This is a genomic window from Cedecea sp. Ae19-4, from assembly GCF_059801165.1.
The window spans coordinates 2,227,670-2,285,340 of record NZ_JBCHWG010000001.1; the positions used below are offsets into that span (position 1 = coordinate 2,227,670).

Here is a 57,671-nt window from a genome sequence, read left to right on the forward strand (position 1 = left end):
GGCTATCGCTTTCTCCCGGTATCAGCGCTACCGGAGGTGGACTACCCTACCATTCAGGTGGTCACGCTCTATCCCGGCGCCAGCCCGGACGTCATTACTTCGGCGATCACTGCCCCACTCGAACGCCAGTTTGGGCAGATGTCTGGCCTGAAGCAGATGTCATCGCAAAGCGCCGGAGGGGCGTCGGTTATCACCCTTCAGTTCCAGCTGACGCTGGCGCTTGACGTTGCCGAGCAGGAAGTGCAGGCAGCCATCAACGCCGCGACAAACCTCCTGCCCACTGACCTGCCAAACCCGCCGGTTTACAGCAAGGTCAACCCGGCGGATCCGCCTATCATGACTCTTGCCGTGACCTCAACCGCCCTGCCGATGACGCAGGTGGAAGATATGGTGGAAACCCGCGTAGCCCAGAAAATCTCCCAGGTTTCTGGCGTCGGTTTGGTCACGCTGGCGGGCGGCCAGCGCCCCGCCGTTCGCGTTAAATTGAACGCTCCAGCGATTGCCGCACTCGGCCTGACCAGCGAAACCATTCGCACCGCCATCACCAATGCCAACGTCAACTCCGCCAAAGGCAGCCTTGACGGCCCGGAGCGCGCCGTCACGCTCTCCGCCAACGACCAGATGAAGTCGGCCCAGGAATACCGGGATTTAATCATCGCTTATCAGAACGGCGCGCCAATCCGCCTCGGGGATATTGCCACCGTTGAGCAAGGGGCAGAGAACAGCTGGCTCGGCGCCTGGGCAAACAAGCAGCAGGCCATCGTGATGAACGTCCAGCGCCAGCCTGGGGCCAACATCATTGAGACGGCAGACAGCATCCGCCAGATGCTGCCGACGCTGACCCAAAGCCTGCCGAAGTCGGTTGAAGTAAAACTGCTCAGCGACCGTACCACCAACATTCGCGCCTCCGTGACCGACACCCAGCACGAGCTGATGCTGGCCATTGCGCTGGTGGTGATGATCATTTACCTGTTCCTGCGCAACGTGCCGGCCACCATCATTCCTGCCGTCGCCGTGCCGCTGTCGCTGGTCGGCACATTTGCGGTGATGGTATTCCTTGATTTCTCCATCAATAACCTGACGCTGATGGCGCTGACCATCGCCACCGGGTTCGTGGTGGACGATGCCATCGTGGTGATAGAGAACATTTCTCGCTACATCGAAAAAGGCGAGAAGCCGCTAGCCGCCGCGCTAAAAGGTGCCGGGGAAATCGGCTTTACCATTATTTCCCTGACCTTCTCGCTGATTGCGGTACTCATCCCCCTGCTGTTTATGGGTGATATCGTGGGCCGTCTTTTCCGCGAGTTTGCCGTGACGCTGGCAATTTCTATTTTAATCTCCGCCGTGGTTTCGCTGACGCTTACCCCGATGATGTGCGCCAGAATGCTGAGCCACGAATCATTGCGTAAGCAGAACCGTTTCTCCCGCGCCAGCGAGAAGATGTTTGATAACATCATTGCCGCCTATGGCCGCCTGCTTAGCAAAGTGCTGAATCATCCGTGGCTGACGCTGAGCGTTGCTTTTGGCACGCTGGCGTTGACCATTGTGCTGTGGATCTTTATCCCCAAAGGCTTCTTCCCGATTCAGGATAACGGCATTATCCAGGGCACGCTGCAGGCTCCGCAGTCGGTCTCCTTCGCCAGCATGGCCCAGCGTCAGCAGCAGGTCGCAGACGTGATACTGAAAGATCCGGCGGTGGAAAGCCTGACGTCGTTTGTCGGCGTAGACGGCACCAACCCTTCGTTAAACAGCGCCCGCCTGCAAATTAACCTTAAGCCGCTCAGCGACCGTGATGACCGCATCCCGACGGTGATTGACAGATTGCAGCAGAATGTCGCCAGCGTCCCGGGCGTGCAGCTTTATCTGCAGCCGATCCAGGATCTGACTATCGACACCACGGTGAGCCGCACCCAGTACCAGTTCACCCTGCAGGCGACCTCGCTGGACGAACTGAGCACCTGGGTGCCGCAGCTGGAAGACAAGCTTAAAACGCTGCCTCAGCTCGCGGATATCAGCAGTGACTGGCAGGATCAGGGGCTGATGGCCTACGTCAACGTTGACCGCGACAGCGCCAGCCGCCTCGGCATCAACATGTCATCGGTGACCAGCGCCCTGTATAACGCCTTCGGCCAGCGCCTTATTTCAACCATTTACACCCAGGCCAACCAGTATCGCGTGGTACTCGAACATGACACTAGCACCACGCCAGGGCTGAGCGCGCTCGACAACATTCGCCTCACCAGCAGCACTGGCGGAAGCATTCCATTAAGCGCGATTGCGAAGGTGGAGCAGCGCTTTGCCCCGCTGTCGATCAATCACCTGGACCAGTTCCCGTCCACCACGTTCTCCTTTAACGTGCCGGAAGGGCAATCGCTGGGCGACGCGGTGAACGCCATCACCTCGGCGGAAAAAGAGCTGGCGATGCCGTCCGATATCACGACGCAGTTCCAGGGCAGCACCCTCGCCTTCCAGGCCGCGCTGGGCAGCACCATCTGGCTGATTATTGCTTCGGTCGTGGCGATGTACATCGTGCTTGGCGTGCTGTATGAAAGCTTTATCCACCCGATCACTATCCTGTCGACGCTGCCCACGGCGGGCGTTGGCGCACTGCTTGCATTGATGCTGGCGGGGGCCGAACTGGACGTTATCGCTATTATCGGCATCATTCTGCTCATTGGTATCGTGAAGAAGAATGCGATCATGATGATCGACTTTGCGCTGGCCGCCGAGCGTGAACAGGGCATGGCCCCGTACGAAGCGATTTACCAGGCCTGTCTGCTGCGTTTCCGTCCGATTCTGATGACCACGCTCGCCGCGCTGCTGGGTGCACTCCCGCTGATGCTTTCAACCGGCGTTGGCGCAGAACTTCGCCGCCCGCTGGGTATTGGCATGGTGGGTGGCCTGCTGCTCAGCCAGGTGCTGACGCTGTTTACCACGCCGGTGATTTACCTGCTGTTCGACCGCCTGTCGCACTACACGCGCCGTCGTTTCGGCCGACAGCATGAGGAGGCGTAAGTGAAGCTTTTTGCCCTCTTCATTTACCGCCCGGTGGCGACGATTTTATTGACCGTCGCCATTACGCTGTGCGGCGTGCTGGGCTTCCGCCTGTTGCCGGTTGCCCCGCTGCCGCAGGTCGATTTTCCGGTGATCATGGTCAGCGCCTCGCTGCCGGGCGCGTCGCCGGAAACCATGGCGTCGTCCGTGGCCACGCCGCTGGAGCGTTCCCTGAGCCGCATTGCCGGGGTCAACGAAATGACCTCGTCCAGTTCGCTGGGCAGCACCCGCATCATTCTGGAATTTAATTTCGACCGTGACATCAACGGTGCCGCGCGGGACGTGCAGGCGGCGATTAACGCTGCCCAAAGCCTCCTGCCAAGCGGGATGCCGGGGCGGCCAACTTACCGCAAGGCCAACCCGTCCGACGCGCCGATCATGATCCTGACGCTCACTTCGGACACACTATCGCAGGGTGAACTGTATGATTTTGCCTCCACGCAGCTCGCGCAAACCGTCTCACAAATCGACGGCGTGGGCGACGTGGACGTCGGCGGAAGCTCTCTGCCCGCGGTGCGCGTGGACCTCAACCCACAGGCGCTGTTTAACCAGGGCGTGTCGCTGGATGCCGTCCGGACGGCAATAAGCAATGCCAACGTTCGCCGTCCCCTTGGTTCGGTAGAAGACAGTACAAGCCGCTGGCAAATTCAGACCAACGACGAGCTAAAAAAAGCGGCAAACTATATGCCGCTTATCGTGCATTACAATAACGGTTCGGCCGTACGGCTTCAGGATGTCGCCAACGTCACCGACAGCGTACAGGACGTGCGTAACGCCGGGATGACCAACGCCAAACCAGCCATTTTGCTGATGATTCGCAAGTCGCAGGAAGCGAACATCATCGAAACCGTGGACCGCATCCGCGCCAAAATACCCGAACTACGAGAAACCATTCCGGCTTCTATCGACCTGCAGGTAGCCCAGGACCGGTCGCCAACCATTCGCGCCTCGCTGGCCGAGGTAGAACAATCGCTGGTGATCTCCGTGTCGCTGGTGATTCTGGTGGTGTTTCTGTTTCTTCGCTCAGGGCGCGCGACCTTTATTCCGGCGGTGGCCGTGCCGGTGTCGCTGATCGGGACTTTTGCCGCCATGTATCTGTGCGGCTTCAGCCTCAATAACCTGTCGCTGATGGCGCTGACCATCGCCACAGGTTTTGTGGTCGATGACGCCATCGTGGTACTGGAAAACATTTCCCGTCATTTGGAAGCGGGCGTGAAGCCCATGCAAGCGGCGCTCCAGGGCGTGCGGGAAGTGGGCTTTACCGTGTTGTCCATGAGTCTGTCGCTGGTGGCGGTCTTCCTGCCGCTGCTGTTGATGGGCGGTCTGCCGGGGCGCCTATTCCGCGAGTTTGCGGTCACACTTTCGGTCGCTATCGGGATTTCGCTGGTGGTGTCGCTCACGCTCACGCCGATGATGTGTGGCTGGCTCCTGAAGAACCGTCCGCCGGAAAAGAGAAACAAAAACCGTGGATTTGGTCGCCTGCTGATTGCCATGCAGGGCGGTTACGCCCGGTCGTTGAAATGGGTGCTAAACCATACGCGGCTGGTGGGCATGGTGCTGCTGGGGACGATAGCCCTGAGCGTCTGGCTCTACATTGCGATCCCAAAAACCTTCTTCCCGGAACAGGACACCGGCAGGCTGATGGGCAATATTCAGGCCGATCAGAGCATCTCTTTCCAGGCCATGCGCGGTAAGCTGCAGGACTTTATGAAGATCATTCGTGAAGATCCGGCGGTGGATAACGTCACCGGATTTACCGGCGGCTCTCGGGTTAACAGCGGCATGATGTTTATCTCACTTAAGCCATTGAGCGAACGCCAGGAAACCGCCCAGCAGGTGATTGACCGACTGCGCGGCAAGCTTGCAAAAGAGCCCGGCGCCAACCTCTATTTAATGGCGGTGCAGGATATTCGCGTTGGTGGCCGTCAGGCGAACGCCAGCTACCAGTACACGCTGCTTTCCGATGAGTTAAGCGCCCTGCGAGAGTGGGAGCCGAAAATCCGTAAAGCGCTGGCGGCGCTGCCGGAACTGGCTGACGTTAACTCCGACCAGCAGGATAACGGCTCGGAGATGGACCTGATTTACGACCGTGAAACCATGTCACGTCTGGGGATCAGCGTCTCGGATGCCAACAATTTGCTCAACAACGCCTTTGGTCAGCGCCAGATTTCCACCATCTACCAGCCGTTGAACCAGTATAAGGTGGTCATGGAGGTCGACCCGCGCTACACCCAGGACATCAGCTCGCTCAACCAGATGTTTGTGATTAACAGCGAAGGAAAGTCGATCCCCCTCTCCTACTTTGCCAAATGGCAGCCAGCGAACGCCCCGCTGTCGGTTAACCATCAGGGGTTGTCCGCCGCATCAACCATCTCGTTCAACCTGCCTGACGGGGTATCGCTTTCTGAAGCCAGCGACGCCATCGACAGAACCATGACCTCGCTAGGCGTACCGACTACCGTGCGCGGCAGCTACGCCGGGACGGCACAGGTGTTCCAGCAGACGATGAACTCGCAGGTGATTCTGATTCTGGCAGCCATTGCCACGGTGTATATCGTGCTGGGTATATTGTACGAAAGCTACGTTCACCCGCTGACCATCCTCTCGACGCTGCCTTCTGCGGGCGTCGGGGCGCTGCTGGCGCTGGAACTTTTCGGCGCCCCCTTCAGCCTGATTGCGCTAATCGGTATCATGCTGCTGATAGGTATCGTGAAAAAGAACGCCATTATGATGGTGGACTTCGCAATAGAGGCGCAGCGTAAGGGCGATTTAACGCCGGAAGAGGCGATTTTCCAGGCCTGCCTGCTGCGCTTCCGCCCTATTATGATGACCACGCTGGCCGCGCTATTTGGCGCGCTACCGCTGGTGCTAACCAGCGGGGATGGCGCAGAACTTCGCCAGCCGCTGGGGATCACCATCGTAGGCGGGCTGGTGATGAGCCAGCTGTTGACGCTTTACACCACGCCGGTGGTTTACCTGTTCTTTGACCGACTGAGATTGCGCTTTAGCCGCAAACCCCGTGAAAGTAAGGCTCTGTCCGTATGACTGATTTGCCCACCGCCGTTCGCTGGCAGTTATGGATTGTCGCTTTTGGCTTCTTTATGCAGGCGCTGGACACCACGATTGTGAACACCGCGCTTCCCTCGATGGCGCATAGTCTGGGCGTAAGCCCGCTGCATATGCACTCGGTGGTGGTGGCCTACGTGTTAACGGTTGCGGTCATGCTTCCGGCAAGCGGCTGGCTGGCGGACAGAGTGGGCGTTCGCAATATCTTCTTCACGGCGATAATTCTTTTTACCCTCGGGTCCCTGTTTTGCTCCAATGCCTCAACGCTCAACGAGCTTGTTCTCGCCCGCGTCGTGCAGGGCATTGGCGGGGCCATGATGGTACCGGTGGGGCGCCTCACGGTGATGAAAATCGTGCCGCGGGCGCAATATATGGCGGCGATGACCTTCGTGACGATCCCAGGCCAGGTAGGCCCCCTGCTCGGCCCTGCGCTGGGCGGCGTGCTGGTGGAGTACGCCTCCTGGCACTGGATTTTCCTGATAAACATTCCTGTCGGCATTGTCGGGGCCATCGCTACCCTGTGGCTGATGCCCAACTACACCATGCAAACCCGACGCTTTGATATTTCCGGCTTCCTGCTACTGGCGTTTGGGATGGCGGCGCTGACCATTGCGCTGGACGGACAAAAAGGCCTGGGCATTTCCAGTGAAACGCTCGGGTTGCTGATCCTCGGCGGGGTTATCGCCATTCTGCTTTACCTGTGGCATGCGCGGGACAACGAAAACGCGCTGTTCAATCTCAATCTGTTCAACACGAAAACCTTTTCGCTTGGCCTGCTGGGCAGCCTGTGCGGGCGCATCGGCAGCGGCATGTTGCCGTTTATGACGCCGGTGTTTCTGCAGATTGGGATGGGTTTCTCGCCATTCCATGCCGGGCTGATGATGGTCCCAATGGTGCTGGGCAGCATGGGCATGAAGCGTATCGTTGTGCAGGTCGTCAACCGCTTCGGCTATCGCAACGTGCTGGTCGTCGCCACGCTTGGCCTGGCGCTGATCACGCTGATGTTTATGGGGACGGCCCTGATGGGCTGGTTCTGGCTGCTGCCGGTCGTCCTGTTTGTACAGGGCATGGTCAACTCCATGCGCTTCTCTTCCATGAATACGCTGACGCTAAAAGATCTGCCGGATGACCTCGCCAGCGGCGGCAACAGCATGCTCTCAATGGTCATGCAGCTTTCCATGAGTATCGGCGTGACCGTCGCGGGCCTGCTGCTGGGCATGTTTGGCCACCAGCAGCTTCCGGTGGGTGGGGAACAGGCTCACAGCATCTTTATGTACACCTATTTCTGCATGGCGCTGGTCATCGCCCTTCCGGCATTGCTGTTTGCCCGCGTCCCAAATGACCGTTCAGAAAACACGGTCATCAGCCGCCGTAAAAGGAGCGAAACATGAAACTTTACCGCTCCGGGATCACCGGGAAATTATTCCTCGCCATATTCTCCACCTGCCTGCTGGTGCTGGCCATCATGCACTGGGGCGTGAGGTTAAGCTTTGAGCGCGGCTTTATCGACTACATCAAACGCGGCAATACTCAGCGCATTGAGATGCTGAGTGATGCCCTGGGCGAACAGTATGCGCTGCACGGCAACTGGCGCTTCCTGCGGCACAACGACAGGTTTGTGTTTCAGATTTTACGTTCGTTTGAGCGCGAAGGGGATGAAGCTCACGGCATGCCGCCGCAGGGCTGGCGCACTAAGTTTTGGGTGGTCGATCAAAACTATCAGGTTCTGGTTGGCCCGCGAGAGAAGCTCCCTCCAGACGGGATGCGCAAACCGATTAACGTCAATGGCCAGGACGTTGGCTGGGTGATTGCCTCCCCCATTGAGCGTCTGACCCGCAATACCGACATTAACTTCGATCGCCAGCAGCGGCGCACAAGTTGGATCATCGTCGCCCTGTCCAGTTTGCTGGCGGCAGCGGCCACCTTCCTGCTTGCCCGTGGCCTTCTGGCCCCGGTGAAACGCCTGGTTGAAGGTACGCACAAGCTGGCCGCCGGAGATTTTTCCACCCGGGTCGCGGTCGGCAGCCAGGATGAGCTGGGGCGGCTGGCACAGGACTTTAACCAGCTTGCCAGCACCCTGGAAAAAAACCATAAAATGCGCCGGGCTTACATGGCGGATATTTCTCACGAGCTGCGCACCCCGCTTGCCGTTTTGCGCGGTGAGCTAGAGGCAATTCAGGACGGCGTGCGTCAGTTTACGCCGGAGTCCGTCACGTCACTGCAGATGGAAGTCGCCACCCTGACCAAGCTCGTTGACGACCTGCACCAGCTTTCCATGTCCGATGAAGGCGCGCTGGCCTACCAGAAAAAATCGCTGGATATCATTGCGCTGCTGGAAGTGGTTGCCGGGGCATTTCGATCCCGTTTTGAGTCACGCGGGCTGACAATACGCCTTGCGCTACCTGAAACCGCGACTATTTTCGGTGACGGAGACCGCCTGATGCAGCTGTTCAATAACCTGTTGGAAAACAGCCTCCGCTACACCGACAGCGGTGGGCAACTGGTGATTGGCGGTAAAATTGTGAATCAGCAGTTTGTGATGAGCTTTGACGACAGCGAACCCGGCGTCTCGGACGAGCAGCTAGGCCAGCTGTTTGACCGTTTTTACCGTGCGGAAGGCTCCCGCAACCGCGCCAGCGGCGGTTCAGGGCTGGGCCTGTCTATCTGCCAGAATATTGTGACCGCCCATGGCGGAACGCTAACCGCCTCCCATTCACGCTTTGGCGGCGTTAGTATTACCGTTGAACTTCCTCTGGAAACAGAAACGTCGAGGACACTATGACCGAGCTACCGATTGACGACAGTACGCCCCGTATTTTGATCGTAGAAGATGAACCTAAGCTTGGGCAGTTGCTCATCGACTATCTCCGCGCGGCAAGCTATGCCCCTACTCTGCTGAACCACGGCGACCAGGTGCTGCCGTATGTTCGCCACACGCCGCCGGATCTCATTCTGCTGGATTTGATGCTGCCCGGCACAGACGGCCTGACGCTGTGCAAAGAGATTAGACGTTTCTCCGAAGTCCCCATCGTCATGGTGACCGCCAAAATAGAAGAAATTGACCGTCTGCTGGGGCTGGAAATTGGCGCCGACGACTATATTTGCAAGCCTTACAGCCCGCGCGAAGTCGTCGCCCGCGTGAAAACAATTCTCCGCCGCTGCAAGCGTCAGCTTGCCATTTCCGCCGGGTCGGAGGAAAGTCCGCTGGTGATTGATGAAGGCCGTTTCCAGGCTATCTGGCGCGGTAAACTGCTGGATCTCACCCCCGCCGAGTTCCGCCTGCTAAAAACCCTGTCCCACGAGCCGGGGAAGGTGTTCTCCCGCGAAATGCTGCTGAACCATCTGTATGACGACTACCGCGTGGTCACCGACCGCACCATCGACAGTCACATAAAAAACCTGCGCCGCAAGCTTGAAGCGCTGGATACCGATCAGTCGTTTATTCGCGCCGTTTACGGGGTGGGTTATCGCTGGGAGGCGGACGCCGGGCGGGTGATATAAATACGTGCCACGACATACAGCCAGATTAGATTTAACCAGCTATATTTCAAACGGTTACTAAAAATATGTGCTATCAGTTTAAGGAGAAGCTGTGTCGACAATACTCATAATATTGGCTGTATTAGTGGTACTTGGCGTGCTCTATGTCTGCTTTGTGCCGACCGGGAAGTCCCCGATTACCGGGCTGTGGTCAAAATTGCCCACAAAGCAGGAATATCTCCAGGCTCATCCCGCAGAAATTGCCCCCAACGGCAACCCGCAGTGCTTTCACTGCCATTCGTCAGAAATACTCGACGTTGGGCTGGCAAGATTTACCGATTTTCGTCGTACCATTATTTGCAGCAAATGCAAGCATCAGCTCTGGCGTGAGCAAGATTAGGCCGCTACCCGGCAAAAAATTAGCGGCTTTTTAAGTGACAGTTAAAGGGTAGCATCATGGAAAAATACGTTTTCTACAGTAAAGCTATCTCCGTCAATATCTATCCGAAGGCATCACTGACGGCAGAAGAAAAACAACGCCTGAGTCTGGAGGGTTATCAGAAAATAGGCTTTGAAACGCGTGCCACAGATGAAGCTGACGCCATGGAACAATTCCTGACCCATTTCAAAGAAAACAACGACGCGCTGGAGGATTACGCGAAGGATATCGCATTTTCATCACTGATCTTCAACGGAGGGCGGTTTCTTTTCTGAATCCGCAAGACGGTTTACTCCCCAGCCTCACGGCGCTACAATTCCCGCCCTTAAATTGTGGTAATCCACTCGACTTTAGCCGCTTCACCAGATGGAGCGGTTCTGACCTGATATCAGAACGAGAACTTCATGTTTAAACCGGAACTCCTCTCCCCGGCGGGAACGCTGAAAAACATGCGTTACGCTTTCGCCTACGGTGCAGACGCCGTCTACGCTGGCCAGCCGCGCTACTCGCTGCGCGTGCGCAATAACGAATTCAACCACGAAAACCTCCAGCTCGGGATCAACGAGGCCCACGCGCTGGGTAAAAAATTCTACGTGGTGGTGAACATTGCCCCGCATAACGCCAAGCTCAAAACCTTTATTCGCGACCTTAAGCCGGTTATCGACATGGGGCCGGATGCGCTGATCATGTCCGATCCAGGGCTAATCATGATGGTGCGCGAGGCGTTCCCGGAAATGGACGTTCACCTCTCCGTGCAGGCTAACGCCGTTAACTGGGCGACAGTGAAGTTCTGGAAGCAAATGGGGCTGACGCGCGTGATTCTTTCCCGCGAGCTGTCGCTGGAAGAAATCGCCGAAATTCGCGAACAGGTTCCAGAAATGGAGCTGGAGATCTTCGTCCACGGCGCGCTGTGCATGGCGTATTCAGGCCGCTGCCTGCTCTCTGGCTATATCAACAAGCGAGATCCTAACCAGGGAACCTGCACCAACGCCTGCCGCTGGGAATATAAGGTTCAGGAAGGCAAAGAAGACGACATCGGCAATATCGTCCACGTGCACGAGCCAATTCCGGTGCAAAACGTTGAGCCTACGCTTGGCGTCGGCGCCCCAACGGACAAAGTGTTTATGGTGGAAGAAGCCAAACGTCCAGGCGAATACATGACCGCTTTCGAAGACGAGCACGGCACCTACATCATGAACTCGAAAGATCTGCGCGCCATTGAGCACGTGGAGCGCCTGACAAAAATGGGCGTGCACTCGCTGAAAATCGAAGGCCGTACTAAGTCCTACTACTACTGCGCACGTACCGCGCAGGTGTATCGTCGCGCCATTGACGACGCCGCAGCGGGCAAGCCGTTCGACCCTACGCTGCTGCAAACGCTGGAAGGCCTGGCCCACCGTGGCTATACCGAAGGATTCCTGCGCCGACATACCCACGACAGCCATCAGAATTACGAGTACGGGCACTCCATTTCCGAGAGCCAGCAGTTTGTGGGCGAGTTTACCGGCGAACGCCGGGGTGATCTGGCGGCCGTGGCGGTGAAAAACAAATTCCTGCTGGGCGACAGTCTGGAAATGATGACCCCGCAGGGGAATATCACCTTTACGCTGGAAACGCTGGAAAACGGCAAATCCCAGCCGATAGACGTGGCTCCAGGCGACGGTCATACCGTATGGATGCCTGTACCTCAGGAGATAGCGCTGGATTATGCTCTACTGATGCGCAATCTCTCTGGTCAGACAACCCGTAAACCGCACGCAAACTAGTGAATTAGGGTTATTTTTCGCGCTAAGAGCATTCTTAGAAACCGATCACATACGGTTACACAAGATAACGTTATTATCCGCAAGCTGAAAAACATAACCCATAAATGCTAGCTGTACCAGGAACCACCTCCTTGGCCTGCGCAATCTCCCTTGCGCAGGCTTTCTTTTTTCCGCTGATTCAGCCAGTTCTTACTCCCCCGCGCCCACTTTGCTCTACACTTTGATAATGCTCACTTTTCTGAGGTAAGTCATGGAGAGATCCCCGCATTCATTTTTGATTCTGAACGGTAAAGGCGCCGGTAACCCACAGCTGCGCGAGGCCGTGCATACGCTGCGTGAGGAAGGTTACACCTTGCATATCAGGGTGACCTGGGAGAAAGGTGATGCCGAACGTTACATTGACGAAGCCCTGAGCCTTGGCGTAGACACCGTGGTTGCCGGCGGCGGTGACGGCACAATCAATGAGATTGCCACCTGCCTCGCGAAGCTTTCTGCGGGCAGCCGCCCGGCATTGGGCATTCTCCCGCTGGGGACGGCCAACGACTTTGCCACCAGCGTCGGTATTCCTGAGGACTTTGAAAAAGCGCTGCGCCTCGCGCTGTTTGGCAAAGCCGCCAATATCGACCTGGTGCAGGTCAACGATGAAGCCTTCTTCATCAACATGGCGACCGGCGGATTTGGCACACGCATCACCACCGAAACGCCGGAAAAACTCAAAGCAGCGCTTGGCGGCGTCTCATACTTTATTCACGGTTTAATGCGCATGGACATGCTCAAGCCGGATCGCTGCGACATTCGCGGAGAAGGCTTTAGCTGGCAGGGCGACGCATTAGTGATCGGCATCGGTAACGGTTGCCAGGCCGGCGGCGGGCAACAGCTTTGCCCGGAGGCGTTGATCAACGACGGGCTGCTTGATCTACGGATTTTCACCGGTGAAGACCTGCTTCCTGCGCTGTTGACTACGCTCACGCGCCCGGATGAAAACCCAAACATTATTGAAGGGAAATCGGCCTGGTTTGAGATTTCGGCCCCGCACGATATTACCTTTAACCTGGACGGGGAACCGCTGAGCGGACGGCATTTTCGCATTGAAGTGCATCCGAATGCGCTGGCCTGTCGTTTACCGCCTAATTGCCCGCTATTGGGGTAAGCCAGCACGGTGAAGCCTTTTCCCCTCTCCCTTCCAGGGAGAAGGTTAGGGTGAAGGTAATAATGCCACAGTATAAAAATCCGCATAAAAAAGCCCTCATAAAAGAGGGCCTTATAACCTTACTCAACGGAGCTTAAGCGATGGTCACTTTCTCATTCAGGTAAACATCCTGCACGGCGTTGATCAGCTTCACGCCGTCGGCCATTGATTTCTTGAACGCTTTGCGCCCCAGAATCAGCCCCATGCCGCCCGCACGTTTGTTGATCACCGCCGTACGCACCGCATCCGCCAGGTCAGTTTCACCGCCAGCGGCACCGCCGGAGTTGATAAGGCCGGCACGGCCCATATAGCAGTTAGCCAGCTGGTAGCGCACCAGGTCGATAGGGTTGTCGGTGGTCAGCTTGCTGTAAACCTTTTCGTCGGTGTAGCCAAAGTTTACCGCTTTATAGCCGCCGTTATTCTCCGCCATTTTTTGCTTCACGATATCGGCCCCGATAGTCGCCGCCAGGTGGTTAGCCTGCCCGGTTAAGTCGGCGCTGACGTGATAATCCACCCCGTCTTTTTTAAATGCGGAGTTACGCAGATAGGCCCAAAGCACGGTGACCAGGCCAAGTTCATGCGCACGCTCAAAGGCGGCGGAGATCTCTTCAATCTGGCGGCGGGATTCCGGTGAACCAAAGTAAATCGTGGCCCCGACAGCAACGGCGCCCATGTTGAAGGCCTGCTCTACGCTGGCGTACAGCGTCTGGTCGTAGGTGGTCGGGTAGCTCAACGTCTCATTGTGATTAAGCTTCACCAGGAACGGAATGCGGTGGGCATAGCGGCGTGAAACCGAGGCCAGTACGCCATAGGTAGAAGCCACGCAGTTACAGCCTGCCTCGATGGCCAGTTCAACGATGTTTTTCGGATCGAAGTAGAGCGGGTTCGCGGCGAAAGAAGCCCCCGCCGAGTGTTCAACGCCCTGATCGACGGGAAGAATAGAGAGGTAGCCAGTCCCAGCCAGACGCCCGGTGTTGTACAGCGTCTGCATGTTTCGCAGCACCGCAGGCGGGCGATTGTTGTCTACCATCACCCTGTCAACGTAGTCCGAGCCGGGCAGATAAAGCTGGTCTGCCGGAATAGTCATACAACGATGCTGTAACAAGCCGTCGGCATCTTTGCCAAGCAACTGCGCAATATCAGTCATAATACGCTCCCGTAAAGGCAGCGAGCCCCCTGCCCGCTGCGCATGAAGAATCCTGTTCTGCCGGGTCGAAAAAACCGGCCGCACTAATCCTGGTACCGACGGCGGGGATTTGCCAGTTCAAGCGCACTTTTGCCTCCTTTCCAGGAGTAAAGCCAGGTGGCCACCCCGGCTATTTTTGCAAAGGCGATCATAGAATCGACGCAAAGGTATTTAAAAGGTATTATTAATTGGTATGGTTAAGGCACACCCTACACCTGTCATGAAGGTCCTGAGCATGAAACGTACAACGATTAGCCTTTCGTTCATGATGTTTATGGAATGGTTTATCTGGGGCGCCTGGTTTGTGCCCCTGTGGCTGTTCCTCAACAAAAGTGGTTTTACCGCCGGTGAAATCGGCTGGTCCTACGCCTGCACCGCCATCGCTGCTATTCTGTCTCCTATTCTGGTCGGCTCGCTGACCGACCGCTTCTTTGCCGCACAAAAAGTACTGGCGCTGCTGATGTTTGTCGGCGCCGGGCTGATGTATCTGGCCGCCCAGCAAACGGAGTTTGTCTATTTCTTCCCGCTGCTGCTGGCTTACTCGCTCACCTATATGCCAACCATCGCGCTGACCAACAGCATCGCGTTTTCCAACGTCGACGACGTGGAGCGTGATTTCCCGCGTATTCGCGTGATGGGCACCATCGGCTGGATTGCCTCCGGGATCGTGTGTGGCTTCCTGCCGCAGATAATGGGCTTTAGCGATATCTCGCCAACCAACGTGCCGCTGCTGATCACCGCCATCAGCTCGGTTGTGTTAGGCGTATTCGCTTTGTTCCTGCCGAACACGCCGCCGAAAAGCACCGGCAAGCTCAGCCTGAAGGTGATGCTGGGCCTGGACGCGCTCGTGCTGCTGAAGGACAAAAACTTCCTGGTCTTCTTCTTCTGTTCCTTCCTGTTTGCGATGCCGCTGGCGTTCTACTACATCTTCGCCAACGGCTATCTGACCGAAGTCGGGATGCACAACGCCACAGGCTGGATGACGCTTGGCCAGTTCTCGGAAATCTTCTTTATGCTGGCGCTGCCGTTCTTCACTAAGCGCTTTGGTATTAAAAAGGTTCTGCTGCTGGGCCTGATCACCGCCGCCATCCGCTACGGCTTCTTTGTGTACGGCGACGCGTCGCACCTGTTCACTTACGGCCTGCTGTTCCTCGGCATTCTGCTGCACGGCGTGAGCTACGACTTCTACTACGTCACCGCCTACATTTACGTAGACAAGAAATCCCCGGTGTACATGCGCACCGCGGCGCAGGGGCTGATCACCCTTTGCTGCCAGGGCTTCGGCAGCCTGCTCGGCTACAGCCTCGGCGGCAAAATGATGGAAAAAATGTTTGCTTACTCCTCACCGGTGAACGGTCAGACCTTTAACTGGGCGGGGATGTGGGGCTTTGGCGCAATAATGATTGCCGTCATCGCCGTGCTGTTCATGGTCTTCTTCCGCGAGTCGGACAAAGAGATTGCTGCCATCGCCGTTGCCGGTGATGAATCTGAAAAAGTATTAAAGGAAGCGTAACAATGGAAAATCGTATTCTGGGAGCCTTTTACGGCCAGATGTTAGGTGATGCGATGGGGATGCCGTCCGAACTGTGGCCGCGCTCGCGGGTGAAGGCCCATTTCGGCTGGATAGACAAGTTCCTGCCGGGCCCGGCAGAAAACAACGCCGCCTGTTATTTTGCCCGCGCTAAGTTTACCGATGACACCTCAATGGCGCTGGCGCTGGCGGACGCCATCATCGAGCACCACGGGGTTATCAACCCGGACGCCATTGGCCGCCATATTCTGGCGTGGGCAGAAGGGTTCGACGCGTTTAACAAAAACGTGCTCGGCCCGACGTCGAAAATAGCCCTGAATGCGATTAAACAAGGCATGCCGGTAAGCGAGCTGGAAAACAACGGCGTAACCAACGGGGCGGCGATGCGTGCCTCCCCGCTTGGCTGCCTGCTGCCCACGGCCAGTCTCGATGAGTTTGTGGACGAGGTCGCGCTAGCTTCGAGCCCGACGCACAAATCAGATCTGGCCATTGCCGGGGCAGTCGTTATTGCCTGGGCCATTTCCCGCGCTATCGACGGCGCAAGCTGGGCCACAATTTGCGATGAGCTGCCCTCCATCGCCCGCCACGCGCAGGAAAAACGCATCACGACATTTAGCGCGTCCCTCGCGGCACGCCTGGAATTAGCGCTGAGTGTGGCAAGAAAAGCGCGCGGCACCGAATCCGCCATGGAAGAGATTTACCAGCTGGTCGGCACCGGTACCAGCACCGTTGAGTCGGTACCGGCGGCGATTGCGATGGTCGAACTGGCGAAAACCGACCCTAACCGCTGCGCCATCCTGTGCGCCAATCTCGGCGGAGACACCGACACCATCGGCGCTATGGCCACCGCTATCTGCGGCGCGCTGAACGGCGTGGAAAGCATCGATCCGGCGCTGAAACAGGAGCTGGATGAAGAGAACCAGCTCGACTTCACGCGCTACAGCCGCATCTTTATGGCCTATCGCCAGCAAAGAGAGGCCAGCCATGAAGCCAAATGAACTGCTGAGCAAACTGCCCCAGCTGCAGGCTCAACGCCCGGTTTGCGTGCTCGGTTCGGCGGTGATTGACGTCATCGCCGACGCCTACGCCCTCCCGTGGCGCGGCTGCGATATCGAACTGCATCAGCAGGGCGTGAACATTGGCGGGTGCGCGCTGAACATCGCCATCACGCTTTCGCGCCTCGGCATTGACTCGCAGAACGCGCTGCCAATTGGCCAGGGCACCTGGGCCGACATTATTCGCAACAGCCTGGAAAAACAGCACATCCGCAGCGAGATCCACACCGATACGGGAGACAACGGCTGGTGCCTGGCACTGGTCGAACCCGACGGCGAACGCACCTTTATGTCGTTTCGCGGCGTCGAGCATCAGTGGAATCAGGCCTGGCTTGACGGCCTGACCATCCCGCCAGGTAGCCTGCTCTCGCTCTCTGGCTACCAGCTTGCCGGGCCGTGTGCGGAACTGCTCGTTGGCTGGCTGGAGTCGCTGCAGGAAATTACCCCGTTCATCGACTTTGGCCCGCGTATCGCAGATATCCCGCAGCCGCTGCTGGCGCGGATTATGGCCTGCAAACCGATTGTTTCGCTCAACCGTCAGGAAGCGGCGATTGTTGCCGAATGGCTTGAAGTGGAAGCGGAAAATATTGAAGCGATTTGCCGTGCATGGCTCACCCGCTACGGCAGCCAGCTGATCGTTCGTTTAGATAAGGACGGCGCGTGGTTTGCGGCCGGCGATAACATAGGGATCGCTGCGCCCTTCCCGACTACCGTCGTGGATACCATCGGCGCGGGCGACAGCCATGCGGGCGGCACAATTGCGGGCCTGGCGGCAGGCTGGAGCCTGGAAGAAGCAGTCAGCCTCGGGAATGCGGTAGCCAGCTACGTGGTCGGCCACCGGGGCGGGGACTGCGCGCCAAAACTCGCGCAGCTCGAGCAAACCTTACTCCTCGCAGACGAAAACGTATAAGTCGCTGCGGCAATGGCTGATGCTGTACTCGATGGGCCGGTTGTGCGGGTCGAACGCCACCTGTTTGATGACCAAAACCGGCACCGGCGTTTCCAGTTTGATGTGTGACTGGAATTCGCTGTCCGGCATTCTGGCGCTGACCCGGCTGCGGGTGCGCTGCGGAATAATGTTCTGGCTGCGGAAGTAGTCGTACAGCGAAACGCCAATCTCATCCGGGTCGGCAATCAGCCCGGTCGGCACGTAAGACTCTTCGATAGACACCGCATCTTCATCCACGTAGCGAATGCGCTTGAGCAGGAAAACCTCGCTTTCCGCCGGGATCGCGAGTTGTTCAGCCACGTCTGCCGGGCATTTCACCACGCGTTTGTTCACCCACAGCGTATTTGGCTTTTTACCCCGAAGCACAACCTGCTGCGAAAAGCCCCTGGCCTCTTTCAGCGAATACTCAAACGTCGCATTAATTTGCGTCCCGTAGCCGCGCGAACGCGTCACCACGCCGTCATCTTCCAGCGCCTGCATCGCCTTGCGCACGGTAATGCGTGACACCCCCGTGAGCTGGCTGAGATCGCGCTCCCCCGGCAGGATATTGCCCTGCGGCAACAGGCCCGCGCGCACGGCGTTTTTCACCGTTTCGGCAAACTTGAGGTACAGAGGAGCGTTATCCGGAGCGGAAAAGCGCTGTTTGAGCTGTTCAACTAACTGGTGATGAGCCTGTTCCATGGTACGCAATTGTCCGGCAGGGAAGATGAAGCCAGTATAGTACCACTGGTATTACGCTGGCTAAAAACTTCTCTTTTAACCGACAGTTACCACCATTCGTGAAAATGATGTACCGGGCCGATACCGTGCCCGACCTCCAGCGAATCCGCCTGAGCCAGCGCCTTCGACAACCAGATTTTTGCGGCAGCCACGGTTTGCGCCCAGTCGTCATGGCGGGGGCGGAGCGCAGCCAGCGCGGCAGATAAAGTGCAGCCAGTGCCGTGGGTGTTTTTTGTTTGCACGCGCGGCGCGGTAAAGCGCTGGACATCGTGGCTAGTAAATAGCCAGTCCGGGCTTTCTGCGTCGTCGAGGTGCCCGCCTTTCATCAGCACGGCCTCGCAGCCCATTGCCAGCAGCGCTTCACCCTGTTCGCGCATCTCTTTTTCACTGCGCGCGTGGGGCGCATCCAGCAGCGCTGCCGCTTCCGGGAGATTGGGCGTGATCAGCGCGACATGCGGCAATAGCTTCCGACGTAAGCTTTCTACCGCCGATGGGGCCAGCAGCGGATCGCCGCTTTTCGCCAGCATCACCGTGTCCAGCACCACGTTTGGTACCTTATAGAACGCCAGTCGCTCTGCGACGGCTTCAACGATATCGGCCTCTGCCAGCATGCCAATTTTTGTGGTGTCTATTCGCACGTCGCTCAAGACAGAATCTAACTGCGCCGCCACAAACTCAGGCTCAATACGATAAACGGACTGCACGCCACGGGTATTCTGCGCCACCAGCGCAGTGATCACGCTTGTGCCGTAAGCGCCGAGCGCGGAGAAAGTTTTCAGATCGGCCTGGATCCCCGCGCCACCGCTTGGATCGGTTCCGGCAATAGTTAATGCGTTGATGCGTTTCATGCAAGCCCCTCCGCATTCAGCAGATAAAGGGCGTCGAGGAAGGCTGGGGTAAAACTGCCCGGCCCACGGCTGGCGGCGATGGCCTGCTCGCCGGCAAGCGACATAAAGCGGCAGGCGCTGGCGACGTTGTCCAGCCTGTCTCCCGGTAAAGCACAGCACGCAGCAACCACGGCGGAAAGCGCGCAGCCGGTGCCGACCACACGCGTCATGAGTTCTCCCCCGCCGGTCACGGCAAACGTTCGTTCGCCATCGGTGACGTAATCAGTTTCTCCGGTTACGGCAACCACTGCACCGGTTTCGCGGGCCAGCTTTTGCGCCGCCGGGATCGCCGAAAGTGCATCATCGGTGCTGTCTACGCCACGGCCTCCGGCCTGCTCCCCTGCCAACGCCATGATTTCAGACGCATTACCGCGAATGGCGGCTGGTTTCAGTTGAATAATGTCGCGAGCGAAACGCGTGCGGAAAGCCAAACCACCCACGGCGACCGGGTCTAGTGCCCACGGCGTTCCGGCGCTATTGGCGGCGTGAATAGCAGCCAGCATCGCCGCAGCGCGTTCTGAAGTCAGGGTGCCAATGTTGATCAGCAGCGCGCTGGCAAGCCCGCTAAATTGTGCCGCTTCTTCGGCTTCAATCACCATCGCCGGGGCAGCCCCAAGCGCCAGCAGCACGTTAGCGGTAAAGGTTTGCACTACGTCATTGGTCATGCAGTGAACCAGCGGCGAATGCTGACGGAGGTGGTGTAAAACAGAGGCGGCGGTTGCGCCGGGTAGCAGGTCAGGTTGCATAACGGTAAGGCTCCTGTCCGGCGTGAAAGAAGGGACGCCGGACAGGCATCTGACTTCCCTACGCTGGCATTATCCAGATCAGGTGGTACGGGTATTTCTCAGCCTTCACAAAGAAGGGCACCCCGAGTCATTTACAGCAATATGTTGTGATTAATGCAGGTCATTAATCCGTGCAGAGGATGGTAATGCCAGCGGGAAGTCTTGTAAACGGCAAAAACGGTCATCATCCCGTCAAATTTAGCCGCTCCACGCTCTTCTGCCATCAAGCGGCCCGCGAGTAACTGCACTTTCAAACGTAAGCGCCTTACCCCTTTTCACCCCGATTGTAACAGCGGTGTGAGCAGCCTGGCACCAGCGCAAATAATGAATGTGAACGGCCTGTTTTATCGCTTTTAAACACTCTCCACTAAGAATTTTCTTATGATTTAGATCAAGGATTGCATTGTCACATTTCGGGATAGTTCATCGCCGTTATTAGTGCACTCAATAATGCATTGGAACGTTCAATTTATTTATGGTGAGAGAAAAATGAAATCCTTTAACTTTGGTCAATCAATGGCTTTGGTGTTTGGTATTTTGGTCCTTTCGACTTCAGCCAGGGCTGATGTGGTAAGCGACTTCTATAATAATATGGTGAATAAATCTATTACCTGGCAGGAAGCAAAGGCCTGTTTTGAAAGTATGGATGCGTCGCAGCAGCAGGCTGTACGGGATTACGATCGCGTCCATCAGACAAACTATACCAGCGATTTTGTGAGTGGGACGGTGACGACCCCGCATATGGACGGGAATCATTCAGAGCCCGTTCCGCCGCATCCCGATGCTCCCCACTCAATCGTCGCCAGCACGCTTACCCCTTCAACGGCGATAATTATGGATCCGGTTGTACCGTCCACAGCCGATAAAAGTTCACACCTGGACAGCCCGGAGACAGATGCCGACCACCAGGCAGCCAAAGATAAAGCGATGATCGAATATGTCCAGTCTCAGGTTAAAAACGGCGCTGATGGTAAAAACGGAACAAATGGCAAAAATGGCCTGATAACCACCGAAACGAAACTTGATACGGCAACGCAGGCACGCGTATCCACTAACGCTAACAATATTTCTTTAAATACGGGACATGCAGAAAATAATACCCGCCTGATTCAGGCCAACAGCCTATCGATAGACAAATTAAATAATGCATTTTCTGCATTAAAAGACGAAGTTAACAATAATCAAAAAGAGGCCAACGCGGGTATCTCTGGCGCGATGGCAATGAGCAATATACCGCAGGTGATGAATAATCAAACCGTGGCTATAGGGGCAGGGATTGGCGGCTATGAAGGTGAAAATGCTTTAGCCGTGGGCGCCTCTACACGTATCGGAAATGCTGTTGTTGTGAAAGCCACCGTCAGTGATGATACAGAAAACAATATGGGTTACGGCGCGGGGTTATCTGTAGGCTGGTAAGTTTTCCCAGGCAACATTTACTTCGTTAAAACCACTGCTATGCTCTATTTCAGCGCCTTTTCAAAGGCGCATTTTGGGCAGTCGGGGCTTTGGCCCGGCAGGGAATGAGCAAAAAAACACAGTGGTCAGATAACAACATGAAATATATTATTTTACTCATCATTATTATTTCAGTGGTCTATGTGCATTATCGCGGCAAGATTCGCTTTCGTTTCTGGCGGCAGCTGTCGGACCATTCCACGTTTACCGCCCCGCTTAACGGTTTTATGTATCTTTTCTCTAGGGTGCCGAATACGCCCTATTTAACACCGGAAACCTTTCCCGAGCTGACAACGCTGCGGGAAAACTGGGAAGTGATTCGCGACGAAGGTATGCATCTGCAACAAATGGAGCAGATAAAAGCCGCGGATAAATTTAACGACGCCGGTTTCAACTCCTTCTTTAAAACAGGCTGGAAGCGCTTTTACCTGAAATGGTATGAAAACGCCCACCCGTCGGCCAGCATACTGTGCCCGAAAACCACCGAACTGCTGCGCACCATTCCTTCCATCAAAGCTGCGATGTTCGCCACCCTGCCCGACGGCAGCCGCCTGCCGAGGCACCGGGATCCGTACGCCGGTTCGCTGCGTTTTCACCTTGGACTTGCGACCCCGAATGACGATCGCTGCTTTATTGAAGTGGACGGGAAGCGCTATAGCTGGCGGGACGGTGAAGGCGTGCTGTTCGATGAAACCTATATTCACTACGCGGAAAACACCAGCGGCGAAAATCGCCTGATTCTGTTCTGCGACGTGGAAAGACCGATGCGCTACCGCTGGGCTCAGGCGGTTAACCACTGGCTGGGGCGCAACCTGATGAGCGCCGCGTCGGCACCTAACGATGAAAACGACCGCATCGGTGGGATCAACCGCGCTTTCCGCTACATCTATCAGATTCGTATCGTCGGCAAGAAGTTAAAAAGCTGGAATAAAACGGTGTATTACATCGTGAAATGGATCCTGTTTGGCGGGATTGCCGTGCTTATCTGGCGGGCGTTTTAGTTCACTTCCGCGAAATAAACGAGCCTTTGCAGTAATAGCCAGGGCTCGTTATTCGTTATCCGTAATCAGGCCAGTGACGCAATCTGGTTTTTCGCATCGGCGAGTGCGGCGCTTTTCGCTTCGTCGCCACGGCTCAGGTTTTCTGCGCGAATAATGGTCACATCGGTCAGGCCAATGAAGCCCAGTACCGCTTTCAAATAGGATTCCTGATGCTCCAGGAATGCCGCCGGGCTGTCGCCGGTGTACTGGCCGCCGCGCGAAGAAGCGATAAACACTTTTTTGCCTTTTGGCAGCAGGCCTTCCGGGCCGTTGGCGCCGTACTGGAAGGTGCGTCCAGCCACACAAACTCGGTCGATCCACGCCTTAAGCTGGGATGGAATAGAAAAGTTGTACATCGGCACGCCAATGACAATCACGTCTGCGGCGAACAGGTCGTCAATAAACGCCCCACCGGCCGCGAGGTCTGCGCCCAGCTCAGCGTCGGTCACTTCCGCGCCCTGGAAAGCGGCAATGTGCTTGTCGGACAGGTGCTGAGCCGGGGACTGCACCAGGTCGCGGTAAATCACGGTGGCACCGGGGTGCAGCGTTTTCTGGCGGGCAACAATCTCCGCCGACAGCTGGCGGCTGACGGAATAACCGCCCAGAACACTGGTATCAATATGCAGGATAGTCGACATCGTTTTAGCCTCTGAAATGGAGTCTGATTTAGGGGATAAGCGCGTTAAGAGTTTTTTTAGAGCCGTTAACATAGGTGTGCTCAATCTTTAAGATTCGCTGAACATGGCAGCCACTATGCCACCGCCTCTCCCACCCGAATAGCCGTTATATTTCGATGCAATCCATCGTCATATCCGATACATCATCGCCAATGACAAACCCATGCCGAAGGGCTATATTGCGCTTCATCCCTTGACAGCCAGGCAGGAACCACAATGCTGGACGGTATTTCGCTGGACCAACTTCGCACGTTTATTGCCGCCGTCGACGAAGGCAGCTTCTCTGCGGCTGCTCGCAAGATGTACCGCGCCCAGTCGGTGATCAGCGATTTGATTAAGGGGCTGGAAGCCCAGATCGGCGTGCAGCTGTTCGACCGTTCCGGCCGCTATCCAAAGCTAACGCCAGAAGGTGAAGTGCTGCTGATCGACGCCCGCTGCATTGTTTCTGGCGTCGATTTTATGAAGGCGAGAGCGCGCGGTATGTCGTCGGGGCTGGAATCTGAACTTTCGGTGGTGGTGGACGTTTTCTTCCCGCTGGAGGCGATGACTTCGGCGGCCAAAGCCTTCCGCGAACAGTTTCCCGGCACGCCGCTGCGTCTGTTTGTAGAGGCGCTGGGTGGGGGCTACAAACCGGTGCTTAACGGCAGCGCGGGGATTGGTATTCTGGGCTCACTGCCGGATATGCCGGCCTCGCTGACCGGGGAGCGTCTGACCGGCGTTTCGCTGGTGATGGTAGCCGCGCCCGATCACCCGCTGGCGCAGTTCGAAGGCATCATTCCAAAGTCCGAACTGACCAAACACGTTCAGCTGGTGCTGACCGACCGCTCGGAGCTTTCCAAAGGGAAAGAGTTTGGCGTAATGTCACCTTCCACCTGGCGGCTGGGCGATCTGCTGGCCAAACACGCCTTTTTGCTCGATGGCCTCGGCTGGGGCAGCATGCCGTCACACGTTGTCGAACGAGATATTCGCGAGGGGCGGCTGGTGCGGCTGAACATTGAGGATGTTCCGCCGGCAGGGCTCGCACTGCCGATGTTTGGCGTCTACCCGATTGCCTCCCCGCCCGGCCCGGCCGGACGCTGGCTGATTGAACGGCTTAAAAACCTCTGCCCGGCAAAACTGGCCGCCAGTTCGCCCAAAACTAGCGGCGAGTAAGTAACCGGTGAGTCACCCTCTCCTCACCGGAAACGGCCTGAAACCCGGCGGCTTCATAAAAGCGAAAGGCGTGTTCGGGAGCATGGGTGTTATAAAAATCAAACCAGTGGTCTCCGCCGGCAACCAGGGCCTGCAGCAGTTGCTGCCCTGCTCCTTTTCCCCGCCAGGCCGGGCTAAGGTACAGGTGTCGAATACGCCCCGCGCGTTCGTCTGCTGAAAACGGGTCGCGATTAAGCCCGCCAATGCCGACCAGTTCCTCACGGGCAAAGACACCCAGTAGTTTTTCTCCGGGCAAGTCAAAACGGTTTTCTCCGCTAAGCCAGTTGGCTTCAAGCCGGCGCAGCATATTGTACTGTTCCTCAACGCTTTGCGCTTTGAGTGAGGCAAAGCCTTTGTTATCCGGCGTCACCAACATTATCCGCAGCACGGTTATCCCTCCCATTAATCCCACTGCTAGTCGCTATCAATATCCAGCAGGTTATTTAAAGCATGAGCCCGCAGCTCGTTAACTTTACTGATGCTTTTCTCCGGCGAGGAGCGAATCACATCGCGCGGATCGTTAATCAGCACGCGGCCATGGCTGTCGACTAAGAATTGCAGATCGTCGATGTGCAATTCATGATTTTTCAGCTTGTTAATAATGGCGTTACAGTCGGCCAGGACGTTTTGATTGAATTTCTTATCGTCCGGCAGGCTTTTCTTATTATTCACGATATCTTCGGAATCAAAAGCGTTGTGAATGTAGTCTTTCTCCACGCCCACGTGACCGCCATGTTTAATCAATGCATGAGCGTCCACCACGGGAAAACCGAGATGCTTAAGCTGTTTGGTCGTTTCCAGCTCTTTTAAAGCGTACTGTTCCGCTGAAATGGTGCCGGTGGTGCCGGGTCTGAACAGGCACAGGCACTTGCGCGGATCCTGTCGTGAGTGAAAAACATCTTTTTGACTGCCTGCGCCAATTTTCTGCCCCAGCGACGGTACATCCTGAAACGCCGTGGCCGGTGTCTGTACATTAGACGTATGAAAGTGCCGCCCCTGGGCTGCATTGTTTGAAACGCTATACACGATGGACTCTCCTGTGTGGTTCAACACCACGGTTCAGTAAAGCCCTTGAGTGGCCAAAGCAGACGACAGGTTCCCGTCAGCCTCGCCCTGGCATCTTTCGTAACCAGAAAAATTCCCGCGTCCCCATTCCAAACGCTATGAGATCGATTATCATTCCCTTCCTAAATTTTCCCGTTCTGAAGGTCATCCATGTTCACAGTGTTTACCGCCAAAGCTCGCTGGCTGCTCGCCGCCGTTGCCCTGCTGAGCTTCGCCACCCAGGCCGCCCCGATTGTTGTTACCGACGTAGCGGGCCGGGAAGTGACGCTGCACCATCCGGCAAAGCGCGTGATGCTGGCCGATGCGCGCGCCCTGCTGGCGCTGAATATTATTCACCCGAAGGATCCGCTGGAAAACATCATTGCCTGGGATAACTCGCTGAAGACCAAAGCGCCCGATCTGGCGGACGCCTATGCGCGAAAATTCCCCCAGGTAAGCAAAATCACGATGTTTGAAAATCCGTACTACACGGATTTCAGCGTTGAAAAAGCGGTCACCTTACAGCCGGATCTGATTATTTTTGACATCGGCGTGCTGGCCAAACTGAAGAACAGCGGCGTGCTGAGCCAGCTGGAAAAAGTGGGTATTCCGGTGCTGATTATCGACTTCCGCCAGCAGCCGCTGACCAACACTTTGCCCAGCATTGAGTTACTCGGCAAAGTGTTTGATGAGCAGAAAAACGCAGACGCCTTTATTCAACACTACCAGCAGAGGATGAACCTGGTGCGCGAGCGCGTGGCGACGCTGAAACCTGAGCAGCGCCCGAGCGTGTTTATTGAACGCGCGGCGGGCATTCGCGGCGACGAATGTTGCCAGACTTTCGGCAAGGGCAGCTACGGCCAGTTTATTGATACCGCCGGTGGCAACAATATTGGCAGCAAGCTGTTCCCTGAAATGAGCGGCCAGGTGAATACCGAGCAGGTGATCACCAGCAACCCGGACTTTTACCTGATGACGGGTGCCGACTGGAACCGCGGCAACCGTTCGCCAAAAGCCGTGCCGCTGGGCTATATGGCCGATAAAGCCGTGGCCGAACAGAAGCTCAAAGGGCTGATGAGCCGGACCGGCATTAACGTGCTCACGGCGGTGAAAGAGAAGCGCGTGATGGCGATTTACCATCAATTCTACGACTCTCCGCTGAACTATATTGCGGTGGAAACCATCGCTAAGTTCCTGCACCCGGATTTGTTCAAAGACATCGATCCACAGGCCGACATCGAGCAAGCTCACAAGCAGTTTACCGCCCTGGATTACAGCGGCGTGTTCTGGGTTACCCCTTAACAGCCTGAATTCCCGGTCTGTTCATCTGTACTGCCGAGCGGTCATCCAACCACTCGGTTTTTTTTGCTTACTTTTCGCCTTATCCCGAATTATTCCGCAACAAAACTATTTACTTGAAAATAATTATCATTAAGATTGTCATTTCCAAAAAAACTCATAACGACAAACCCATAATTCTATAGGAATGATGATGCGCCCCCTTTTTCGTGTCTCTCTCCTGGCAAGCGCGATAGCATTTGCGCTGCCAGCGCTCGCCGCTGATAACACACAAACAGATAAAGCTCCCGCAGATAAAAAAGCTGACGACATTACCGTCGTCGGCAACTGGCTCGATAATCCAGACACCAGCACCGTGCTGCTTAACCACCCCGGCGCACGCTCGATCGTTACAGATCAGCAGCTTCGTGAGCAAGGTTCAGAGACGCTAGCCGATGCGCTAAAAGGCATTCCGGGCGTGCAGGTGCGTGACAGCAACGGCACCGGCGGCAGCGACATTTCCCTTAACGTTGGCGTGCGCGGCCTGACTTCTCGCCTGTCCCCACGTTCAACCATCCTGATGGACGGCGTGCCGCTCGCGGTTGCCCCTTACGGCCAGCCACAGCTTTCCATGGCGCCGCTGGGCATGGGCAACATTCAGTCCGTGGACGTGGTTCGCGGCGGCGGCGCAGTGCGTTATGGGCCGCAAAACGTTGGCGGCGTGATTAACTTTGTTACGCGCGACATTCCAAAAGAGTTTGGCGGTACCGTCAGCGCGCAGACCCAGGGCGCCAGCCACGGTGGCCTGAAAACGCTGACCAGCGCGTCCGTGGGCGGCACGTCCGATAACGGCTTTGGTGCAGAACTGCTCTACTCCGGCCTGCACGGCCAGGGCTACCGTGAAAGCAACGACAATACCGACATCGACGATTTCATGCTGAAGACCAAGTACAACTTCACCGATCGCGATGAGCTGCAGGCTAACTTCCACTATTACGAAGCCCAGTCAGGTATGCCAGGCGGCCTGACGACCGCACAGTATGCAAAAGATCCGTTCCAGTCGGACCGCCGCTGGGACAGCTTTGAAGGCCGCCGCAAGGACATGTCCTTCAAATATAAGCACACAGAAGACGATAAAAAGCTGGAAGTCCTGACCTACTTCACCGACAGCTACCGCAGCAGCGATCTGGAGTATTTCAAGGGCAACAAACGTACCCTGAACTCAGCGCCTCGCAACTACTCCACCTGGGCGATTGAGCCAACCTATTCCCAGCTGTTCCGCTTCTGGGATATGTCTCATGAAGTCACCCTGGGCTACCGCTACCTAAACGAAACGTCGGACGAGAAAGGTTACCGCACGCCAAAAGCGTATGATCCTGCGACAACCTTCACCAAACCGGACATGACCGAGTACTACCAGCACAGCTCGGGCGGTACTGCAGCGAACGCTTTCTATATTGATGATGCCATCAACGTCAGCGACTGGACGATTACGCCGGGTCTGCGCTATGAAAGCATCAAAACGCACACCAGCGACTCCTTCCAGAACATCGATCGCGAGAAGACCTACAGCCAGCCGCTGCCTTCTATCAGCGTGATGTACCATATGTCTGATGCCTGGAAACTGTTCGCCAACGCCAGCACCTCCTTCGGCAGTATGCAGTACTTCCAGCTGACCCGCGGCGGCAGCGGCAATCAGCCGGCAGCCGGCCTGACCCCGGAAAAAGCGCATACCTATGAGTTCGGTACCCGTTATGACGACACCGCGCTGAAGGCTGAAGCGACGCTGTTCTACATCGACTTCGACGATCAGCTGCAGTACATCAACAACATTGTGGGCTGGACGAACCTCGGTGCAACCAAACACCAGGGCCTTGAACTGGCGCTAAATTACGATCTAAGCGAAGTCGACCGCGCACTGGACGGCGTGAGCGTTTACACCACGTACACCTACACCAAAGCCACCAGTGACAAAGGGGACTTCGCCGGGAAAGATCTGCCGTTCTACTCTCGCCAGGTGTACACCGTGGGCACCCGCTACGCGACCGGTAACTGGGTATGGAATCTGGACAGTTTTGCACAGTCTAAACAGAGCTCTCCGGGTACCGGGCCGAACTACATCACCGACGAAAGCGCGGACGGGCAGTTTGGTAATATCGCAGGCTATATGGTGTGGAATATGCGCGGCGAGTACGACTTTGGGCCGTCGCTGTCTCACCTGAAGCTGGGTGCCGGGATTAAAAACCTGTTCGATCAGCGTTATTACACGCGTTCGAATGACAATAACTCCGGGAAATACGTAGGTGAGCCGCGTACCTACTTCGTACAGGCTTCGATGGCGTTCTGATAACGCCCCTCACCCTAACCCTCTCCCTAAAAGGGAGAGGGGATAAAACGGTATTTCTCCCCTGCCTTCTGGGGAGAGAGAGGGGAAAATTACGCCAGATCCCCGCCGTTACTGGCAATCACCTTCTTATACCAGTAGAACGACTTCTTCGGCGTGCGCGCCAGCGTTCCCTGCCCTTCATCATCACGATCGACATACACAAAGCCGTAGCGTTTGCTCATCTCACCGGTTGACGCTGACACCAGGTCAATGCAGCCCCACGAGGTGTAGCCCATGACCGGAATACCGTCCTCAATTGCCTCACCCATAGCTTTAATGTGTTCCCGCAGATAGCTGATGCGGTACTCATCATTGATTTCCCCGTCGGCATTCACCTTGTCCTTCGCGCCCAGCCCGTTCTCTACCAGGAACAGCGGTTTCTGGTAGCGGTCGTACATCATGTTCATGGTGATACGCAGGCCGAGCGGGTCGATGCCCCAGCCCCACTGGCTGAAAGTAATGTGCGGATTCTTGAGCGATTTAATGATGTTAGCCGGGTTGGTATTCCCCTCGTTCATGTCTGCCGAAGCGCAGCGCGAGGCGTAATAGCTGAAGGAGACAAAATCGACGGTGTTCTTCAGGATCTCGTCGTCGCCAGGCTCGGTGACAATCTCAATCCCTTTCTCACGGAACATTCGTGCCGCGTAAGCGGGATAAGCGCCGCGCGCCTGCACGTCAATAAAAAACAGATTCTCGCGGTCTTTCTCGAGCGCCGCCCAAACGTCCTCCGGCTTGCAGCTGTACGGGTAGAAGTTCCCCCCCGCCAGCATGCAGCCAACCTGATTTACCGGGTTAACTTCATGGGCGATTTTAGTGACCAGCGCGCTGGCCACCAGCTCGTGGTGCGCGGCCTGGTACATCACCTGCTCTTTGTTATCGCCTGCTTCAAAGACCAGCCCCGCGCCAGAGAACGGGCTGTGCAACATGATGTTGATTTCATTGAAGGTAAGCCAGTATTTCACCAGGCCGTCGAACGCCTCAAAGCAGGTGCGCGCGTAGCGGCTGAAAAACTCCACCATTTTACGGTTGCGCCATGAGCCGTATTCCTGCACCAGGTGCATCGGCACATCGAAGTGACACAGCGTTACCAGCGGTTCGATGTTGTATTTCTTGCACTCGGCAAACAGGTCGCGGTAGAACGCGATCCCTTCCGGGTTCGGCGTCGTTTCATCCCCTTTGGGGAAGATACGGCTCCACGCAATGGAGGTTCGGAAAACGGTGAAGCCCATTTCTGCCAGCAGCGCGATGTCGTCTTTATAGCGATGGTAAAAATCTATGGCCTCGTGGCTCGGGTAAAATTCATCGTCGCGCAGCGCAAACCGCTTTTCCACCCCGAGCTTTACCCCAAGGCGGTTGTCGCCATGGGGGATCATATCGACGGTGCTTAACCCCTTGCCGCCGGCCTGGTACGCGCCCTCAGCCTGATTAGCCGCGATAGCGCCGCCCCACAAAAATCCTTTTGGAAAAACTGTCTCAGCCATGCTTACCTCTGCTTAAAGTGTTTTTACTGCATTATCTGGTCGTACAAACGCCGTGCTGCTGCCCTGCTCTTTGGCTTTCGGCTCCTCGACGGGAATATCGTCAAAGCCGAGAATAAGCGTAGTAATAAACGACAGCACCACGGCCAGAATCATCACCGCCCCCACCCAAACGATGCTCATCGGGTTGGCAGGATCGAAGAACTGCACGCTGGTGAACAGCCCCGGTGAAGCCATGGAATGGCTGGCGAGCCCGCCAATACCGGCGACGGCACCGCAAATAAAACCGCTGATAAGGCAGGCAACCAGCGGGCGTTTCAGCCGCACCGCGACGCCGTAAAGCGCAGGCTCTGAAATGCCAGCCACGATTGCTGAGGCTGCGGCAGCAAGCGCCGTCTGACGCAGTTCAGGGTTTTTCGTTCGCCAGGCGACGGCCAAAGACGACCCGCCGAGGGACAGGTTAGCGCCAATTTCCGACGGCATAACCATGCCTTCTTTGCCTGTTTCGGCGATGGTCTGGATAATCGTTGGCGTAAACACGCGGTGCATGCCGGTCATCACCAGCAGCGGCCAGATAGCCCCCATGATGGCGACGGAAAGCCAGCCCAGATAACCGTGAACGGTGTACACCAGCGAGGAGATCCCGCTGCCAATCCAGATACCTAACGGCCCAATCAGTAAAATCGCTATCGGCGCGGAAACCAGCACAATCAGCATCGGCTTGAGGAAGTTTTTGGTCACCGCTGGCGTAATGCGATCCACGCCTTTTTCGATGTACGACAGCAGCCAGGTCATCACCAGCGCGGGGATCACGGTGTAGGTGTATTTCACGGCGGTGACGGGTATGCCCATAAAATCAACCGCCTGCCCCTGGGCCGCCTTCACCATCAGGTCAATAAAGGCCGGATGTACCAGCACCCCGGCGATAGCAATCGCCAGCGACATGTTGGTTTTAAATTTCACGGCGGCAGAAGCCGCCACCATCACCGGCAGGAAAAAGAAAGCGCCGTCGCCGATGAGGTTAAGAATGGTAAGCGTCGAGGAGGTCGTTTCAAATACTCCGGTCATCGCGAGGATCATCGCCAGCAGCTTCACCATCGAGCCGCCGATAATCGCCGGGATAAGCGGCGACATGGTGCCAATCAGCGCATCCAGGATGCCCGCGCCGATGCGTTTCAGGGTCAGTTTGCCCTTTGCCGCCTGCGGCCTGTCGCCAGCCCCTTCGGGGAGATGTTTCAGCACTTCAGCGTAGGCCTGAGACACCGTGTTACCGATAATGACCTGACATTGCTGGTCGTTTTTCACCACGCCCAGCACGCCGGAAATGGCCTTCAGCCGGGCAATGTCCACCCTTGCATCGTCCTGTAATACAAAGCGCAGCCGCGTCATGCAATGGGTTACCGCCACCACGTTTTCCGCGCCGCCTAAAGCCTCAACAATCTGTCGGGATACTGCCTCGTACTTGTTAGCCATGAGGTGAAACTCTCTTGTTATGATTTTGTAGGTAACCGGTTCCACATAATCATGTGTAGTTGAAAATTAGATAACAATGATTATTTTTATTGAGATCGATTTTTGTGATTTACATCGAAATACAGGCTACGCTGCGCCCTGGCCGCGAAAAGTGTAAAATGGTCAGAAATGACGAACTTACGAGAAGCCTTTATGTCGACGATGCAGGAAGTGGCGAAAAAAGCAGGCGTATCAAAGGCGACCGTTTCGCGCGTGTTGTCGGGCAAGGGCTACGTGAGCGAGGCCACTAAAACGCAGGTGTACCAGGCCATTCAGGAAACGGGATATCGCCCTAATCTGCTGGCACGCAATCTGGCGACCAGCAAATCAGGCTACATCGGCCTGGTGGTGACCAACACGTTGTACAGCGGGAACTATTTTAGCGAACTGCTTTCCCAGGCTGCGCTAAAGCTCGAAGCCAGCGGGCGGCAGCTGATTTTGGTCGACGGCAAACACAGCGCTCAGGAAGAGCAGGCTGCCGTGCAGTTTCTGCTCGATTTGCACTGCGACGCGGTGATCATTTACCCGCGTTTTTTAAGCGTGGATGAGATGGATGCGCTGATTGAGCAGCATAAGCAGCCGATCATGGTGATGAACCGCAAGCTGCGTAAACACCAGAGCCACTGCATTTGCTGCGATCACAAAGGCTCCAGCTTCAAGGCCACGCGCTACCTGATTGACCAGGGGCATCGGGATATCGCCTTTATCACCGGCGTCCTCGACTCTCCCACGGCGAGAGAGCGTCTGTCTGGCTACCGCGAAGCGCTGGAGCAGGCCGGGCTGCCGGTCCGGGACGAGCTTATCGCCACCGGAAAATGGACGCCTGTCAGCGGGTCGGCGGCGGTAGAAACGCTGCTCTCAGCGAAACAGGATTTTAGCGCCCTGGTCGCCAGCAACGATGACATGGCTATCGGCGCTATCAGCAGACTCGGCCAGTCGGGCCTGTCGGTGCCGCGCGATGTGTCGGTTATTGGCTTTGATAATGTCCCGACCGGGACTTTTCTCACCCCGCCGCTGTCGAGCGTGAAAGAGCCGGTGAGCGAGATGATCCATGAAGTGATTAACCGCCTGACGGCGATGCTGGACGGAGGCTATTTCTCACGGGATAACTTGTACAGTTCTGAGATGATCGTGCGCGATTCTGTGACGAAAGGACCGTATTTTCAGCCAAAATAGGGTAAAAGCAAAAGGAGCGAATTTCGCTCCTTTTCTGTCATTACGCTCGGCAGCCAAACACCGCTTCTACGGCAAAGGCAGCGATTTGCCCATCCTGCTCTTTTGTCGCACCCGACACGCCAATCGCGCCAATAACCGCGCCCTCCGCGTTGCGCAGCGGGATACCGCCGTCAATGCCCACCAGCCCACCGTTGCTGTTCTCCAGCGAATACGCCGGACCGTTCGGGTGCAAATTAGCGCCGACATCTTCGCTATTGGCCTGGAACAGCACCGCCGTACGCGCTTTGCGAATGGCGATATCAATGGTGGCCAGGAATGTCCCGTCCATGCGGGCAAAGGCCGTTAGGTGGCCGCCGCTGTCCAGCACCACCACGGAAACAGGAGGAAAGCTGTGGGCCTCCACCGCCGTTTTGACGCCGGCGATCAGCGCTTCTGCAAGCACTAAACTGACTGTCATGATGAAAACCTCAATGTGCTAACGGCGGATGTTTTTTGGCGTCAATAACCGCCCAGGTGTGGATCAGCAGGCCAAATACCGCCAGAATTGCCCCAACCCAGCCGGTGGACTCCCAGCCAAAGCCTGCGGAAATGGTCACCCCACCAAGCCAGGCGCCTAACGCGTTGGCAATGTTGAACGCCGAGTGGTTCATCGCCGCCGCCATAGTTTGCGCGTCACCGGCCACGTCCATCAGGCGAATTTGCAGCACCGAAGAAAGCGACACCATTGTGCCCACCAGCATCACGGTGACCGCGCCCAGCCACGGATAGTGCGAGGTGTAAACGTAAGCGCTGAGCACCAGAATCGCCCAAATCAGCAGCAGGCGAACGGTTTTCTCCAGCCCGCGATCCGCCAGACGGCCGCCGACGATATTGCCGACAATCATGCCCAGGCCGAACATCGACAGGATCACCGGGATCATGCCTACCGACTGGTGCGCCAGCTCCAGCATCGTTGGCTTAACGTAGCTGAAGACGGAGAACATTCCGCCGCTGCCAATCGCGCCGATAGCCAGCGTCAGCAGCACCTGCTTGCGGGTCAACGCGGTCAGCTCACGCAGAGGGCTGGCGTCTTTATCCCCGGCATGCCACGGTACCCAGATCCACACCAGAATCAGCGTCAGCACGGCAAGCCCGCCCACGATAGCAAACGCGCTGCGCCAGCCGAATAGCTGCCCAATGGCCGCCACGGCGGGCACGCCCAGTAAGTTGGCTATCGTCAGGCCGAGCAGCACCATCGACACCGCCTGCGCCCGCTTCGAACGCTCCACAAGGCTTGCCGCCAGCAAAGCCGCGACGCCAAAGAACGTGCCGTGCGGGAAACCGGCCAGGAAGCGCGCCAGCATCATGGAGTAATAGCCTGGTGCAAAAGCGCTCAACAGGTTGCCAACGGCAAACATCGCCATCAGGGCAATCAGAAAGTCACGCCTCGCCATGCGGGCACCCAGCACCGCCAGCAGCGGAGCGCCAACCACCACGCCCAGCGCATAAATGCTGATCAGGTGGCCTGCAGAAGGAATAGAAACGTGCAGCCCGTTTGCGGCATCGGGTAGCAGTCCCATGATGACGAATTCGCCGGTACCGATGGCGAAGCCGCCCATGCCGAGCGCGAACAGCGCTTTTAGCAGCCCCGCTCGCGACAGGGAAACCGTCTCGGCCCCCTGTGCCAGGGTTTGTTCATTCAGTGATGACATAGTTTTTTGACTTGTGCAGGTGAACAACAAAATACGCCCCGGCGCGATTCAGCGGGGCGCGGGAGAGAACTAAAGCGATGTTTTCCGGTGCGGAGGTGCCATAAATTCGGCCCCCAGCGGGGTGCTAATATGCCTGGCTAAAATGTGATCAATATCGCATTTGTCTTCGGCGGTCAACGTCCAGCCGGACACGTCTTCCACCCCGTTGAGCTGTTCAGGACGACGAGCGCCCCACAGCGCAATGGTTGGGCCGGCATCCAGCACCCAGCGCAGTGCCAGGGCCATCACGCTCTTGCCGTAACGCTCTGCAGCAAACGCTTTCAATGCTTCGACTGCGCCCAGATACTGCGCAAAGCGCGGCGGCTGGAATTTCGGATCAAAGCTGCGCAGGTCGCCTTCGCCAAACGCGGTTTCCGGCGTCATGCGACCGGACAGCAAGCCCCGGCAAATCGCGCCGTAGGCCAGCACCACCATCTGATGGTATTTCGCATAGGGCAGAAGGTCCGTTTCTGTCGCGCCGCGTTCAAACAGGTTGAGCGGTGGCTGCATGGTTGCCAGCGGCGCGGCGCTGCGGAATCTGTCCATTTGCGCTGGGGAATAGTTGCTGACGCCGAGGGCGCGGAATTTCCCCTGCTGATGCAGCGTTTCCAGCACGCGCGCGGTTTCGTCTATCGCCACTAAATCGTCCGGCCAGTGTACCTGGTACAGGTCGATATAATCCGTTTGCAGGCGGCGAAGCGAATCTTCAATTTCCTGACGAATGCGCTGCGGCGTGGAATTACGCGTCACCCGCCCGGCGTCGTCCCAGTCCAGCGCCACTTTGGTGGCAATAATCGCCTTGTCCCGGCGGCCCACCAGCGCTTTGCCCACCACCTCTTCGGAATGCCCAAAGCCGTACACCGGCGCGGTATCAATAAGGTTGATGCCGCGCTCCAGCGCCTCGTGCAGCGTCGCTATCGACTGCCCGTCGTGGCTGCCGCCCCACATGCTGCCGCCAATGGCCCACGTGCCCAGGCCGATACGGCTGACGGGCTCAGAGATGCCCGCGATGTGAATTGTTTCGATTGCCATGATTTACCCCTGTCTGTTCTGTGAACCAATTGTAACTCATGTTAAGTTGAATTAATTTCAACGAACCCTTGATGACAGAGGCCCCTTTTATGCCGGTTCCGGTCCGTGGTGAACTCGCCGATCTCAACGTTTTTTTGACCATCTGCCGCCGGAAAAGCTTCCGCCTCGCCGCCTCTGAGCTGGGCGTGTCTACCTCTGCGCTAAGCCACACGATGCGCGGGCTGGAGGAGCGACTTGGGGTGCGCCTGCTCAACCGCACCAGCCGCTCCGTTGTGCCTACCGACGCCGGTGAAGCGCTGCTTGGGCATCTGGAAACGGGGTTTTCCCATATCCGTATGGCGCTTGATGAGCTGGATCATTACCGCGAATCCCCGGTCGGACGGCTGCGGATCAATATCCCGCGAGACGCCGCCCAGCTGCTGTTTGCGCCCGTACTGGCAAAATTTATGGCGATGTACCCCCGGCTGCAGATGGAGATTACCGTCGATAACACGCTGGTTGATATTATCGGCAGCGGCTACGACGCCGGGATTCGCTACGGGGAGAGCGTCCCTAAAGACATGATTGCGATGCCCGTGACGCGTAAGCTTAGGTGGATTGTGGTGGCCTCACCGCAGTATTTAACCTCTACCGCGCACCTCCCACTGAACCACCCGGACGATCTCTTTCAGCACCAGTGCATCCGGATGCGGCTCGGCAACGGCACGCTGTATAAATGGGAGCTTAACCGGGGCAAAGAGGCGCTGGCGCTGGATGTACCCGGCTCGCTGATCCTCAATGAAAGCGAAATGATCATTGATACCGCCCTGAACGGCTTCGGGCTGGCTTATTGCCTGGATGTGCGAGTGCGGCCGTTGCTGGAAAGCGGGCAGCTGGTGCAGGTTATTCCGGAGTGGGTGTGTGAAGATGAACCGATGGTGATGTATTACCCCAGCCGCAGGCAGCTCCATCCCGGCTTGCGGAGACTTATCGAGATGATGCGGGAGGCCACGCTGTACTGATTTTTATCGGGTAGAAGAAACAACGACTAGTTATGAAGCGGGTGAGAGGCGCTCACCCGCCCAACGTCTTATTCCGCTTTCGCTGGCTTCAGGCGCTGAGTCAGACCACGCAGGAAGTAGCGCAGGAACTGATCGCCGCACTCGCGGTAGTTTTTATGATCCGGGTTACGCATCATGGCGGTAATTTCCGGCATAGAAATGCGGAACTGCTGGGCGGTCAGGATCTCCAGCACGTCGTCAGACTTCAGCTCAAAGGCGATACGCAGCTTTTTCAGAATAATGTTGTTGGTCATCCGACGCTCAAGCTTCGGCTCCGGCTTGCTTTCGTCTTTGCCGCGTTTGAAGTAGATCAAACCGTTAAGAAAGTTCGCCATGATCAGATCCGGGCAGGCTTTAAAGCCTTCTTCGTCTTCTTTCTTTAACCACGGAGCAATCTGTTCCGCAGGGACGTCGGTGCCGGTCAGGGCAAGGATCTTAACGATTCCATCGTTATTCAGGTTCAGCATGTAGCGAACGCTAAGCAGTACGTCATTATTCAACATGGGGCAATCTCAGGGCTCAAAAGCGGGCAGTATATAGAGAAGCGAACGCGTTGTAACAAAAACCGCGCGGATTTGTCCGCCGGAGCTAAATTTACCGGCGGTGAATTGGCACTCTTCAGGCTTAAGGGTAGACTCAATGGGCTAACTTTCATCCTAAAAGGCAATCATTTGATCCTACGACTTTGGCAAGAATCCGATCGTCCCTTCTTACGCACCCTTTACCTTCACGCCCGCCGCAAAGCCTGGCCCTGGCTCGACGGCAGCGCCTGGCAGCTCGAAGACTTTGACAGCGCCACTCAGGATGAACGCATCTGGGTAGCCGAAGATAACGGCCACCGCATCGGCTTCGCTTCCGTCTGGGTGCAGGATAACTTCCTGCATAACCTGTTCGTCAGCCCGGAACATCAGGGAACGGGCGCGGGAAAGGCGCTGCTGAAGAAAGTGCAGAGTGAATTTACCGCAACGGGTTCGCTAAAGTGCCTGGCGAGAAATGAACACGCGATTGAGTTTTATCGGCGTAACGGCTGGCATATTGAGGCTCCGGGAGAGGGGCCGGACGGTGAATACTATTTGATGCATTTTGTGTTGAGGTAGCTCCCTCACCCCGGCCCTCTCCCAGAGGGAGAGGGAAAAACAAGAAACGGAGCTACGGCTAAGTTTTTACACCGCTCTGAAGGCGATCTCGCTAGGGATCACGTCTCCGTTCCAGTAGAGCTGGGCCGCCACGCGCCCCGCCAGGTCGCGGTACAGCGTAGTGATGTCGCTTTCCGGGCGATTAATGACCGTCGGCTTACCGGCGTCGAGGTCTTCACGCAGGGTAATGTGCAGCGGCAACTGCCCCAGCAGCGTGGTGTGATACTGCTGCGCCAGCTTCTCCGCGCCGCCGGTGCCGAAAATCGGCTCCTGGTGACCGCAGTTGCTGCAGATATGAATACTCATATTCTCGACAATGCCAACCACCGGCACCTCAACTTTCTCGAACATCACGATCCCTTTACGGGCGTCGATCAGCGCGATGTCCTGCGGCGTGGTCACGACCATCGCCCCGGTAACCGGAATGTTTTGCGCCAGCGTCAGCTGAATGTCACCGGTGCCCGGCGGCATATCGATCACCAGGTAGTCCAGATCCGGCCACAGGGTTTCCTGCAGCATTTGCATCAGCGCTTTGCTGGCCATCGGGCCGCGCCACACCATGGCATTTTCGTCGGTGACGAGGTAACCGATCGAGTTAGTTGCCAGGCCGTGCGCCACGATCGGCGCCATGTGCTTGCCGTCCGGGGACGTTGGGCGCTCGTGTTCAGCTCCCAGCATGGTTGGGATCGACGGGCCGTAAATATCGGCATCCAGAATGCCGACCTTGGCCCCTTCGGCCGCCAGCGCCAGCGCCATGTTTACCGCGGTGGTTGATTTCCCCACCCCGCCTTTGCCGGAGCTGACGGCAATAATATTTTTAACGCCGTTAATGCCGGGCTGGTTTTTCACTCGCTTCAGCGTGGCGATGTGATGGCCTAGCTTCCAGTCTACTGCTTTCGCGCCGGTGATCCGCAGCAGGTCTGAACTGCAGGTCTCTTTCAGGGCGTCAAATCCGCTTTGCCAGGCGAACGGCATCTGCAGCTCAACGTGCAGCGTATCGTCAAGCATGGCGACATGGTGCAGCGCTTTCAGCGCGGTGAGGTTGTGTTTCAAGGTAGGGTGCTGAAAATTAGCCAGGGTCCCGGCAACCATCGCGCGTAGCTGTTCCGGGGACTTGCTGGACGGGGATTGCGAATTCATCCCGACTCCTTATGTTTTTATCGGACATTGCAATCCGCTAAGCATACCAGAAACCACACCACCGATTCATATACGGTTATTGCGGGCTTTGGGGTTACTAAACAATTGCCAATCCGGTAATATCAAGTCCCCTTTTTTAAAATCAGAAGATGCAATTCCCACTATGACTCAACCCGCGAAGAAAATATTGGTAACGTGCGCCCTGCCGTACGCAAACGGCTCAATCCACCTCGGTCACATGCTGGAGCATATTCAGGCTGATGTCTGGGTCCGTTACCAACGAATGCGCGGCAACGAGGTTAACTTCATCTGCGCAGACGACGCCCACGGCACGCCTATCATGCTGAAAGCGCAGCAGCTGGGTATCACCCCAGAGCAGATGATTGCCGAAATGAGTCAGGAGCATCAGACTGATTTTGCAGGCTTTAACATCAGCTATGATAACTATCATTCCACCCACAGCGACGAAAACCGCGAGCTGTCGGAGCTGATTTATGGCCGCCTGAAAGAGAACGGTTTTATTAAAAACCGCACTATCTCTCAGCTCTACGATCCGGAAAAAGGCATGTTCCTGCCGGACCGTTTTGTCAAAGGCACCTGCCCGAAATGTAAAGCCCCGGATCAGTACGGCGATAACTGCGAAGTGTGCGGCTCCACCTACAGCCCAACTGAGCTTATCGATCCAAAATCCGTGGTGTCCGGCGCGACGCCTGAAATGCGTGATTCCGAGCACTTCTTCTTCGACCTGCCCTCCTTCAGCGAAATGCTGCAGGCGTGGACCCGCAGCGGCGCGCTGCAGGAGCAGGTGGCGAACAAGATGCAGGAGTGGTTCGAATCTGGCCTGCAGCAGTGGGATATATCCCGCGATGCACCATACTTCGGCTTCGAAATTCCGAACGCACCGGGCAAATATTTCTACGTCTGGCTGGATGCGCCAATCGGCTACATGGGTTCCTTTAAGAACCTGTGCGACAAGCGCGGCGACACCACCAGCTTCGACGAATACTGGAAGAAAGATTCTACGACCGAGCTGTATCATTTCATCGGCAAAGACATCGTGTACTTCCACAGCCTGTTCTGGCCGGCCATGCTGGAAGGCAGCAACTTCCGCAAGCCAACTAACCTGTTTGTTCACGGCTATGTGACGGTTAACGGCGCGAAGATGTCCAAGTCTCGCGGCACCTTTATCAAAGCCAGCACCTGGCTGAACCACTTTGATGCCGACAGCCTGCGCTACTACTACACCGCGAAGCTCTCTTCCCGCATCGACGATATCGACCTGAACCTGGAAGACTTCGTGCAGCGCGTGAACAGCGACATCGTCAACAAAGTGGTTAACCTGGCGTCCCGTAACGCCGGCTTTATCGCCAAACGTTTTGACGGCGTGCTGGCCGCAGAGATTGCCGATGCAGAGCTGTATAAAACCTTCACCGACGCGGCAGAAAGCATCGGCGAAGCGTGGGACAGCCGCGAATTTGGCCGTGCTATTCGCGAAATCATGGCGCTGGCGGACATTGCTAACCGCTACGTGGACGAGCAGGCTCCGTGGGTGGTGGCTAAGCAGGAAGGTCGCGATGCCGATCTGCAGGCCATTTGCTCTATGGGCATCAACCTGTTCCGTGTGCTAATGACCTACCTGAAGCCGGTTCTGCCGTCGCTCACCGAGCGTACAGAAGCCTTCCTGAATGCTGAACTGAGCTGGGACAGCATCGCTACGCCGCTGCTGAACCACAAGGTAAACAGCTTCAAGGCGCTGTATAACCGCATCGAAACCAAACAGGTGGAAGCCCTGGTGGAAGCGTCTAAAGAAGAAGTGAAAGCGCTGAATGCGGCGCCGGTAACCGGCCCGCTGGCTGACGATCCGATTCAGGAGACCATCACCTTTGATGACTTCGCGAAAGTGGATATGCGTATTGCGCTGATTGAGAAAGCAGAATTCGTGGACGGCTCCGACAAGCTGCTGCGCCTGACGCTGGATCTCGGCGGCGAAAAACGCAACGTCTTCTCCGGCATTCGTACCGCTTACCCGGATCCGTCTAAGCTGGAAGGTCGCCTGACCGTGATGGTGGCCAACCTCGCTCCACGTAAGATGCGCTTTGGCGTGTCTGAGGGGATGGTGATGGCTGCAGGTCCTGGCGGGAAAGATATCTTCCTGCTGAGCCCGGACAGCGGTGCTCAGCCCGGCATGGCGGTTAAGTAACCGATAAAAAACCCCGGAAATCCGGGGTTTTTTCTTATTAGGCGTCTCTTGCCTGCCCGACAGTTTTATCCTTCAGGAACAACACCATCAGGCCAAGCCAGACCACCCCGCCAAGCAGGTTAAACAGGCTGAACAGACCGTTGCCGCCGAACTGGTAGGCGTGCTTGCTCAGCTCAATACCGACGGTAAAGATCAGCATTTGCAGCATGCCCATCGCCGCCGACACCGTGCCTTTACTCATCTCGCTGGCAAACAACGTCAGGCGCACCAGGCCCGCATTCGCCAGGCCGATGCCAAAGGCGTACAGACTCAGGCCAGCGGTCATCCACAAATAAGCATGAGAAGAAACCACCGTAGCCACTGCCGCCACAATCAGGCCCGGCACAATCCACCAGCCGCCCATGATGATCAGGCTGCGCACGCTGCGCCGGGACGTCAGTTTGGCCAGAACCAGGTTACCGAGGATCAGCGCGCCAAAGATGGGTACCTGCAGCAGACCGTATTCATAAGTGCTGAGATTCTCCCCGCTGATGATGATCACCGGCGACTGGGCAATCCACGCCAGCAGCGGCAGGCTTACAAAGCCCGTAGCCAGCGCGCCCGAGACAAAACGCAGGTTTTTCAGCACCAGCTTGTAGTCATGCCCAAGTTCTTTCAGCGAAAGCTTTTCGCCAAGACGCGTCGCGGTTTCCGGCATCGCCCTGTGCAGCCCAAAGAAAGAGATAGCGGCCAGCAGCGCAAACAGCACGAACATCGTTTCCCACGGAGCGACGTGGATCCACGCCGCGCCGACCAGCGGCCCAAGCAGCGGCGCGATGAGCGCCACGTTAGCCATCAGCGCGGTTATCTTGATGCAAACCGACTCTTCGAACGATTCCTGAATAGCGGCGTAGCCCACCGCGCCAATAAAGCACAGGCTGACGCCCTGCAGGAAACGCAGGAAGGTGAACTGCTGAATATCCTGGGCCAGCAGCGTTGCAAGGCAGGTGACAATAAACCAGACTACGCCGGTCAGCATCACCGGGCGGCGGCCAATACGGTCAGAGAGCGGCCCGAGCAGCCACTGCAGGAACATCCCGCCCGCCAGGTAAGCCGTCATTGAGGTCGGCACCCATTCCACGCCCGCCTGGAACTGATCCACCACGGCCAGCATGCCCGGCTGGATCATGTCATTGCCGATGTAAGTTGAGAATTCGTAGAGCACCAGGCAGAGCGGGAACAGCAGCGCCTGACGGCCTAACGTTTTGTTAGCTATCGTATTATGTTGCATTAGGAACTCAGAAGATAAAGAAACGCGCAGAGTGTATTCAATTGCCCGTACCAGCGGTAGTCAGCGGCTGACAAATAGCACGGGGTGTAAAGCCGCGCACATTATACCTCAATTCTATTAAGGATTTCTTAATCTGTGATGAATATTCTGCTGCCATGCATTTAAGGTCAGTACGGTCTTCGCCAACTACAAGATGAAATGTTTTCCTAAACCAACGGTAAATAAGACAAAACTGCTTTACCGACTACCGTCCCGCTTCTATCTTTTCCAGCTTTGCATCCTGATAATACTGGCTGCCGTTTTTAGCTGGCTTTCCCGGAATGAAGAGCTGGATCGCTGGCTGACCGGGTTCTGGTTTGATGCCGCCAGCCACAGTTTTCCGCTGCAAAACGATCGGCGGCTGGATTTGCTCAACCACCGCCTGTTAAAGGACCTGGTGATTGCAGGCGGGGTTATCGCGCTGCTATGGGGACTCTGGCGTCGTCAGCCACGGCTGGTCGTAGTGGCGTTGCTCATCGGGCTTGGGGCATTAACGGTCGGCGTCCTGAAAGGGTTTAGCCACCACTCCTGCCCGTGGAGCCTGGTGGAGTACGGCGGGAATGCCGCCTCGTACCCGCTTTTCAGCCCCGCTCCGGCAGACAGCGGGCCAGGAAGATGTTTTCCCGGCGGCCATGCTTCCAGCGGCTTTGGCGTTATGGCGCTGTTTTTTTTGTTTTACCGTGAACGCCCGCGTCTGGCGTGGTTTTTCCTCGGCCTTGGCGTTTTTCTCGGCCTGGGAATGGGGTACGGCCAGGTGATGCGCGGCGCGCACTTTTTCAGCCACAACCTGTGGGCAGGTTGGTGGGTATGGTTAACCCAGGTGGTGCTTTACGGCGCGATATCCACCTGGTCAGTTAAAGCACAGGACAAGTCATAATGGAAACGCTCAACCAGAATCTGTTTTTGCTCATAAATGCCACCCCGTCATCACCGGAGTGGATGATAAAACTGGCGATCTTCTTCGCCCGGGATCTGATCAGCATCGTCCCGCTGCTGATCGTCGCGCTCTGGCTGTGGGGCCAGCGTAAGCAAATGCCGGCCCAGCGCAAGGTGGTGATCAAAACCGGCATGGCGCTGGTGATTAGCGTGGCGCTGTCGTGGATCATCGGTCATGCGTTCCCGCACCCTCGCCCCTTTGTGGTCGGGCTGGGCTACAACTTCCTGCATCATGCGCCGGATGATTCTTTCCCGAGCGACCACGGCACGGTAATCTTCACCTTCGCCCTGGCATTTTTGTGCTGGCACCGCATCTGGTCGGGCGTGATGCTGTTTGCGATCGGCTGCGCGATTGCCTGGTCCCGCGTCTATCTCGGCGTGCACTGGCCGCTGGACATGCTCGGCGGCCTGCTGGTCGGCATGAGCGCCTGTCTGCTGTCGCAGATCGTCTGGAACCTGCGCGGGCCGCAAATCCACCAGCGTCTGCATCAGATTTACCGCTACTGTTTCGCGCTCCCCATCCGTAAAGGCTGGGTGCGTGACTAAGCTGTGCGCCACAGGTAATATGCATTAACTAAAGCCCTGCCTTAGCGGGGCTTTTTAATGTTCAGAGGCCGCTATGGAAACCCGCCGTGAAGAGCGCATTAACCGCCTGCTACAGGCGCTGAAGCGCAGCGATAAAATTCATCTCAAAGAAGCCGCTCAGCTGTTGGGCGTCTCCGAAATGACCATCCGCCGCGACATTAACAGCGAACCGGGTCAGGTTGTTCTGCTGGGGGGATACGTGGTGCTGGAGCCTCGCAGCGCCGGGGCCAGCTACTATCTGCTTAGCGATGAAAAAACGCGCCAGGTTGAAGAGAAACGCCACGCCGCCAGGCTCGCCGCGCAGCGTGTTCGCCCGCGCCAGACCGTGTTCTTCGACTGCGGCACCACCACGCCTTACATTATTGACGCCCTTGACGACGATCTGCCTTTCACTGGCCTGTGCTATTCCCTCAACACTTTTCTGGCGCTGCAGGAGAAGCCGAACTGCCGGGTGATTTTAAGCGGCGGCGAGTTTCACGCCAGCAATGCGATTTTCAATCCGATTAACTTCCAGGAGTGCCTGGGGAATATCTGCCCGGATATCGCCTTTTTATCCGCGGCCGGCGTCCACCTGCGCTACGGCGCAACCTGCTTTAATTTGAATGAGCTGGCGGTGAAGCATTGGGCGCTGAGCATGGCCCAGCGTAATATTCTGGTGGTGGATGACACCAAGTTTGGCAAGGTTCGCGCCGCCTGCATGGGGCCGCTGACGGCGTTTGATACGATTATTACCAACCGGCCTCCCGCCGCGGAGTTTATAGACTATGCCGCGGCGGAAAACCTGACGCTAACGTGGTAGGCGCTTAAGAGAACCAGCTCCCGAACCAGCCGTGGAGCTTCATCAGCACAAAGTCCCACATGCGGCTGAAGAAGCCGCCCTCTTCAACCGGCTCCATCACCAGCAGCGGGCGCTGCTCAATGGATTTGCCGTTCAGCAGGAAGTCGATGGTACCGACGGCCTGGCCTTTCTTCAGCGGCGCGGTTAGCTGAGGTTCATTCAGGGTAAAGCTGGCTTTCAGGTTTTTCAGCTGGCCACGGGGAATAGTCACCGAGCCGCCCTCGCCTGCCCCCAGATTGACTTCGCTCTTATCGCCAAACCAGACACGCTGGGTCACAAAAGTCGCGTCAGGTTTGATTGGCGTTACGGTTTCGAAGAAGCGGAAACCCCAGGTCAGCAGCTTTTCGCTCTCGTTGAAGCGAATGCGGTCAGTTTTTGTCCCCAGCACCACGGAAATCAGGCGCATATCGCCGGAGGTTGCCGACGCGACAAGATTATAGCCCGCGCCCACCGTGGTGCCGGTTTTCATGCCGTCAACGTTCAGGTTGGAGCTCCACAGCAGGCGGTTGCGGTTCGGCTGCTTGATATTGTTAAAGGTGAACTCTTTCTCTTTGTGTACCGCGTACTCGTCCGGCACGTCGTGGATCAGCGCCTGGCCCAGCAGCGCCATGTCGCGCGCGGTGCTGTACTGCCCCGGAGCATCCAGGCCGTGAACAGTTTTAAAGGTGGTGTTGGTGAGCTTGAGCTTCTGCGCGTAGTTGTTCATCAGGCTGACAAACGAGTCCTGGCTGCCCGCCACATAGTCGGCAATCGCAATGCTGGCGTCGTTCCCGGACTGAATAATGACGCCTTTGTTCAGATCTTCCACCGAGACTTTATCGCCGGGTTTCAGGAACATCAGCGAAGAGCCGCGCAGCACCGGGTTACCGGTGGCCCAGGCATCTTTCCCGATAGTCACCATATCCGTCAGGTGAATCTTGCCTGCTTTCAGCGCCTGCCCTACTACGTAGCTGGTCATCAGCTTGGTCAGACTTGCCGGATCGAGCTTTTCGTCGGCATTTCCTTCCGCCAGCACCTTCCCGCTGGCGTAATCCATCAAAATCCAGGCTCTGCCATCGACCTGGGGCGCATCTGCGGTCTGCTCAGCGCTTAGCGCAGGAGCCGCCATCAGCAGCAGGGTTGTCCCTGCGACTAAACCACGTAGTGTTGCAGGCATTTGCAAGATCGTCATAAAACCACCTGAGTATCCATTCTTAAAAAATTCACGGTGCGCACCGCCACCCAAAAGTCAGGGTGTGAGTAATAACGCACGAATCCACTTAAAGAAACATAGAGTTGGTAAAGTTTTTTAAGTTTATTCGATATCTGCGCGAGTTGCCGCCGTCACGCCATTTTTTTTAGCTTCGGTTGAGAAACAGTGGTGTTTTCGTGACCGGAGCCGGGCATACTCGATGTCCACCTGCAAAAAAAGGAACCACCATGATTACCGTTTGGGGCAGAGATAACTCCACCAATGTGAAGAAAGTGCTGTGGTGTCTGGAAGAGCTGCAACTGCCGTACCGCTCCGTGCCCGCGGGCGGGAAATTTGGCCTGACGCACGACGCTGAATACCTGGCGATGAACCCGAATGGCCTGGTGCCGTGCATTCACGACGACGCACACGGGCTGACGCTGTGGGAATCCAACACCATCGTGCGCTACCTGGCGGCTGAATATGGTCGCGATTCGCTGTGGGTAAATGCCCCGGCGGAACGTGCCAAAGGTGAAAAATGGATGGACTGGTCCGCTACGGCGGTCGCTGGCCCCTACCGTGGGGTGTACGCCAGCCTGGTCAGAACCCCGCCGGAAGAGCGCGATCAGAAGCTGATTGAGCAAAGTATTGTGGCCTGCAACAAGCTGTTTGCGATTGCAGATGCGGAACTGGCTAAACAGCCCTGGCTGGGTGGCGAAGCCTTTGGCCTGGGCGACCTCGCCTTCGGCCCGCAAATCTACAGCCTGCTCAACCTTGATATTCCGTGGGATGCGGTGCCAAATCTTCAACGCTGGTATCAGCAACTGACCCAGCGCCCGGCGTTCAAGAAAATTGTGATGCTCCCGCTGACCTGATTTAGCCTTCGGCCGGGCTGATTTTTAGCAGCTCGCCGTCAGATTCGTCGGTCAGGACATACAGATAGCCGTCCGGGCCGACGCGCACATCGCGAATACGCTTTTTACGATCCCCCAGCAGCCGCTGTTCGGCCGTCACCTTGTCGCCGTCCAGCGTTAGCTCAATCAGATTCTTTTCTTTGAGTGCGCCGATAAACAACTTGCCTTTCCACTGCGGGAAGGTGTCAGCCGAATAAAACGCCATGCCGCTTATGGCAGGAGAGACTTTCCAGTAATGAATCGGCTGCTCGGTGCCTTCAACTTCCCCTCCTTTGGCTTCGGGGATCTTAAACCCGCTGTAATTAATGCCCCAGGTCGCCAGCGGCCAGCCGTAGTTTTTCCCGGCTGCCGGGATATTGATTTCATCGCCACCTTTCGGCCCGTGCTCGTTTAGCCACAGCTCCCCGTTGGCCGGATTAATGGCTAATCCCTGCGGGTTACGGTGCCCGTAAGACCAAATTTCAGGCCGGACGCCTGGTTTGCCTATAAACGGGTTATCCTGCGGGACGGAACCATCGGCATTAAGCCGCACCACTTTGCCCTGCAGCTTATCGAGATCCTGAGCCGTAGCGCGCTCGTTGTTTTCCCCCAGCGCGATAAACACATGGCCTTGCCCGTCAAACGCCATGCGTCCGCCGAAATGGTTGCCGGTGGAGAGTTTTGGCGTCTGGCGGAACACAACCTTAAAGTTTTCCAGCCGCTTCAGATCCCGGCTTAACGTTCCATACCCGACGGCAGTACCGGCTTTATTGTCGCTGCCGCCTTCGGCAAAGCTAAGCCACACGCGGCGGCTACTGGCAAAGTCCGGGGCCAGCACAACATCCAGCAAACCGCCCTGTCCGTGGGCCCAGACAACGGGCACGCCGCCGATCGGCGCGGACAGTCTCTTGCCCTGCTGCCACAGATGCAGCTCCCCGCCACGCAGGGTAATCAACATGCCCTGGTTATCCGGTAAAAAGTCCAGCGCCCACGGGTGGGGCAGGTTGGTTTGCAGGACTTCAACGTTGGTTTTGGCAGCCAGGGCATAAGAGGCAGAGAAAAGTAGCGCGGCGGCAATAAGCGTGCGGGACGGGAACGGCGGCATGGCAATCTCCTGGTTTTGGCTATTCCTTAAGGGTAGCCGCCGGAGATAATCGACTGCTTGATTTTACATAACATTAAGAACGGGGAGCCTGGCAGACTCCCCGCGCTCGGGTCAGGCTTCAATGGCCTTTCCGCGTTCTGCCAGTGCATTCAGGCTACGGGTGAGCTGCATCAGGCTGGTTTCAAGCTTTGCCGCATCAACCGCGATGTATTGCGGGCAGTCTTTACGCCCGCTCATCAGGCAAAGTGCGGCGGATGAACACGCCTCAACGGCATGGCGAAAATCATCTTTTTCATCGTCGGCCAGGCTCGCCTGCAGCACAAAGGCAGCATCGCGGCTCCGGTGGCAGACATCCAGCAAGCGGGTCCGCAGCTGTTCGCTTTCGCTGACAGACATATACCCTTTGGCCTTTCTCAACGCCAGGTAGGCGGCGATCTCCCCCTTCGCGACCTGCAGCTTTTGCAGCAGGTCGTGTTTGAGCGTACGTCCGGACATAGCGCATCCTCCTCGTGGGTTACCCATTAACCCACAGAGTAAGTATGGTCAAGGGGTGGGGATTCGCAGCGAATATCTTTCGCATTTGATGCTATTTATCGGGCAAGCCGGGGTATGCGGTGGGTAAACCGAAGCGGAATAAATCACGTCTAACGCAAACTGCAATTCTCCAGTACAAATTCCCGCCCAACCTCTGTAGAATCCCTGCCCTAATCTTTCTAATAATTGAACACTTTTTAAGCTATGAGCAATGTGACCCAACAACCCCGTATCGGGTTTGTCTCCCTCGGCTGCCCGAAAAACCTCGTGGACTCCGAACGCATCCTGACTGAACTGCGCACCGAAGGCTATGACGTGGTGCCAAGCTATGACGACGCCGACATGGTCATCGTCAACACCTGCGGTTTCATCGACAGCGCCGTCCAGGAATCGCTGGAAGCCATCGGCGAAGCGCTGAATGAAAACGGTAAGGTGATTGTCACCGGTTGCCTGGGTGCAAAAGAAGATCAGATCCGCGAAGTGCATCCGAAGGTACTCGAAATCACCGGCCCACACAGCTACGAGCAGGTTCTGCAGCACGTTCACCATTACGTGCCCAAACCGCAGCACAACCCGTTCCTGAGCCTGGTGCCGGAACAGGGCGTGAAGCTGACGCCGCGTCACTACGCGTATCTGAAAATTTCCGAAGGCTGCAACCATCGCTGCACCTTCTGCATTATTCCGTCCATGCGTGGCGATCTGGACAGCCGCCCAATCGGCGACGTGCTGGCAGAGGCAAAACGTTTGGTTGAAGCAGGCGTGAAAGAGCTGCTGGTGATCTCCCAGGATACCTCCGCTTACGGCGTGGACGTTAAGCACCGCACCGGGTTCTGGAACGGCGCTCCGGTCAAAACCAGCATGGTTAGCCTGTGTGAACAGTTGGCTAAGCTGGGCGTCTGGACTCGCCTGCACTACGTTTACCCGTATCCACACGTTGACGATGTGATCCCGCTGATGGCGGAAGGCAAGATTCTGCCGTACCTCGACATCCCGCTGCAGCACGCCAGCCCGCGTATTCTGAAGCTGATGAAGCGCCCAGGTTCTGCGGATCGTCAGCTGCAGCGCATCAAGCAGTGGCGTGAAATCTGCCCGGATCTGACCCTGCGCTCGACCTTTATCGTCGGCTTCCCGGGTGAAACCGAAGAAGACTTCGAGATGCTGCTCGACTTCCTGAAAGAAGCGCGCCTGGATCGCGTGGGCTGCTTCAAATACAGCCCGGTTGACGGCGCAACCGCTAACGAGCTGCCTGACCAGGTGCCGGAAGAAGTGAAAGAGGAGCGCTGGAACCGCTTTATGCAGCTGCAGCAGAAAATCTCTGCCGAGCGCCTGCAGGAAAAAGTGGGCCGCGAGATTCTGGTCATGGTGGATGAAGTGGACGAAGAAGGCGCCATCGGCCGCAGCATGGCGGATGCCCCAGAAATCGACGGCGCGGTTTACCTGAATGGCGAAACCAAGCTGAAACCAGGCGACGTTGTCCGTGTGAAAGTTGAAAACGCGGATGAGTACGATCTGTGGGGTTCAGTGGTTTAGTTTGCCCCTCACCCTACCCCTCTCCCCACAAGGGAGAGGGAATAATACCCCCTCTATCCTTGTTTTCTCTCGCCCCTTTGGGCTGAGGGGAGAAAATACTTAAAACGTATAGCTCATCCCCACCGTTAACTCCCGCAGGTTATTTTTATTCACCATTGGGCTGTCGCTGATAGTACTCGGATAAAAACGCTGGGTGAACTGCGCCCAGGTGTTCCAGAGCGGCGTCCAGGCGTAGTTCATTGCCAGCTGCGCGTAAGGCACTATGCTGCCCTGTGACCGCCATGCCGCAAGGCCTGTTTTTGCCGACTCTTTCTCTGAAACGCCATAGTAATAGCGCGTGTTTTGCGCATTCGAGAAGTCCATTCCCGCTTCCGGCACCAGCGTGAAATTGCCCCACTGCGCCATTGCAATATAGGCCGTATTCGCCGTTAGGCCGTTGCTGACGCCCAGCGTGTCGCCCGCAATTGTCGCGCTGAACGCGCCTATCGGCGTGGTGTATTGCATCGTCATGCCGCCCATCATCGTGCTATGGCGATTATTCAGCCCCCGCAGCGCGGGCGTCTGCCCGGTATCTGCCTGATACAGGGTATCGTAGTAATAGACTTTAGCGCGCAGCAGCAGCGTGTCGGTATTGATGAAGTTATAGCCCGCTTCGGTGCCGTCGAGGTACCAGGTTTTGCCGTCGTAGCCGACGTAGGGCAGCGCCCAGCGAAGCTGGTGCCGGGTTTGGTAAGGGGTTTGATACAGGCCCCCCTGCGCGCCAAGCGACCAGTTGGCCGCCGGGCAGGCAGTGGCAATCAGCAACGGGCTTAGCAGAAGTGCCCCGGTTATTTTTCTCATTTCTTCACTCCAGGGCAACGAATCTACTGCCTCAGCTTAGCCTTTAATTTTCGGATCCAGCGCGTCCCGCAGTCCATCCCCCAGCAAGTTGAACGCCAGCACGGTCAAAAAGATGGCAAGACTCGGGAAAATAGCCACATGCGGGGCAATCACCATATCCGCCCTCGCCTCGTTCAACATAGCGCCCCACTCCGGCGTAGGTGGCTGAGCCCCCAGGCCGAGAAATGACAGACTTGCGGCGGAAATAATCGAGGTCCCGATGCGCATCGTGAAATACACCACAATCGACGAAACGGTTCCCGGCAGAATATGCCGGAAGATGATAGTCGCATCCGGGGCACCAATGCTACGAGCAGACTCAATAAAAGTTTGCTGTTTCAGCACCAGCGTGTTGCCGCGCACCAGGCGGGCAAAGGCCGGAATACTGAAAATCGCCACCGCAATAATCACGTTGGTCATGCCGCTGCCCATCACCGCCACCACCGCAATTGCCAGCAAAATACCGGGGAAAGCGAACAGCACGTCGCAGATTCGCATGATAATGCGGTCCCACCACCCTTCGTAATAGCCCGCCAGCAGGCCAAAGAAGGTACCGATTAGCGCGCCGATAAGCACCGAAAAGACGCCAGCGGCCAGCGAGATTTGCGCCCCGACCAGCACACGACTAAAAATATCCCGCCCGAGCGAATCAACGCCAAACCAGTGCAGCATCGACGGCCCGTCGTTCAGCCTGTCGTAATCGAAATAGTTTTCCGCATCAAAGGGGGCAATCCACGGTGCTATGAGCGCAATCACTATCAGCAAAAGCACAAACAGCCCGGCAGTCATCGCCACGGGCTGCTGGCGAAAACGCCGCAGAAACTCGCTCCACGGGGTACGAATTTGCCCGGCACGTACCACGGGCATCGCGTTGACTATGGCCTGGCGTCGCCAGTTTAAAAGTCGCATCCTTATTTGTACCTGATGGCCGGGTTAATGGCGGCATACAGCAGATCCACCACTAAGTTGATCACAATAAACTCCAGCGAAAACAGCAGAACCTCGGCCTGAATAACCGGGTAATCACGCATCTCCACTGAATCCACCAGCAGACGCCCTAATCCCGGCCAGTTAAACACTTTTTCCACCACAATAGACCCACCGAGCAGGAAGCCGAACTGCAACCCCATCATGGTGATCACCGGGATCATGGCGTTACGCAGGCCGTGTTTTACCACGATCAGCGTTTCGCTTACGCCTTTCGCCCTGGCGGTACGCATGTAATCTTCGTGCAGCACATCCACAAACGACGCGCGGGTGAATCTCGCCATGACCGCCGCCACTGCCGCCCCAAGGGTAATGGACGGCAGAATGTAGTGCTGCCAGCTGTCGGCCCCCACCGTGGGCAGCCAGCCCAGCTCAACCGAGAAAACCTGCATCAGCAGCATTCCCAGCGCGAAGGCCGGGAATGAAATGCCGGACACGGCAATCGTCATGCTCACGCGATCCGGCCAGCGGTTGCGCCAGACGGCGGCCACAATGCCGGTCACCAGGCCAAACAGCGTCGCCCATGCCATGCTGGTCAGCGTCAGCCACAGCGTGGGCATAAAGCGGCTGGCAATCTCTTCAGACACAGGGCGGCGCGAAACCAGCGAGGTGCCAAAGTCCCCCTGCACGACGTGCGTGATGTAATGCAGGAACTGCCGCCACAGCGGTTGATCCAATCCCAGCTGTTTGCGAACAAGTTCGATGACCGTGGCATCCGCTTCCGGCCCGGCAATCAGCCGCGCCGGGTCGCCGGGCAGCAGATGCACGAACAGGAATACCAGCACCGCCACGATGAACAGCGTCGGGATCAGGCCCAAAAGGCGTTTGAGGAAATAGTTAAACATCGCAGCCCCTCACTCTAACCCACTCCCTGAGGGGAGTGGGAATCAAGAGACAAGGCACCAACAGGCTTAGCTTTCCCCCCTCTCCCTTTTAGGGAGAGGGCCGGGGTGAGGGTCATTATCACGCTACTTCAAATCCGCATTATCAAAACTAAACCCGGTATCCGGCATCACATAGAAGCCGGTGAGATTTTTGCTGTGGGCAGAAACCAGTTTTTCCACCACCAGCGGCACCCACGGAGACTCTTTCCAGATCGTATCCTGCGCGTCTTTGTACAGCTTCGCCTTCTCTTCCGGTTGAGTAGTTTTCAGCGCATCGGCCAGGTCTTTGTCCACCTGCGGATTGCTGTAAAACGCGGTGTTAAACAGCGTTGGCGGCCAGTTCTGGGAAGCAAACAGCGGCGACAGCGCCCAGTCAGCTTCGCCGGTTGACGCCGACCAGCCGGTGTAGAACATTCTCACGCCGCTCTCTTTCTGCCCTTTTGCTTCCACTTCGGCAGCACGCTGCCCGGCGTCCATCGCCGTCACTTTCACCTTGATACCCACCTGCGCCAACTGCTGCTGGGTAAACTGCAGCACTTTCTGCGCGGTACTGTGGTTGTGCGAGGACCAAAGCGTGGTTTCAAAGCCGTTCGGGAAGCCCGCTTCTTTCAGCAGCGCTTTGGCTTTGGCTGGGTCATAAGGCCAGGGTTTGAATTTCTCGGCATAGGCAAGCGACGGCGGCACCACGCCTTCTGCTGGCGTAGCGAAGCCGGAGAACGCCACTTTCACCAGCGCCTGGCGGTTAATCGCATAGTTGATGGCTTCGCGGACTTTCGGGTTATCAAACGGTTTTTGGGTGACGTTCATGCTGATGTAGCGCTGCATGATCGACGGCGAGGCAACCAGCTCAAGCTTGCTGTTTTTCTCCAGCACGCCCGCCTGCTCGTAAGGGATCGGGAACGCGAACTGCGCCTCGCCGGTTTGCAGCATCGCCGCACGGGTATTGTTATCCACGACCGGGCGCCAGGTAATGCTGTCCAGCTTCGGCAGGCCTTGCTGCCAGTAACCGGCGAATTTCTTCACCTTCACAAAATCGGTCTGGTTCCAGGTATCCAGCTGATACGGGCCGGTACCCACCGGATGGAAGCCGATATCTTTGCCGTATTTTTGCAGCGCAGCCGGGGAGATCATCGCCGTCGCAGGGTGGGCCAGAATATTGATGAACGCCGAGAACGGCTCTTTTAAGGTGATTTTCACCGTGGAAGGATCGACCACCTCCGTTTTGGCAATGGTTTTATACAGGTTGTAGCGCTTGAGGTGGTTGTCCGGGTTGCTGGCGCGATCGAGGTTCGCTTTTACCGCCTCGGCATTGAAGTCAGTGCCGTCCTGGAACTTCACGCCAGTGCGCAGCTTGATGGTGTACACCAGGCCGTCGTCAGACACTTTGTAGCTTTCTGCCAGCACGTTCTGCAGCTTCATGTCTTTATCAAGCCCGAACAGCCCCTGATAGAACGATTTGGCCACCGCCTGGGACAGTGTGTCATTCGCGTCGTAAGGGTCGAGCGTGGTGAAGTTTGAGGCCACCGCTACGACGACATCTTTAGCAGCGAAAGCGGGCGTGGCGATAACGGCGGAGGCAAGTCCCGCCGCCAGCAGCCATTTTTGCGTTGTGTTAGCTGTCATTATTGTTTTCCTTTATAGGCGATTTTCACTGCTGCCGATGGGGTGGCGGGCGACAAAATGCCCCGGCCCCACCGCAACCAGCGGTGCTACGTGCGGTTCATCCCCCAGGCTGCGTGTGGCGCTGGGGATCTCATCAGACACTAAAACAGGCTTGCGTCCCTTGCGGGTTGGGTCAGCCACCGGTACCGCCGCCATGAGTTTGCGGGTGTACGGATGCTGCGGGTTTTCAAACACGGCGCGGCGCGGGCCAATTTCAACAATCTGGCCCAGATACATGACCGCCACGCGATGGCTGATACGTTCCACGACGGCCATGTCGTGGGAAATAAACAGAAAAGCGATGCCAAATTCGCGCTGGAGGTCGAGCAGCAGGTTAACGATTTGCGCCCGAATCGACACATCCAGCGCCGAGACGGACTCGTCGGCAATCACCACCTTCGGGTTCAGCGCCAGCGCGCGGGCAATACAAACCCTCTGCCGCTGGCCGCCGGAGAATTCATGCGGGTAACGCCACGCGTGCTCAGGCTGTAAACCGACTCGCTCAAGCAGCCAGGCGACGCGCTGCTGGGCCTCTTCTTTAGGCATCGCATGGTGCACCAGTAGCGGCTCCATAATGGAGTAGCCGACGGTCTGGCGCGGATCCAGCGAGGCATACGGATCCTGGAAAATAAACTGAATGTCTTTGCGAACGTGCTGCAGCTCGCCGTTAGGCAAATTGTCAATACGCTGACCGTTAAAGGTGATGGTGCCGCCCTGGGTTTCCACCAGCCGCAGCAGCGAGCGCCCGGTGGTCGATTTACCACAGCCGGACTCGCCCACCAGCGCCAGCGTTTCGCCGGGCAATAAATCAAAACTCACCTTTTCAACGGCATGTACCTGGCGCGTCACCCGGTTGAATATTCCGCTACGCAGCGGGAAGCGGGTCACCAGATCGCGAACTTCAAGCACCGGCTTCGCGCCGGGAGGAATCGTATCCTGCTCGGTTTCGGGCTCTTGCTGATTCGGTTGGCCTGGGACAATCAACGGGAATTTGCGCGGTAAATCGCTGCCGTTCATGGCGCCAAGCCTTGGTACGGCAGCCAGCAAAGCCTGGGTGTAGGCGTGCTTAGGGTTCTGGAATATTTGCTCCACGGTGCCGGTTTCAACCGCTTCCCCCCGGTACATCACCAGCACCCTGTCGGCGATGTCCGCCACCACGCCCATATCGTGGGTGATGAAAATGACGCCCATCTGCATTTCATCCTGCAGAACGCGAATAAGCTGCAGGATTTGTGCCTGAATAGTCACGTCGAGGGCAGTTGTCGGCTCATCGGCGATCAATACGGCCGGGCGGCAGGAGAGCGCCATAGCAATCATCACTCGCTGGCGCATCCCCCCGGAAAGCTGGTGCGGATAGCGGTTCAGGATGGCCTGTGCTTCAGGAATACGCACGCGTTCTAACATACGCTTTGCTTCCGCCAGCGCCGCACGTCCATCAAGCTTTTGATGTAAACGGATGGACTCAGCGATTTGTTCGCCCACGGTGAACACCGGATTAAGCGAGGTCATCGGCTCCTGGAAAATCATGGCCACATCCGCCCCGCGCACGCGACGCATCTGGGCGTTGCTCAGCTCGGGCAGGTTCAGCACCTCTTTATTACGCCGACGCAGCAGCAGCTTGTCGCAGCTAACCTGCCCGCCACCCTGCTCCAGCAGGCGCATCAGCGCCATCGCCGTGACCGACTTCCCGGAACCAGACTCGCCCACGATAGCCAGCGTTTCGCCCCGGTTAAGGGTCAACGACAGGTGGCGTACCGCGTCGGCAACCTGCTGCTGTTGGCGAAAGCGAATATTGAGGTCGCTAACGGCAAGCACCTGCTCGTCCGGTAGCTCATGACTGTGCGGCATCAACTCTCCTGGTCACGATAAATTCCTACGTTCGGGGCATCGCCGACAAAGCCAAAGCCACGGTACATTCCTTCGCTGTTAAACGGCAGCGCGACGTTCCCCTGATTGTCGATGGCAATCATGCCGCCGCTGCCACCCAGCGCGGGCAGTTTCTCCATCACCACGCGGTCAACGGCCTGCTGCAGACTTAGTCCGGCATACTCCATCAGGGCCGCAATATCGTAGGCCGCCAGCGTGCGGATAAAAACTTCGCCCGTGCCGGTGCAGGACACGGCCACGTTGGCGTTGTTGGCATAGCAGCCCGCGCCGACTAAGGGAGAATCCCCTACCCGGCCCGGCAGTTTATTGGTCATTCCGCCGGTGGACGTTGCCGCCGCCAGATTCCCCAGTTTATCCAGCGCCACTGCGCCTACCGTGCCAAATTTTTTATCGGCATCAATCGGCTCAGCCCCGTCATGATCCAGCAGAGTCTGTTGACTTTCACGGGCGCGCAGCAGCTGCTGATAGCGTTCTTCGGTCGAAAAGAGCGTGGCTTCGACCGGCTCAAGCCCATTCTGCGCGGCAAAACGCTCCGCCCCTTCGCCAATCATCAGCACGTGCGGGCTGTTTTCCAGCACTAATCTTGCCGCCAGGATCGGGTTGCGAATATGGCTCACGCCCGCCACCGCCCCGGCATTCAGGCTGTTGCCATCCATCACGCAGGCGTCCAGCTCATGTGTACCTTCACTGGTGAACACAGATCCTATCCCGGCGTTGAACAGCGGGCATTCTTCGAGCAGGCGCACCGCCTCGGTCACCGCGTCCAGCGCGCTGCCGCCGCGTTCAAGGATCTGCTGCCCGGCTTCAACAATGTCGGAGAGTGCGCTAATAAACTGCAGCTCTTTTTCC

51 protein-coding genes and 1 riboswitch (2 of these 52 running past the window's edge) are annotated in these 57,671 nt (G+C 56.9%); of the genes, 26 read left to right on the forward strand and 25 right to left on the reverse strand.

Translation table 11 applies throughout. The annotated features are described in order from the left end of the window. The 9 genes from AAIE02_RS10595 to yegS form a co-directional block, all read left to right on the forward strand. Positions 1-3,015, forward strand: the 3' portion of a protein-coding gene (locus AAIE02_RS10595) for an MdtB/MuxB family multidrug efflux RND transporter permease subunit (RefSeq protein ID WP_336707464.1). Its footprint begins 108 nt before the window's first position; the window shows 3,015 of its 3,123 coding nt (coding positions 109-3,123); its start codon lies off the left edge, out of view; it ends in the stop codon at positions 3,013-3,015. Further along, positions 3,016-6,099 carry a multidrug efflux RND transporter permease subunit MdtC gene (gene mdtC / locus AAIE02_RS10600; RefSeq protein ID WP_498532503.1) on the forward strand — a complete coding sequence of 1,028 codons (3,084 nt, stop codon included), beginning with the start codon at positions 3,016-3,018 and terminating at the stop codon, positions 6,097-6,099. It begins immediately after the preceding gene. Further along, a complete protein-coding gene (locus AAIE02_RS10605; RefSeq protein ID WP_498532504.1) occupies positions 6,096-7,511 on the forward strand; it encodes an MFS transporter in 1,416 nt (471 codons plus the stop codon). Before mdtC ends, AAIE02_RS10605 begins: the two co-directional genes overlap by 4 nt. Then, a complete protein-coding gene (gene baeS / locus AAIE02_RS10610; protein ID WP_008455130.1) occupies positions 7,508-8,902 on the forward strand; it encodes an envelope stress sensor histidine kinase BaeS in 1,395 nt (464 codons plus the stop codon). Before AAIE02_RS10605 ends, baeS begins: the two co-directional genes overlap by 4 nt. Continuing rightward, positions 8,899-9,621, forward strand: coding sequence for an envelope stress response regulator BaeR (gene baeR, locus AAIE02_RS10615; protein WP_008455132.1), 723 nt, complete (start codon positions 8,899-8,901; stop codon positions 9,619-9,621). Before baeS ends, baeR begins: the two co-directional genes overlap by 4 nt. A gap of 91 nt (positions 9,622-9,712) precedes the next feature. Continuing rightward, complete coding sequence (locus AAIE02_RS10620; protein WP_498532505.1) at positions 9,713-10,000, forward strand: hypothetical protein; 288 nt, start codon at positions 9,713-9,715, stop codon at positions 9,998-10,000. Between the two features lie 56 nt (positions 10,001-10,056). Continuing rightward, entirely contained in the window at positions 10,057-10,314 is a 258-nt protein-coding gene (locus tag AAIE02_RS10625) for a hypothetical protein (protein WP_498532506.1), read from the forward strand. A 129-nt stretch (positions 10,315-10,443) separates the two neighbouring features. Further along, on the forward strand, positions 10,444-11,805 hold the full coding sequence (gene trhP / locus AAIE02_RS10630) for a prephenate-dependent tRNA uridine(34) hydroxylase TrhP (protein ID WP_008455135.1): 1,362 nt from the start codon (positions 10,444-10,446) through the stop codon (positions 11,803-11,805). A gap of 250 nt (positions 11,806-12,055) precedes the next feature. Further along, positions 12,056-12,955 (forward strand): lipid kinase YegS, encoded by a 900-nt coding sequence (gene yegS, locus AAIE02_RS10635; protein ID WP_336981576.1) that lies wholly within the window; start codon positions 12,056-12,058, stop codon positions 12,953-12,955. Positions 12,956-13,088: 133 nt separating this feature from the next. Here yegS and fbaB read toward each other — a convergent pair whose 3' ends face one another. Then, positions 13,089-14,141 carry a class I fructose-bisphosphate aldolase gene (fbaB, locus tag AAIE02_RS10640; protein ID WP_008455139.1) on the reverse strand — a complete coding sequence of 351 codons (1,053 nt, stop codon included), beginning with the start codon at positions 14,139-14,141 and terminating at the stop codon, positions 13,089-13,091. A gap of 259 nt (positions 14,142-14,400) precedes the next feature. Here fbaB and AAIE02_RS10645 point away from each other — a divergent pair, with 259 nt between their 5' ends. The 3 genes from AAIE02_RS10645 to AAIE02_RS10655 are packed head-to-tail and all read left to right on the forward strand — an operon-like array spanning position 14,401 to position 17,676. Then, a complete protein-coding gene (locus AAIE02_RS10645) occupies positions 14,401-15,693 on the forward strand; it encodes a nucleoside permease (RefSeq protein WP_336818211.1) in 1,293 nt (430 codons plus the stop codon). A 2-nt stretch (positions 15,694-15,695) separates the two neighbouring features. Then, positions 15,696-16,709, forward strand: a complete 1,014-nt coding sequence (locus AAIE02_RS10650) for an ADP-ribosylglycohydrolase family protein (RefSeq protein ID WP_498532507.1) — start codon at positions 15,696-15,698, stop codon at positions 16,707-16,709. Then, positions 16,696-17,676, forward strand: a complete 981-nt coding sequence (locus AAIE02_RS10655) for a PfkB family carbohydrate kinase (RefSeq protein ID WP_498532508.1) — start codon at positions 16,696-16,698, stop codon at positions 17,674-17,676. The genes AAIE02_RS10650 and AAIE02_RS10655 overlap by 14 nt, the downstream gene beginning before the upstream one ends. Here the strand turns inward: AAIE02_RS10655 and AAIE02_RS10660 are convergent. From AAIE02_RS10660 to AAIE02_RS10675, 4 genes are all read right to left on the reverse strand, one after another. Further along, on the reverse strand, positions 17,650-18,396 hold the full coding sequence (locus tag AAIE02_RS10660) for a UTRA domain-containing protein (RefSeq protein ID WP_166991171.1): 747 nt from the start codon (positions 18,394-18,396) through the stop codon (positions 17,650-17,652). The two genes, AAIE02_RS10655 and AAIE02_RS10660, sit on opposite strands and share 27 nt — an antisense overlap. An 86-nt stretch (positions 18,397-18,482) precedes the next feature. Continuing rightward, a complete protein-coding gene (gene thiD / locus AAIE02_RS10665) occupies positions 18,483-19,283 on the reverse strand; it encodes a bifunctional hydroxymethylpyrimidine kinase/phosphomethylpyrimidine kinase (protein ID WP_166991168.1) in 801 nt (266 codons plus the stop codon). Beyond that, on the reverse strand, positions 19,280-20,068 hold the full coding sequence (gene thiM, locus AAIE02_RS10670) for a hydroxyethylthiazole kinase (RefSeq protein WP_498532509.1): 789 nt from the start codon (positions 20,066-20,068) through the stop codon (positions 19,280-19,282). The genes thiD and thiM overlap by 4 nt, the downstream gene beginning before the upstream one ends. Before the next feature lie 38 nt (positions 20,069-20,106). Further along, a riboswitch (TPP riboswitch) is annotated at positions 20,107-20,203 on the reverse strand. After that, positions 20,200-20,361: a hypothetical protein gene (locus AAIE02_RS10675; protein WP_336981586.1), complete on the reverse strand. Its 162-nt coding sequence runs from the start codon at positions 20,359-20,361 to the stop codon at positions 20,200-20,202. It overlaps the preceding riboswitch by 4 nt. Before the next feature lie 235 nt (positions 20,362-20,596). Between AAIE02_RS10675 and AAIE02_RS10680 the strand changes: the two genes are divergently transcribed. Both AAIE02_RS10680 and lpxO read left to right on the forward strand, forming a co-directional pair. Next, positions 20,597-21,523, forward strand: a complete 927-nt coding sequence (locus AAIE02_RS10680) for a YadA C-terminal domain-containing protein (protein WP_336981588.1) — start codon at positions 20,597-20,599, stop codon at positions 21,521-21,523. A 137-nt stretch (positions 21,524-21,660) separates the two neighbouring features. After that, positions 21,661-22,563: a lipid A hydroxylase LpxO gene (gene lpxO / locus AAIE02_RS10685; protein ID WP_008455165.1), complete on the forward strand. Its 903-nt coding sequence runs from the start codon at positions 21,661-21,663 to the stop codon at positions 22,561-22,563. 65 nt (positions 22,564-22,628) lie between these two features. On the opposite strand, the gene AAIE02_RS10690 is transcribed toward lpxO, so the two are convergent. After that, entirely contained in the window at positions 22,629-23,240 is a 612-nt protein-coding gene (locus AAIE02_RS10690; RefSeq protein ID WP_205246341.1) for an FMN-dependent NADH-azoreductase, read from the reverse strand. A 255-nt stretch (positions 23,241-23,495) separates the two neighbouring features. Here AAIE02_RS10690 and AAIE02_RS10695 point away from each other — a divergent pair, with 255 nt between their 5' ends. Then, positions 23,496-24,431 carry a LysR family transcriptional regulator gene (locus AAIE02_RS10695; RefSeq protein WP_008455169.1) on the forward strand — a complete coding sequence of 312 codons (936 nt, stop codon included), beginning with the start codon at positions 23,496-23,498 and terminating at the stop codon, positions 24,429-24,431. On the opposite strand, the gene AAIE02_RS10700 is transcribed toward AAIE02_RS10695, so the two are convergent. Both AAIE02_RS10700 and hopBF1 read right to left on the reverse strand, forming a co-directional pair. Then, positions 24,418-24,873, reverse strand: coding sequence for a GNAT family N-acetyltransferase (locus AAIE02_RS10700; protein ID WP_442892259.1), 456 nt, complete (start codon positions 24,871-24,873; stop codon positions 24,418-24,420). The two genes, AAIE02_RS10695 and AAIE02_RS10700, sit on opposite strands and share 14 nt — an antisense overlap. An 11-nt stretch (positions 24,874-24,884) precedes the next feature. Then, entirely contained in the window at positions 24,885-25,496 is a 612-nt protein-coding gene (gene hopBF1, locus AAIE02_RS10705; protein WP_008455173.1) for a T3SS effector protein kinase HopBF1, read from the reverse strand. Positions 25,497-25,685: 189 nt separating this feature from the next. Between hopBF1 and AAIE02_RS10710 the strand changes: the two genes are divergently transcribed. Further along, positions 25,686-26,816, forward strand: a complete 1,131-nt coding sequence (locus AAIE02_RS10710; protein WP_498532510.1) for an ABC transporter substrate-binding protein — start codon at positions 25,686-25,688, stop codon at positions 26,814-26,816. Positions 26,817-27,006: 190 nt separating this feature from the next. After that, a complete protein-coding gene (locus AAIE02_RS10715; protein ID WP_498532511.1) occupies positions 27,007-29,139 on the forward strand; it encodes a TonB-dependent receptor family protein in 2,133 nt (710 codons plus the stop codon). Positions 29,140-29,228: 89 nt separating this feature from the next. Here AAIE02_RS10715 and AAIE02_RS10720 read toward each other — a convergent pair whose 3' ends face one another. Further along, the gene (locus AAIE02_RS10720; protein ID WP_498532512.1) at positions 29,229-30,659 is read right to left on the reverse strand and encodes a 6-phospho-beta-glucosidase; all 1,431 of its coding nucleotides are present in this window, start codon (positions 30,657-30,659) and stop codon (positions 29,229-29,231) included. Between the two features lie 12 nt (positions 30,660-30,671). After that, on the reverse strand, positions 30,672-32,129 hold the full coding sequence (gene ascF / locus AAIE02_RS10725) for a PTS cellobiose/arbutin/salicin transporter subunit IIBC (RefSeq protein ID WP_498532513.1): 1,458 nt from the start codon (positions 32,127-32,129) through the stop codon (positions 30,672-30,674). A 201-nt stretch (positions 32,130-32,330) separates the two neighbouring features. Between ascF and AAIE02_RS10730 the strand changes: the two genes are divergently transcribed. After that, positions 32,331-33,344, forward strand: coding sequence for a LacI family DNA-binding transcriptional regulator (locus tag AAIE02_RS10730; RefSeq protein WP_442892262.1), 1,014 nt, complete (start codon positions 32,331-32,333; stop codon positions 33,342-33,344). 40 nt (positions 33,345-33,384) lie between these two features. Here AAIE02_RS10730 and AAIE02_RS10735 read toward each other — a convergent pair whose 3' ends face one another. From AAIE02_RS10735 to AAIE02_RS10745, 3 genes are all read right to left on the reverse strand, one after another. Further along, entirely contained in the window at positions 33,385-33,801 is a 417-nt protein-coding gene (locus AAIE02_RS10735; protein ID WP_336707451.1) for a GlcG/HbpS family heme-binding protein, read from the reverse strand. A gap of 10 nt (positions 33,802-33,811) precedes the next feature. Then, positions 33,812-35,035: an MFS transporter gene (locus AAIE02_RS10740; protein WP_498532514.1), complete on the reverse strand. Its 1,224-nt coding sequence runs from the start codon at positions 35,033-35,035 to the stop codon at positions 33,812-33,814. Positions 35,036-35,104: 69 nt separating this feature from the next. Continuing rightward, the gene (locus AAIE02_RS10745; RefSeq protein WP_336981605.1) at positions 35,105-36,106 is read right to left on the reverse strand and encodes an aldo/keto reductase; all 1,002 of its coding nucleotides are present in this window, start codon (positions 36,104-36,106) and stop codon (positions 35,105-35,107) included. Positions 36,107-36,177: 71 nt separating this feature from the next. Here AAIE02_RS10745 and AAIE02_RS10750 point away from each other — a divergent pair, with 71 nt between their 5' ends. After that, the gene (locus AAIE02_RS10750) at positions 36,178-37,107 is read left to right on the forward strand and encodes a LysR family transcriptional regulator (protein WP_008455185.1); all 930 of its coding nucleotides are present in this window, start codon (positions 36,178-36,180) and stop codon (positions 37,105-37,107) included. 68 nt (positions 37,108-37,175) lie between these two features. Here AAIE02_RS10750 and AAIE02_RS10755 read toward each other — a convergent pair whose 3' ends face one another. Then, a complete protein-coding gene (locus AAIE02_RS10755) occupies positions 37,176-37,649 on the reverse strand; it encodes a DUF1456 family protein (RefSeq protein WP_166991130.1) in 474 nt (157 codons plus the stop codon). A gap of 168 nt (positions 37,650-37,817) precedes the next feature. Here AAIE02_RS10755 and AAIE02_RS10760 point away from each other — a divergent pair, with 168 nt between their 5' ends. Further along, a complete protein-coding gene (locus tag AAIE02_RS10760) occupies positions 37,818-38,243 on the forward strand; it encodes a GNAT family N-acetyltransferase (protein ID WP_008455191.1) in 426 nt (141 codons plus the stop codon). 66 nt (positions 38,244-38,309) lie between these two features. Here the strand turns inward: AAIE02_RS10760 and apbC are convergent, their stop codons facing one another. Then, positions 38,310-39,422 carry an iron-sulfur cluster carrier protein ApbC gene (gene apbC, locus AAIE02_RS10765; protein WP_336817927.1) on the reverse strand — a complete coding sequence of 371 codons (1,113 nt, stop codon included), beginning with the start codon at positions 39,420-39,422 and terminating at the stop codon, positions 38,310-38,312. Between the two features lie 163 nt (positions 39,423-39,585). Here apbC and metG point away from each other — a divergent pair, with 163 nt between their 5' ends. Then, positions 39,586-41,622, forward strand: coding sequence for a methionine--tRNA ligase (gene metG / locus AAIE02_RS10770; protein WP_312739295.1), 2,037 nt, complete (start codon positions 39,586-39,588; stop codon positions 41,620-41,622). Positions 41,623-41,659: 37 nt separating this feature from the next. Here the strand turns inward: metG and AAIE02_RS10775 are convergent, their stop codons facing one another. Beyond that, positions 41,660-42,892 (reverse strand): MFS transporter, encoded by a 1,233-nt coding sequence (locus AAIE02_RS10775; protein WP_498532515.1) that lies wholly within the window; start codon positions 42,890-42,892, stop codon positions 41,660-41,662. Positions 42,893-43,085: 193 nt separating this feature from the next. Here AAIE02_RS10775 and AAIE02_RS10780 point away from each other — a divergent pair, with 193 nt between their 5' ends. The 3 genes from AAIE02_RS10780 (at position 43,086) to deoR (ending at position 45,251) form a co-directional block, all read left to right on the forward strand. Then, positions 43,086-43,808, forward strand: coding sequence for a phosphatase PAP2 family protein (locus AAIE02_RS10780; protein ID WP_498532516.1), 723 nt, complete (start codon positions 43,086-43,088; stop codon positions 43,806-43,808). Next, entirely contained in the window at positions 43,805-44,413 is a 609-nt protein-coding gene (gene ybjG / locus AAIE02_RS10785; protein ID WP_166992884.1) for an undecaprenyl-diphosphate phosphatase, read from the forward strand. The genes AAIE02_RS10780 and ybjG overlap by 4 nt, the downstream gene beginning before the upstream one ends. A 73-nt stretch (positions 44,414-44,486) precedes the next feature. Next, positions 44,487-45,251 carry a DNA-binding transcriptional repressor DeoR gene (gene deoR / locus AAIE02_RS10790; protein ID WP_008455203.1) on the forward strand — a complete coding sequence of 255 codons (765 nt, stop codon included), beginning with the start codon at positions 44,487-44,489 and terminating at the stop codon, positions 45,249-45,251. A gap of 4 nt (positions 45,252-45,255) precedes the next feature. On the opposite strand, the gene dacC is transcribed toward deoR, so the two are convergent. Further along, the gene (dacC, locus tag AAIE02_RS10795; RefSeq protein ID WP_008455204.1) at positions 45,256-46,461 is read right to left on the reverse strand and encodes a serine-type D-Ala-D-Ala carboxypeptidase; all 1,206 of its coding nucleotides are present in this window, start codon (positions 46,459-46,461) and stop codon (positions 45,256-45,258) included. A 248-nt stretch (positions 46,462-46,709) separates the two neighbouring features. Here dacC and AAIE02_RS10800 point away from each other — a divergent pair, with 248 nt between their 5' ends. Further along, a complete protein-coding gene (locus AAIE02_RS10800) occupies positions 46,710-47,336 on the forward strand; it encodes a glutathione S-transferase family protein (RefSeq protein WP_498532517.1) in 627 nt (208 codons plus the stop codon). Between the two features lies 1 nt (position 47,337). Here AAIE02_RS10800 and AAIE02_RS10805 read toward each other — a convergent pair whose 3' ends face one another. Both AAIE02_RS10805 and AAIE02_RS10810 read right to left on the reverse strand, forming a co-directional pair. Beyond that, on the reverse strand, positions 47,338-48,459 hold the full coding sequence (locus AAIE02_RS10805; protein WP_498532518.1) for a PQQ-dependent sugar dehydrogenase: 1,122 nt from the start codon (positions 48,457-48,459) through the stop codon (positions 47,338-47,340). A 111-nt stretch (positions 48,460-48,570) separates the two neighbouring features. Then, positions 48,571-48,954 carry a biofilm formation regulator BssR gene (locus AAIE02_RS10810; protein ID WP_166872396.1) on the reverse strand — a complete coding sequence of 128 codons (384 nt, stop codon included), beginning with the start codon at positions 48,952-48,954 and terminating at the stop codon, positions 48,571-48,573. A 243-nt stretch (positions 48,955-49,197) separates the two neighbouring features. Here AAIE02_RS10810 and rimO point away from each other — a divergent pair, with 243 nt between their 5' ends. After that, entirely contained in the window at positions 49,198-50,523 is a 1,326-nt protein-coding gene (rimO, locus tag AAIE02_RS10815) for a 30S ribosomal protein S12 methylthiotransferase RimO (RefSeq protein ID WP_008455208.1), read from the forward strand. Positions 50,524-50,622: 99 nt separating this feature from the next. Here the strand turns inward: rimO and AAIE02_RS10820 are convergent, their stop codons facing one another. The 6 genes from AAIE02_RS10820 to iaaA all read right to left on the reverse strand — a co-directional run. Continuing rightward, positions 50,623-51,363 carry a MipA/OmpV family protein gene (locus AAIE02_RS10820; RefSeq protein WP_498532519.1) on the reverse strand — a complete coding sequence of 247 codons (741 nt, stop codon included), beginning with the start codon at positions 51,361-51,363 and terminating at the stop codon, positions 50,623-50,625. Positions 51,364-51,399: 36 nt separating this feature from the next. Beyond that, positions 51,400-52,311 (reverse strand): glutathione ABC transporter permease GsiD, encoded by a 912-nt coding sequence (gsiD, locus tag AAIE02_RS10825; protein ID WP_008455211.1) that lies wholly within the window; start codon positions 52,309-52,311, stop codon positions 51,400-51,402. Between the two features lie 2 nt (positions 52,312-52,313). Next, a complete protein-coding gene (gene gsiC, locus AAIE02_RS10830; RefSeq protein ID WP_336981623.1) occupies positions 52,314-53,234 on the reverse strand; it encodes a glutathione ABC transporter permease GsiC in 921 nt (306 codons plus the stop codon). Between the two features lie 123 nt (positions 53,235-53,357). Further along, a complete protein-coding gene (gene gsiB, locus AAIE02_RS10835) occupies positions 53,358-54,896 on the reverse strand; it encodes a glutathione ABC transporter substrate-binding protein GsiB (protein WP_166991096.1) in 1,539 nt (512 codons plus the stop codon). A 12-nt stretch (positions 54,897-54,908) separates the two neighbouring features. Continuing rightward, positions 54,909-56,783: a glutathione ABC transporter ATP-binding protein GsiA gene (gene gsiA / locus AAIE02_RS10840; protein WP_498532520.1), complete on the reverse strand. Its 1,875-nt coding sequence runs from the start codon at positions 56,781-56,783 to the stop codon at positions 54,909-54,911. Continuing rightward, on the reverse strand, positions 56,783-57,671 hold the 3' portion of the coding sequence (iaaA, locus tag AAIE02_RS10845) for a beta-aspartyl-peptidase (protein WP_166991090.1). It continues 65 nt past the right edge of the window; 889 of the gene's 954 nt are visible here — the last part of the coding sequence; its start codon lies beyond the right edge, outside the window — the gene reads right to left on this strand; it ends in the stop codon at positions 56,783-56,785. Before iaaA ends, gsiA begins: the two co-directional genes overlap by 1 nt.

Bases quoted from the DNA above. Each gene is read 5' to 3' on its own strand.
- AAIE02_RS10605 (WP_498532504.1), top strand. From the start codon at position 6,096: ATGACTGATTTGCCCACCGCCGTTCGCTGGCAGTTATGGATTGTCGCT.
- baeS (WP_008455130.1), top strand. From the start codon at position 7,508: ATGAAACTTTACCGCTCCGGGATCACCGGGAAATTATTCCTCGCCATA.
- baeR (WP_008455132.1), top strand. From the start codon at position 8,899: ATGACCGAGCTACCGATTGACGACAGTACGCCCCGTATTTTGATCGTA.
- AAIE02_RS10625 (WP_498532506.1), top strand. From the start codon at position 10,057: ATGGAAAAATACGTTTTCTACAGTAAAGCTATCTCCGTCAATATCTAT.
- trhP (WP_008455135.1), top strand. From the start codon at position 10,444: ATGTTTAAACCGGAACTCCTCTCCCCGGCGGGAACGCTGAAAAACATG.
- yegS (WP_336981576.1), top strand. From the start codon at position 12,056: ATGGAGAGATCCCCGCATTCATTTTTGATTCTGAACGGTAAAGGCGCC.
- fbaB (WP_008455139.1), bottom strand. From the start codon at position 14,141: ATGACTGATATTGCGCAGTTGCTTGGCAAAGATGCCGACGGCTTGTTA.
- AAIE02_RS10645 (WP_336818211.1), top strand. From the start codon at position 14,401: ATGAAGGTCCTGAGCATGAAACGTACAACGATTAGCCTTTCGTTCATG.
- AAIE02_RS10650 (WP_498532507.1), top strand. From the start codon at position 15,696: ATGGAAAATCGTATTCTGGGAGCCTTTTACGGCCAGATGTTAGGTGAT.
- AAIE02_RS10655 (WP_498532508.1), top strand. From the start codon at position 16,696: ATGAAGCCAAATGAACTGCTGAGCAAACTGCCCCAGCTGCAGGCTCAA.
- AAIE02_RS10660 (WP_166991171.1), bottom strand. From the start codon at position 18,396: ATGGAACAGGCTCATCACCAGTTAGTTGAACAGCTCAAACAGCGCTTT.
- thiD (WP_166991168.1), bottom strand. From the start codon at position 19,283: ATGAAACGCATCAACGCATTAACTATTGCCGGAACCGATCCAAGCGGT.
- thiM (WP_498532509.1), bottom strand. From the start codon at position 20,068: ATGCAACCTGACCTGCTACCCGGCGCAACCGCCGCCTCTGTTTTACAC.
- AAIE02_RS10680 (WP_336981588.1), top strand. From the start codon at position 20,597: ATGAAATCCTTTAACTTTGGTCAATCAATGGCTTTGGTGTTTGGTATT.
- lpxO (WP_008455165.1), top strand. From the start codon at position 21,661: ATGAAATATATTATTTTACTCATCATTATTATTTCAGTGGTCTATGTG.
- AAIE02_RS10690 (WP_205246341.1), bottom strand. From the start codon at position 23,240: ATGTCGACTATCCTGCATATTGATACCAGTGTTCTGGGCGGTTATTCC.
- AAIE02_RS10695 (WP_008455169.1), top strand. From the start codon at position 23,496: ATGCTGGACGGTATTTCGCTGGACCAACTTCGCACGTTTATTGCCGCC.
- AAIE02_RS10700 (WP_442892259.1), bottom strand. From the start codon at position 24,873: ATGGGAGGGATAACCGTGCTGCGGATAATGTTGGTGACGCCGGATAAC.
- AAIE02_RS10710 (WP_498532510.1), top strand. From the start codon at position 25,686: ATGTTCACAGTGTTTACCGCCAAAGCTCGCTGGCTGCTCGCCGCCGTT.
- AAIE02_RS10715 (WP_498532511.1), top strand. From the start codon at position 27,007: ATGCGCCCCCTTTTTCGTGTCTCTCTCCTGGCAAGCGCGATAGCATTT.
- AAIE02_RS10720 (WP_498532512.1), bottom strand. From the start codon at position 30,659: ATGGCTGAGACAGTTTTTCCAAAAGGATTTTTGTGGGGCGGCGCTATC.
- ascF (WP_498532513.1), bottom strand. From the start codon at position 32,129: ATGGCTAACAAGTACGAGGCAGTATCCCGACAGATTGTTGAGGCTTTA.
- AAIE02_RS10730 (WP_442892262.1), top strand. From the start codon at position 32,331: ATGCAGGAAGTGGCGAAAAAAGCAGGCGTATCAAAGGCGACCGTTTCG.
- AAIE02_RS10735 (WP_336707451.1), bottom strand. From the start codon at position 33,801: ATGACAGTCAGTTTAGTGCTTGCAGAAGCGCTGATCGCCGGCGTCAAA.
- AAIE02_RS10740 (WP_498532514.1), bottom strand. From the start codon at position 35,035: ATGTCATCACTGAATGAACAAACCCTGGCACAGGGGGCCGAGACGGTT.
- AAIE02_RS10745 (WP_336981605.1), bottom strand. From the start codon at position 36,106: ATGGCAATCGAAACAATTCACATCGCGGGCATCTCTGAGCCCGTCAGC.
- AAIE02_RS10750 (WP_008455185.1), top strand. From the start codon at position 36,178: ATGACAGAGGCCCCTTTTATGCCGGTTCCGGTCCGTGGTGAACTCGCC.
- AAIE02_RS10755 (WP_166991130.1), bottom strand. From the start codon at position 37,649: ATGTTGAATAATGACGTACTGCTTAGCGTTCGCTACATGCTGAACCTG.
- apbC (WP_336817927.1), bottom strand. From the start codon at position 39,422: ATGAATTCGCAATCCCCGTCCAGCAAGTCCCCGGAACAGCTACGCGCG.
- metG (WP_312739295.1), top strand. From the start codon at position 39,586: ATGACTCAACCCGCGAAGAAAATATTGGTAACGTGCGCCCTGCCGTAC.
- AAIE02_RS10775 (WP_498532515.1), bottom strand. From the start codon at position 42,892: ATGCAACATAATACGATAGCTAACAAAACGTTAGGCCGTCAGGCGCTG.
- AAIE02_RS10780 (WP_498532516.1), top strand. From the start codon at position 43,086: ATGAAATGTTTTCCTAAACCAACGGTAAATAAGACAAAACTGCTTTAC.
- deoR (WP_008455203.1), top strand. From the start codon at position 44,487: ATGGAAACCCGCCGTGAAGAGCGCATTAACCGCCTGCTACAGGCGCTG.
- dacC (WP_008455204.1), bottom strand. From the start codon at position 46,461: ATGACGATCTTGCAAATGCCTGCAACACTACGTGGTTTAGTCGCAGGG.
- AAIE02_RS10800 (WP_498532517.1), top strand. From the start codon at position 46,710: ATGATTACCGTTTGGGGCAGAGATAACTCCACCAATGTGAAGAAAGTG.
- AAIE02_RS10805 (WP_498532518.1), bottom strand. From the start codon at position 48,459: ATGCCGCCGTTCCCGTCCCGCACGCTTATTGCCGCCGCGCTACTTTTC.
- AAIE02_RS10810 (WP_166872396.1), bottom strand. From the start codon at position 48,954: ATGTCCGGACGTACGCTCAAACACGACCTGCTGCAAAAGCTGCAGGTC.
- rimO (WP_008455208.1), top strand. From the start codon at position 49,198: ATGAGCAATGTGACCCAACAACCCCGTATCGGGTTTGTCTCCCTCGGC.
- AAIE02_RS10820 (WP_498532519.1), bottom strand. From the start codon at position 51,363: ATGAGAAAAATAACCGGGGCACTTCTGCTAAGCCCGTTGCTGATTGCC.
- gsiD (WP_008455211.1), bottom strand. From the start codon at position 52,311: ATGCGACTTTTAAACTGGCGACGCCAGGCCATAGTCAACGCGATGCCC.
- gsiC (WP_336981623.1), bottom strand. From the start codon at position 53,234: ATGTTTAACTATTTCCTCAAACGCCTTTTGGGCCTGATCCCGACGCTG.
- gsiB (WP_166991096.1), bottom strand. From the start codon at position 54,896: ATGACAGCTAACACAACGCAAAAATGGCTGCTGGCGGCGGGACTTGCC.
- gsiA (WP_498532520.1), bottom strand. From the start codon at position 56,783: ATGCCGCACAGTCATGAGCTACCGGACGAGCAGGTGCTTGCCGTTAGC.